At 44.4% G+C, this 40561-nt stretch carries 33 protein-coding genes and 4 tRNA genes; 22 read left to right on the top strand and 15 right to left on the bottom strand.

What is annotated here, in order from left to right:
• From A3738_RS21760 to A3738_RS21750, 3 genes are all read right to left on the bottom strand, one after another.
• A partial coding sequence (locus A3738_RS21760) for a hypothetical protein (RefSeq protein WP_068763849.1) occupies nt 1–616 on the bottom strand: 616 nt, incomplete at its 3' end.
• A gap of 288 nt (nt 617–904) precedes the next feature.
• The gene (locus A3738_RS21755; RefSeq protein WP_068477096.1) at nt 905–2473 is read right to left on the bottom strand and encodes a SulP family inorganic anion transporter; all 1569 of its coding nucleotides are present in this window, start codon (nt 2471–2473) and stop codon (nt 905–907) included.
• Nucleotides 2474–2624: 151 nt separating this feature from the next.
• Nucleotides 2625–4772 (bottom strand): YgiQ family radical SAM protein, encoded by a 2148-nt coding sequence (locus tag A3738_RS21750; RefSeq protein ID WP_068477095.1) that lies wholly within the window; start codon nt 4770–4772, stop codon nt 2625–2627.
• A gap of 95 nt (nt 4773–4867) precedes the next feature.
• On the opposite strand from A3738_RS21750, the gene A3738_RS21745 reads away from it, so the two are divergent.
• Nucleotides 4868–5506 carry an NTP transferase domain-containing protein gene (locus tag A3738_RS21745; protein ID WP_068477094.1) on the top strand — a complete coding sequence of 213 codons (639 nt, stop codon included), beginning with the start codon at nt 4868–4870 and terminating at the stop codon, nt 5504–5506.
• Nucleotides 5507–5677: 171 nt separating this feature from the next.
• Nucleotides 5678–6601, top strand: coding sequence for a hypothetical protein (locus A3738_RS21740; RefSeq protein WP_068477092.1), 924 nt, complete (start codon nt 5678–5680; stop codon nt 6599–6601).
• Nucleotides 6602–6673: 72 nt separating this feature from the next.
• Here A3738_RS21740 and A3738_RS21735 read toward each other — a convergent pair whose 3' ends face one another.
• Both A3738_RS21735 and A3738_RS21730 read right to left on the bottom strand, forming a co-directional pair.
• Complete coding sequence (locus tag A3738_RS21735) at nt 6674–7927, bottom strand: response regulator (protein WP_068477091.1); 1254 nt, start codon at nt 7925–7927, stop codon at nt 6674–6676.
• A gap of 77 nt (nt 7928–8004) precedes the next feature.
• Nucleotides 8005–9249: a PEGA domain-containing protein gene (locus A3738_RS21730; protein WP_068477089.1), complete on the bottom strand. Its 1245-nt coding sequence runs from the start codon at nt 9247–9249 to the stop codon at nt 8005–8007.
• 375 nt (nt 9250–9624) lie between these two features.
• On the opposite strand from A3738_RS21730, the gene A3738_RS21725 reads away from it, so the two are divergent.
• Nucleotides 9625–12528, top strand: a complete 2904-nt coding sequence (locus A3738_RS21725) for an insulinase family protein (RefSeq protein ID WP_068477087.1) — start codon at nt 9625–9627, stop codon at nt 12526–12528.
• A gap of 67 nt (nt 12529–12595) precedes the next feature.
• Here A3738_RS21725 and A3738_RS21720 read toward each other — a convergent pair whose 3' ends face one another.
• From A3738_RS21720 to phnW, 4 genes are read right to left on the bottom strand one after another with little or no spacing between them, the layout of a single operon-like run.
• Nucleotides 12596–13501, bottom strand: a complete 906-nt coding sequence (locus A3738_RS21720) for an EamA family transporter (RefSeq protein WP_068477085.1) — start codon at nt 13499–13501, stop codon at nt 12596–12598.
• Nucleotide 13502: 1 nt separating this feature from the next.
• A complete protein-coding gene (locus A3738_RS21715) occupies nt 13503–14057 on the bottom strand; it encodes an HD domain-containing protein (protein WP_068477083.1) in 555 nt (184 codons plus the stop codon).
• Entirely contained in the window at nt 14054–14869 is an 816-nt protein-coding gene (gene phnX, locus A3738_RS21710) for a phosphonoacetaldehyde hydrolase (RefSeq protein WP_068477081.1), read from the bottom strand. The genes A3738_RS21715 and phnX overlap by 4 nt, the downstream gene beginning before the upstream one ends.
• Before the next feature lie 15 nt (nt 14870–14884).
• Nucleotides 14885–16009, bottom strand: coding sequence for a 2-aminoethylphosphonate--pyruvate transaminase (phnW, locus tag A3738_RS21705; protein WP_231876728.1), 1125 nt, complete (start codon nt 16007–16009; stop codon nt 14885–14887).
• 145 nt (nt 16010–16154) lie between these two features.
• Here phnW and A3738_RS21700 point away from each other — a divergent pair, with 145 nt between their 5' ends.
• The 5 genes from A3738_RS21700 (at nt 16155) to A3738_RS21680 (ending at nt 22153) form a co-directional block, all read left to right on the top strand.
• Entirely contained in the window at nt 16155–16865 is a 711-nt protein-coding gene (locus A3738_RS21700; RefSeq protein ID WP_068477077.1) for a UTRA domain-containing protein, read from the top strand.
• 139 nt (nt 16866–17004) lie between these two features.
• Entirely contained in the window at nt 17005–18030 is a 1026-nt protein-coding gene (locus tag A3738_RS21695; protein WP_068477075.1) for a putative 2-aminoethylphosphonate ABC transporter substrate-binding protein, read from the top strand.
• A gap of 102 nt (nt 18031–18132) precedes the next feature.
• On the top strand, nt 18133–19209 hold the full coding sequence (locus tag A3738_RS21690) for a putative 2-aminoethylphosphonate ABC transporter ATP-binding protein (protein WP_197472641.1): 1077 nt from the start codon (nt 18133–18135) through the stop codon (nt 19207–19209).
• On the top strand, nt 19209–20915 hold the full coding sequence (locus A3738_RS21685) for a putative 2-aminoethylphosphonate ABC transporter permease subunit (RefSeq protein ID WP_068503523.1): 1707 nt from the start codon (nt 19209–19211) through the stop codon (nt 20913–20915). The genes A3738_RS21690 and A3738_RS21685 overlap by 1 nt, the downstream gene beginning before the upstream one ends.
• Nucleotides 20916–20917: 2 nt before the next feature.
• A complete protein-coding gene (locus A3738_RS21680) occupies nt 20918–22153 on the top strand; it encodes an FAD-binding oxidoreductase (protein WP_068477070.1) in 1236 nt (411 codons plus the stop codon).
• 10 nt (nt 22154–22163) lie between these two features.
• Here the strand turns inward: A3738_RS21680 and A3738_RS21675 are convergent, their stop codons facing one another.
• Nucleotides 22164–22982 carry a pyruvate, water dikinase regulatory protein gene (locus tag A3738_RS21675; RefSeq protein ID WP_068477068.1) on the bottom strand — a complete coding sequence of 273 codons (819 nt, stop codon included), beginning with the start codon at nt 22980–22982 and terminating at the stop codon, nt 22164–22166.
• Nucleotides 22983–23200: 218 nt separating this feature from the next.
• Here A3738_RS21675 and ppsA point away from each other — a divergent pair, with 218 nt between their 5' ends.
• Together ppsA and rraA are read left to right on the top strand one after the other, a co-directional pair.
• A complete protein-coding gene (gene ppsA / locus A3738_RS21670) occupies nt 23201–25564 on the top strand; it encodes a phosphoenolpyruvate synthase (RefSeq protein ID WP_068477066.1) in 2364 nt (787 codons plus the stop codon).
• A gap of 21 nt (nt 25565–25585) precedes the next feature.
• Complete coding sequence (gene rraA / locus A3738_RS21665) at nt 25586–26083, top strand: ribonuclease E activity regulator RraA (protein ID WP_068477064.1); 498 nt, start codon at nt 25586–25588, stop codon at nt 26081–26083.
• Between the two features lie 64 nt (nt 26084–26147).
• On the opposite strand, the gene A3738_RS30100 is transcribed toward rraA, so the two are convergent.
• Complete coding sequence (locus tag A3738_RS30100) at nt 26148–26306, bottom strand: DUF2986 domain-containing protein (RefSeq protein WP_156502270.1); 159 nt, start codon at nt 26304–26306, stop codon at nt 26148–26150.
• 82 nt (nt 26307–26388) lie between these two features.
• On the opposite strand from A3738_RS30100, the gene A3738_RS21660 reads away from it, so the two are divergent.
• On the top strand, nt 26389–27249 hold the full coding sequence (locus A3738_RS21660; RefSeq protein ID WP_068477062.1) for a phytanoyl-CoA dioxygenase family protein: 861 nt from the start codon (nt 26389–26391) through the stop codon (nt 27247–27249).
• 1 nt (nt 27250) lies between these two features.
• Here A3738_RS21660 and A3738_RS21655 read toward each other — a convergent pair whose 3' ends face one another.
• From A3738_RS21655 to A3738_RS21645, 3 genes are read right to left on the bottom strand one after another with little or no spacing between them, the layout of a single operon-like run.
• Nucleotides 27251–28459 (bottom strand): NAD(P)/FAD-dependent oxidoreductase, encoded by a 1209-nt coding sequence (locus A3738_RS21655; RefSeq protein ID WP_068477060.1) that lies wholly within the window; start codon nt 28457–28459, stop codon nt 27251–27253.
• 5 nt (nt 28460–28464) lie between these two features.
• Nucleotides 28465–29214, bottom strand: a complete 750-nt coding sequence (locus A3738_RS21650; RefSeq protein WP_068477057.1) for a UDP-2,3-diacylglucosamine diphosphatase — start codon at nt 29212–29214, stop codon at nt 28465–28467.
• Between the two features lie 4 nt (nt 29215–29218).
• Nucleotides 29219–29722, bottom strand: coding sequence for a peptidylprolyl isomerase (locus A3738_RS21645; RefSeq protein ID WP_068477055.1), 504 nt, complete (start codon nt 29720–29722; stop codon nt 29219–29221).
• 245 nt (nt 29723–29967) lie between these two features.
• Between A3738_RS21645 and A3738_RS21640 the strand changes: the two genes are divergently transcribed.
• From A3738_RS21640 to cysS, 3 genes are all read left to right on the top strand, one after another.
• Nucleotides 29968–31266, top strand: a complete 1299-nt coding sequence (locus A3738_RS21640) for a serine hydrolase (protein ID WP_068477053.1) — start codon at nt 29968–29970, stop codon at nt 31264–31266.
• 83 nt (nt 31267–31349) lie between these two features.
• The gene (locus A3738_RS21635; protein WP_068477052.1) at nt 31350–33032 is read left to right on the top strand and encodes a glutamine--tRNA ligase/YqeY domain fusion protein; all 1683 of its coding nucleotides are present in this window, start codon (nt 31350–31352) and stop codon (nt 33030–33032) included.
• Nucleotides 33032–34417, top strand: a complete 1386-nt coding sequence (gene cysS, locus A3738_RS21630) for a cysteine--tRNA ligase (RefSeq protein WP_068474475.1) — start codon at nt 33032–33034, stop codon at nt 34415–34417. The genes A3738_RS21635 and cysS overlap by 1 nt, the downstream gene beginning before the upstream one ends.
• A 66-nt stretch (nt 34418–34483) precedes the next feature.
• Here the strand turns inward: cysS and folD are convergent, their stop codons facing one another.
• Nucleotides 34484–35338, bottom strand: coding sequence for a bifunctional methylenetetrahydrofolate dehydrogenase/methenyltetrahydrofolate cyclohydrolase FolD (gene folD, locus A3738_RS21625; protein WP_068477050.1), 855 nt, complete (start codon nt 35336–35338; stop codon nt 34484–34486).
• Nucleotides 35339–35554: 216 nt separating this feature from the next.
• Between folD and A3738_RS21620 the strand changes: the two genes are divergently transcribed.
• The 8 genes from A3738_RS21620 to A3738_RS21585 all read left to right on the top strand — a co-directional run.
• Nucleotides 35555–35631 (top strand) — tRNA-Pro (locus tag A3738_RS21620).
• A gap of 38 nt (nt 35632–35669) precedes the next feature.
• Nucleotides 35670–35746: transfer RNA gene (locus A3738_RS21615), tRNA-Arg, on the top strand.
• Nucleotides 35747–35769: 23 nt separating this feature from the next.
• Nucleotides 35770–35845 (top strand) — tRNA-His (locus tag A3738_RS21610).
• Nucleotides 35846–35891: 46 nt separating this feature from the next.
• Nucleotides 35892–35976 (top strand) — tRNA-Leu (locus tag A3738_RS21605).
• Between the two features lie 202 nt (nt 35977–36178).
• Complete coding sequence (tig, locus tag A3738_RS21600; RefSeq protein WP_068477048.1) at nt 36179–37486, top strand: trigger factor; 1308 nt, start codon at nt 36179–36181, stop codon at nt 37484–37486.
• A 138-nt stretch (nt 37487–37624) separates the two neighbouring features.
• Nucleotides 37625–38254: an ATP-dependent Clp endopeptidase proteolytic subunit ClpP gene (gene clpP / locus A3738_RS21595; RefSeq protein ID WP_197472156.1), complete on the top strand. Its 630-nt coding sequence runs from the start codon at nt 37625–37627 to the stop codon at nt 38252–38254.
• Nucleotides 38255–38338: 84 nt separating this feature from the next.
• Nucleotides 38339–39619 carry an ATP-dependent Clp protease ATP-binding subunit ClpX gene (clpX, locus tag A3738_RS21590; protein ID WP_068477154.1) on the top strand — a complete coding sequence of 427 codons (1281 nt, stop codon included), beginning with the start codon at nt 38339–38341 and terminating at the stop codon, nt 39617–39619.
• 149 nt (nt 39620–39768) lie between these two features.
• A partial coding sequence (locus tag A3738_RS21585) for an LON peptidase substrate-binding domain-containing protein (protein ID WP_197473959.1) occupies nt 39769–40561 on the top strand: 793 nt, incomplete at its 3' end.

Below are 40561 nucleotides of genomic sequence, written 5' to 3'. Positions count from 1 at the left end.
CAGCTTTCTTAGCCGCCGCTTTTGCTGGCGCAGCTTTTTTAGTAACGGCTTTCTTGACCGTTTTAACTTCTTTCTCGACTGCTTGCTTAGCGGTTTTAATTTCTTTCTCAACGGCTTTCTTCGCAGTTTCAATTTCTTTCTCAACGGCTTTCTTCGCAGTTTTTACGTCTTTTTCTACTGCCTTCTTCACGGTCGCTGCTTTTTTAGCAACAGTCTTTTTAGCGGGAGCTTTTTTAACAGGGGCTTTTCTCGCGGCTGTTTTAACTTTCTTTTCTACTGTTTTTACTTTGCTTTCAACCGTCGATTTTGCTTTAGAAATCGTTGACTCAGCTTTTTTCTTTTCAACGCCTAGCTTTTCTTTCAGTTGGTCTTGTAGTGAGTTGAATTCCTTGATGCGTTTATCTAATTCTTTCTGAGCACGGGAAATTTCGCGATCACTGACTTTTTGGATGTCTTCCATCAGCTTTTTCATTGGTTCATGTACTTGTGCTTGTAACGAATCAATTTGCTTGAAGGCTTCGCTGACGAGTTTGTCGAATTGTTTGGTGGTAGATTCGAACTCTTTGTTAATACGGTTAACAACTTTGTCGATACCTAACTTATCTTTAGTGCTCATGTTTATTTTTGCTCCACTGATGAAGTTGCGTAAATAGTAGGAATACGTAATTACAAAATTATGACGCTGCAAGAAATTAAGCATTAACCGTACCGATAATGGCAGCGGTGTGCATTGAGGTTAAATACTAGATTTGTTCTTAAAGTTTGTCGAATTTTACTGCGTTATGAAGTATTAGCAGGGAGGGAAGGCACGGAGGATTCAGTGAGGGGGAATTCAGAGCGTGCGCAAAGCATATGCCTTGCGCGCAAATATAGTGCGTAGCGGTGTGAGTCTCTACGCGAAAACTTAGTCTAATTTGTCGGATGCAACGTGATAGTTAGGATCTTCAATAACGTTGACTTCAACAAGATTGCCAGCTTTTTCTAAGAGCAATCGACACTCTGGACTCAGGTGGCGGATGTGAAGGGTCTTTCCGGCATTTAGATAACGCTCAGCGAGCGTGTCAATTGCTTCAAGTCCACTATGATCGGCTACACGAGAACGGGCAAAGTCGACAATGATATCATCTTTATCACTTGCCACATCAAACTGCTCAAGGAAGTTTGAAGTTGAACCAAAGAATAAGGGGCCATCTACTTCGTATAGACTGCTGCCTTCTTTAGTTTCAGATTTGTTGACACTAACATGCTTAGCATGTTGCCATGCAAATACGAGTGCTGACACGATCACACCTACTACAACCGCTACGGCTAAATCGGTAACCACGGTGACGCTTGATACAAGGATTAATACAAAAGCATCGGCACGCGGAACTTTACGGATAATACGGAAGCTTGACCATTCGAAGGTGCCAATTACAACAATGAACATGACGCCAACCAATGCTGCTACTGGAATCTGTTCAATTAGGCTTGATGTAAACAAAATAAAGCATAGTAAAAATAGTGCAGCAGAGATTCCCGACAAGCGACCGCGGCCACCCGAGTTAACGTTAATCATACTTTGACCGATCATCGCGCAACCGCCCATACCGCCGAAGAAGCCCGTTACGGTATTGGCGACACCTTGGCCGACACATTCTTGATTTCCTTTGCCATGCGTTTGAGTGATTTCGTCGATCAGACTTAAGGTTAACAAAGATTCAATCAAACCGATCGTAGCTAGTACTAGGGCGTAAGGGAAGATAATCGTTAAGGTTTCCCATGTGAAAGGAACAGATGGGATCGAGAAGCTTGGGAAGCCTCCAGCAATTGAGGCCACGTCACCTACAACGCGTGTATCAATACCGCCAAAGATAACAATGAGCGATACAACGATGATCGCGGCAAGTGACGATGGAATAGCTTTAGTCAACTTTGGTAAGAAGTGAATAATGGCCATCGTTAAGACGACAAGACCAAGCATGTTGTAGAGCGCAGAGCCTTCCATCCACGCGATGTCGATAATGCTTCCTTCTAATGCTGTACCGGATAGCCAGCCCTGTTCAGCGCCTTGTTGGCCAAATTGGCCCAGCTGAGCAAGGAAAATAACAATCGCTAAACCATTTACAAAGCCCAGCATAACTGGGTGTGGCACCATGCGAATAAACTTACCGAGCTTGAAAATACCTGCCGCAATTTGGAGTATGCCCATGAGTACAACTGTGGCGAAGAGATATTCGACACCATGCGCAGCGACAAGTGAAACCATCACGACGGCTAAAGCACCTGTTGCACCAGAGATCATGCCTGGGCGTCCGCCGATCACTGATGTGATTAAGCCAACCATAAATGCAGCATAGAGACCTACAAGAGGTTCAACGCCTGCAACGAATGCGAATGCAACTGCTTCAGGTACGAGTGCTAGGGCTACGGTAAGACCTGAAAGTAGGTCGTTTTTTACGCTAAGTTGGCGATTAGCCGATAGTTCAAACATGCGGATCTCATTAATACTTGTATGGAGGGCGAGAGGGCGCGGATTATAGAGTTAGCCTGAGTCGATTACAAATCGACCTGTCTTACATCGCTGATTAACATTCGAAATACTGGGGTCAGAGTAAAAGTACTCTGACCCCAATGTTAAGTCTTTATTTATGTTTACGCGGCGGCAAACCAGTATGCTGTGTGTGGAAGCGGCCTTTGCGCATTTTAGAAGTCGCACTAGTTTTCTTTAGCTTCGCATTTCGGGTTTCGCTTTTGGGCTGCGTCGGTGGCACAAGATGCTTTTTACCGTAACCTATTAGATGGGCTTTGCCCATGTTCTTGAGCGCTTCTCGCAATAGTGGCCAGTTGTTTGGATCGTGATAGCGCAAGAATGCTTTATGTAAACGTCGCTGTATCGCACCTTTGGGTACAGGCATGGTATCGCTTTTATAATCAATACGATGCAAAGGGTCTTTCTTCGTGTGGTACATCGCCGTGGCGTTTGCCATCGGAGACGGGTAGAAGTTTTGAACTTGGTCTGCGCGGAAACCGTTTGCTTTCAGCCATAACGCAAGATTCATCATGTCCTCATCACGTGTCCCAGGATGAGCCGCAATAAAGTACGGGATTAAGAACTGTTCTTTACCCGCTTCTTTAGAAAACTTATCGAACATCTCTTTAAATCGATGATAAGTGCCCATACCAGGTTTCATCATTTTAGAGAGAGGACCATCTTCTGTATGCTCTGGCGCGATTTTTAAATAACCGCCAACATGGTGTGTTACTAATTCTTTTACATATTCAGGATCTTCAACGGCTAGATCGTAACGCAGACCTGAGGCGACAAAGATGCGTTTTACACCAGGTACCGCTCGCGCACGACGATAGAGGTTGGTGGTTGCCGACTGATCCGTTTTGAGATTTTTACAGATACCAGGATAGACACATGATAGTCGGTGGCACTTGGCATGGATTTCATCCGACTTACAGTTCAGGTGGTACATATTGGCAGTGGGTCCACCCAAATCTGAAATGATGCCTGTAAACCCAGGGGTTTTATCCCGAATGTTTTCGATCTCGCGAATTACGGAATCTTCTGAACGGCTTTGAATGACTCGGCCTTCGTGTTCTGTGATGGAACAAAACGAGCAGCCACCAAAGCAACCGCGCATAATGTTCACTGAGAAGCGAATCATTTCATAAGCTGGGATACGTGCATCGCCATAGCTCGGGTGAGGAACGCGCTGGAAGTTCTGTTCAAACACCATGTCCAATTCTTCTGTCTCTAGAGGAATTGGTGGTGGATTCACCCAAACATAGCGTTCGCCATGTTTTTGAACCAAGGTATGTGCGTTTGCTGGGTTCGTCTCAATGTGGATGACCCGCGCGGCGTGAGCATATAGAACTGGGTCTCTACTAACTTTTTCATACGACGGAAGCAAGATATATTCTTTGTCCTTTCCTGCAATCGGCCAAAAGCGTAATACATGAGTATCGTCTTCAGGCTCGATTTCTTTTGCGCCATTTTCACAATTTTCGCCTTTACCATTTGCGCTGGTATCAATATAAGGACTTTGTATTGGGTCAATTTTTCCGGGCTTATCTAAGCGAGACGAGTCTTTGCCTGTCCAGTCATTTGGCAGTTCATTCACGATAATTGCTGTGCCACGGATGTTGGTCATTTCTTTCGGTGTTTCGCCGCGAGAGATACGGTGTGCAATTTCTGCTACCGCACGTTCTGCATTACCGTACAAGAGGATATCGGCTTTTGAATCTAGCAGTACTGAACGACGTACTTTGTTTGACCAATAATCGTATTGGGCTGTGCGACGAAGGCTCGCTTCGATACCGCCAATAATTACAGGAACGCCTTTATAGGCTTCTTTACAACGCTGGCTATATACGGTTACTGCTCTGTCGGGACGCTTACCGCCAACGTTATCTGGGGTATAGGCGTCATCATGTCGGATCTTTAAATCAGCGGTGTAGCGATTGATCATCGAATCCATATTGCCCGCTGATACGGCAAAGAAGAGATTGGGTTTGCCGAGCTCTTGGAAAGCATCTTTTGATGTCCAATCTGGCTGCGCAATAATACCGACACGGAAACCTTGCGACTCTAGCAAACGACCAATAACAGCCATACCAAAACTTGGGTGATCGACATATGCGTCGCCACAGACAATAATAATATCGCAGCTATCCCAACCTAATTCGTCCATTTCGGCACGAGACATAGGTAAGAATGGCGCGATGCCGTAGCACTCGGCCCAATATTTTGGGTAAGAAAATAAGTGTTTGTCTGCTTTCATATTGGTTAGGTACTGCTGTTAGAGACGCGCATTCTATATCTACTCATGGATTTGACCAAGTGTTTGAAGTGTTAAAATAGATCAAAAAATAATCAATGGCTGCTTTCCTCACAAACTTCTTTGTCCTTGCCGCTGGTGAGGCGTCTCGTTTTGGTTCACCTAAGCAATTGGCAGAACTTCAAGGTGATACACTCTTGCAGCTCGCAGAGAGACGAGTGGAGACCTTAGCACAACGACTTCACGAGTCAGGGTACGAGTCTAAGTCTTATCTGGTTTTAGGAGCGAACAGAGAAAAAATATATTCTGCTGTCGATGCTCAGAAATGGACCGATGTGGTCGTATGTGAGAACTGGAAAGAAGGCATGGCAGCAAGTATTTATGCGGGACTTTCGCATTGTTTATCTCGGAAGAGCTTACTTAATCAAACCCAGCAGGGCACGCTCATTTTGTTGCTTGATCAGCCGGTATTGAATGATTCTGATTTAGTGCGTTTCTTGCTCAATGCTATTCAGAAAAACTGCATGTATGCCTCGGCCTATCCTGATTCGATTGGTCCACCAGTATACTTCCCAAAGCAATCAATGAATGACTTCATGCGGTGGTATGAGAGCGGAGGTAGACGGCCGAAGAAATTTCTTGGCGAACACGATGTAAAAGTTGGCAAAGTAGGGGGTGTTCAACAAGATGTTGATACGCCTGCAGACTTAGCAAATCTCGATAGGCCCGTGGTCTGAGCGCATTGCGAGTATGCTGTAAGGAAGACGCATAGTTAGTATTACGGTGTACAAGATCTATTATGATTGATCAGTAGATTATATTTGGGCGCGTCATTCATTCTTCGTTTGCAAGCTATAGTGATATGCGTGTATTAATTAGAACCTACCTTAATAAAAGAACAATATTCTATGTCTGATCATCCAGCTCCTTCAAGCTCTTCTAGAAGCATCTTTTTTTCATTGTCTCTCGTCGCCTTAGCTGGTGCATTAGCGTATTTCAGTTATGCATTAATTCGTGTTGTAGATCAGGTGCCAGAAATTCTCGAGCAACTTGATAAAAGCAGTCAGACTGTTGAACCGATTACCTCTCAGATCCCTGATGTTCTAGCAACAGTGAATAAAGTGAATGCTTCTATTCCAAATGTGTTGGAAGAAGCTAAAGCTTATCGTGAGTTAGTGCCTGAGATAATGACCGAGGTAGAAACTATACGAGCGACCTTGCCGGATGTACTGTCTCGGGTCGATGCGATTGATACTCGGATTCAAGAGGTGAGTGCTCAATTACCGCTTGTTCTCAAAACCGCATACAATGCGGTCGCTACCGTGAACCAGACTAATCAAACCGTTAAGGAAATTGCTCCTTTGGTTCCTGAAGTATTAGACCAGGTTGAAAAAACACGTGCTGAGATTCCTAGCTATCTCTCACGAGTTGAAAAAGTGGTTGCGACAGCCAAGGATATCTCAGAAGAGGCCGGAAAGGGCGCAGTGAAAGGGGTTTTAAAAGGCATTATTACTACGCCGTTTGATTTTCTAGCCAGCGCAGAAGAGAGATTGTTTGATCGTTTTAAAGGTGATGTAAATATCACTCAAGAAGATACGCATTTGGTAACAGAATCTATAAAAGTACTGTTGTCAGATCAAAGCTTGAGTCGGAAAACGTGGTCTAATGACGCCACCGGAAATTATGGTCATGTTGATGTCTTGAAGCGCTATCAAGGCTCTGAAGGGAAGTGCGTTAGTTTGAGCATGGTGATTGTGGCGGACGGAGAAGAAGAGAGCTTGGTGCGGGATGTGTGTCAGGACGATGCTGGGAATTGGGCAGTTGCTGAGTAGTCGTTTCAAATGAATGAAGTTTCAGAGTAAAAGGCCCGAGATTACTTTTTACTCTGAAAAAGTAATCCGCGATTACATTGGAATCAAGCCGCTAATCGCTGCTAGACCGACTGCAAATACCCCAATACTGACCGCTACAGCGTAACCATAGTATTTGGCACTTTCTTTTTTATGGCGTCGGATAAAGGTGTCGATCGCTTGCTCGGCAATGTCTTCAGCTGTGTGACGGGACATCTCATGTGCTTGCTGAATCGCGTCAGCTTGCATCTTTTGCCAAAACTCCGTGTCGATTTGCTGTGCGCTCTGCAATTGTTCTTTCAGTTCGTCAAAGTCAGGCGCTAGCGCTGCTTGGGTATCGATTTGTTTGACGATATCAGACTTAAGTTCTTTCAGCTGATTGCTAATGAACATGCTAACTTCCGTCGCTATCTCACCTTTGATTGCATCAGTCTTTTCTTTAATGCTTTGCTCATGCTCAGCCATTACTTTTTCGAGTAAAGCTTTTTGTTCTTGGCTTGTTTCGTTAACGAGATGCTTAAAGTGCTCGTGTTGGTCGTCAAATAAACCTGCCAACAAGTCGTGTAGGCGATTATTGATACTGCTGCGTACTGCGGTGCGAGCTGCTTCAATCACTGCATCTTCAGACAGTTCAGGTGCCGCTGCTTGTGAGACCGAGACTTTAGATACTACAGAAGGCGCTTCGCTTTCGATATTTACTTCTTGAGGCTCTAGGATTTCTGAAGAGGAATCCTCAGCAAGGGTGTTTTCAGGTTCAGGGAGTTCGTCGACCGCAAGCTCTTCACCTAGTAAATCGCTTGTTTCAACTTCATTAAGTTCAGCGCCTTCAAGATCAATCTCTTCAATATCAACATCAAGCTCGCTGTCGCTAATGCTTAGCTCATCAAGTTCAGTGCTGGTTTCTTCTATAGCACTTACCGCAGCGGCATTAGCCATGTCTTCTTCGAGTTGGCTAATAAGATCAGAAACACGGTGCGGCTCAGCAGGCTTAGTGAGCACATCGTAAATACCGTTTTTAATCACTTCTTCAGAAAACTCATCAGATTTTTTAGAGGTACACATGATGACAGGAACATGACTCGCGTTCGACATGGCTCGTATTTGCTTGGCAGCATCAACCCCGTTCATGCCGGGCATGAGCTGATCCATGAATATAACGTCGGGAACAGAACCACCTTCAACAATCTCAATTGCTTCTTCGCCTGAGCCTGCCATGCTCACTTCTAAATTTAGTTTTTCCAATAACTTGCGCAGAGCGAATCTTGCCACTTTGGAATCATCAACGATTAAAGCGCTCTTGATTGTCATGCTTAACCTCTTATATCTGCCGAGCAAAGCTCGATTTCAACAGTAAAATAAATGCGTTTTGGCGGATCGTGTGTCGATTACCAGCCGTCTAATTTAGGGCATTGCGTTGCACGGTAGCTTTTCGGACGATAACACACACCAGGTTCTGAAGAACGTGCCGTAAACACTTCACCTTCTTCAGTGGTGAGCGTTACTTTTCCAAAAGGTTCTCCATCTTTAAATGTACCGCTTATTTTGCTTCCGTTAGGGTTTAGTATTTCACCCTTGCCGTGATACAAGCCTTCAATAAATTGCCCTTCGTATTTCTTGCCACTGGCATACACTTCAACCCCTTTGCCGTGGAACAAACCGTTAGAGAAAGAACCTTCGTATGTGCCGCCATCTGGGTAAGTAAGGGTGCCATTGCCGTGGAATAGGTTGTCACTAAAACCACCAACATAAAGTAAACCGTCTCGGGTGGTTAGAGAGCCTTGGCCACTTAACTCGCCGTCGATCCAATAACCTGTATAGATGTCGCCATTGGCTTTGGTTTGTGTGCCATCCCCGTTAAATTTGTCACCAGAGAACTGTCCAACATAAGTGTCGCCATTGCTGCTGACGAATGTGCCTTGTCCCTTTCTTTCGCCTTCAAACCATTCACCTTGATAGCGTGAACCATCGCCATAGCGCGCGGAGCCATAACCATGAAACTGTCCATTGACGAATGAACCTTGGTAGTCGATGCGCGCGCCGTCTTGGTAGCGGCCCTCACCAGTTTGTACACCGTGCTCCCAAACACCGTTTCGGTAGTTAACGGTCGTGTACTGCTGGAGTTCTGCGACGATGGTCTGATCGCTATTTTTTGCGATGTATATTTCTTGACGCCAGTTTTGGAAACCGCCTTTGGTCACTTCAACTGTGTAAGTGCCTGGTGATAACTCAACTTCAAGTGCGCTAGACCCGTATGGCTTGCCGTTGATGAGTACGGTATCTCCATACACATTGGAGCGTACGGTGAGTTTTCCGCTAATCGCAACTGGTGTTGCAGGTGTTGCTACAGGCGGCGCTGTTTTAGGTGTCTGCATAGAAGCTGTTGATGGAACTTGATCAGCGAAGATTGGAGCGTCATCGGAATCACTAACTACGATGTTCTCATCAGTTTCAACCGAGCTTTCTGGTTCTGGTTTTTCTGACTCAAGTTCTGGTTCGACTAATTCTTCAGCAACTTGTGGTACTTCAGAAGTGCTCGCAGCATTAGTGTCGTGTAAATGAACGATACCTGCGCTTGCTAAGAGAAGGGCGAGTAAAAAATTGATGAACAATAAAGGTCTAATATCGACCATGAATGGGTCCTGTTTTAGCGTTTACACACTCGACTAACTCGAGACTACGTTTGTGTTTGGCTACGTCTAATGCATTGCTTTGGTTTGGCCAACAAAAATGAGTAGGTCTTTGTACTCCTCACATTAATTGGAGTCTAGACATAAAGTATTGATTTTGCTTGTTAACTGCGGGGTTTTGCTTGTTTTGTCACAAAACCATTGTTTTTGAGTGGTACGTATAAGCTTGGAGTTGAAGTTCGAAAAAATGTCACTATAAACGAGTGCTAATAAGTCTCTGTCTCTTGCAAGATAAACACTTGCTTGTCACAGTGTTAATCTTCATAGCTTAATTCAATCAACAGTTCAGTCTGGCCAACCATAAGGTGTTAATGATCAATGAGCCACCCGCAATTTGAATTTGTAAGAAAACAACGTATTGAATCTCTCGCCGTAGATGCTGAAGAGTACGTGCACAAAGGCACCGGAGCACGACATTTACACTTTGCTTCAGAGAACGATGAGAATGTTTTCTTGGTAGGACTAAAGACTGTTCCGACTGACAATACAGGTGTGGCGCATATCCTTGAGCACACTGCATTGTGTGGTAGCGAAAAATATCCGGTACGCGATCCATTTTTTATGATGATTCGCCGCTCTCTGAACACCTTCATGAATGCCTTTACTAGCAGTGATTGGACGGCTTATCCTTTCGCGAGTAAGAACAAAAAAGACTTTAATAACCTCTTAGATGTGTATCTAGATGCGGTCTTTTTCTCGCGCTTGGACGAGATGGACTTTCTTCAAGAAGGGCATCGCGTAGAATTTGAAGAGGAAGGTAACGCAGATTCGCCATTGGTCTATAAAGGTGTTGTGTATAACGAGATGAAAGGCGCAATGAGTTCGCCGGTGAGCCAACTTTGGCAGACACTCACTCGTTATGTGTTTCCAACTTCGACTTACCATTACAACAGTGGTGGTGATCCCGAACATATTACCGACCTCACTTATGATCAGCTGAAAGCTTTCTATCGCAAGCATTATCATCCGAGTAATGCGGTATTTATGACCTTCGGTGATATCACAGCCGAAGAGCATCAAGAGACATTCCACAACAATGTCTTATCGCGTTTTGAGCGTTCAAATGATCTAGCTATTGTGACTGACGAAAAACGCTATTGTGCGCCGCTCACTGTCGTTGAAAATTACCCAATTGATGAAAACGATGGTATTGAAAATAAAACACACATCGTGATGTCTTGGTTGCTCGATCACAGCTTTGATTTAGAAAGCAATCTTGAAGCGCACTTGTTGTCGAACGTGTTGTTCGAGAACTCTGCAGCGCCATTGCAGAAAGCACTCGAGCAAACTGAACTAGGGCAGGCACCATCACCGTTGTGTGGACTTGAAGACTCTAATAAAGAAATGTTGTTTGCTTGTGGCATTGAGGGAAGCGAGCCGGAGCGCGTCGCAGAGTTCGAAAAGCTTGTGATTTCTGTTCTCGAAGATGTGGCACAGAACGGTGTTCCGCAAGAGCGACTAGAGGCTGTTCTTCATCAGTTAGAACTGAGTCAGCGAGAGATCTCTGGTGATAGCTACCCATATGGTCTGCAGTTGATTTTGGCAGGGTTGTCGCCGATGTTGCATGGCGGGGATCCGGTCGCACTACTTGATTTAGATCCTGTTTTAGAGCGCCTACGCGAACAGATTAAAGATCCTGATTATATCCAGTCACGAGTGAAGAGACTGCTGCTTAATAACGCGCATCGCGTGACTTTGGTAATGAAACCAAATCAAGGCTTTGATGCTGTTCGTGCGAGTCTGGTTGAAGATGAGCTCGCTGCGAAAAAGTCAGCAATGAGCCCTGAAGAGTTAGAAAATGTTGAGAGCAAAGCGAAAGCGCTCAAAGCTCGACAAGAAGCGAAAGACGATGAATCTATCTTGCCTAAAGTTGGTATCGAAGATGTTCCGAGTGAGCTTTACAGGCCACAAGGTACGATTGTAGGGGGTGCGTCTAAGCTGACGCAATATGAGCAAGGCACGAATGGTCTTATTTACCAGCAAGTCATTTTCGACTTGCCTGCCTTGTCTGAACAAGAGCAGCAATTGCTTCCGATCTACACAGCTATCGTCACGGAATTAGGTGTTGCTGATCAGAGTTATTTGGAAATGCAGAATCAGCAGTCAGCTGCAACAGGTGGTATTCATGCATTTTCTAGTGTGAAAGGTGGAGGTGCTGATGAGCAAGACGTTAAAGGAGTGCTTGTTTTCAGTGGTAAGGCTTTACGTCGAAATGCGCAAACCTTGAATCGTCTCTTACATGATTACATAAACAATGTTCGTTTTGATGAGACCTCTCGCATGCGAGAACTAGTCTCTCAGATGCGCGCGCGTCGCGAACAATCTGTTGTAAATAACGGCCATAGCTTAGCAATGGGTGCGGCTTCTAGCGGTATGAGTCCGGCAGCTAATCTGGCTTATCGTCTAGGTGGATTGCAAGGCATTAAATCACTGAAAGCGCTGGATACTTCTTTGAATGAAGAGTCCGCATCGCAACAGTTAGCAGATCAACTATCTGAGCTTCATAATAAAGTTATTGCGATGCCAAGACAGTACTTGGTTGTTGGTGAAGCGGAAGCTCTCGAGACTTCGAAAGGCTTAATACAGGCAGAAGCTTTAAGTGAGTCGGCGAACGCAGAAAGCTTTAGTTTGCCATCAATACGTCAAGCAAATAAGCAAGCTTGGATTACCAATACACAAGTTAATTTCTGTGCGAAAGCATTTGCTACAGTACCGGTTGAGCATGAGGATGCACCGGCTTTGAGTGTGTTAGGTGGTTTCTTGAGAAATGGTTTCTTGCATCGTGCTATTCGTGAGCAAGGTGGTGCGTATGGTGGCGGTGCTAGCCAAGATAGTGCAAGTGCATCATTCCGCTTTTTCTCCTACAGAGACCCTCGCTTGAGCGAGACCTTGTCTGATTTTGATGCATCTATTCAGTGGATGTTGAATGAAGAGCATGATCCTGAGCAGCTTGAACAGGCGGTATTAGGTGTTGTTTCGCAAATAGATAAACCTCGTTCTCCTGCAGGTGAAGCAAAAGGGGATTTCCATAGTGAGCTGTTTGGAAGAACACAAGCGAAGCGAGATCAATTCCGACAAGCCGTACTTAAAGTAAGCTTGGATGATTTGAAGCATGTAGCTAGTACATATCTCCAAGATGAGAATGCGAGTGTTGCTGTTGTTTCTAACTCGGCGAATGAAGAAGCATTGCGTGATTTAGGCGTGGAGATTCAAGAGCTATAGGCAAGCGGTTAAATGGTTGAGAAAGGTCTGTATTCTAAGACTCTCTCAACCATTTTTTCTGATTAAATTACCCATCTATTGGAATCATTAAATAGATTCCGCTCATGATCAATGCGAGCCCAAGACAGCGCAGTTTCCCAAAGTTCTCTTTTAAAAAAACTACACCAAATATCACCCCAATGACGATGCTTGATTGCCTCAGAGCAACAAGATAAGACACGTTTTCAGTCGCATGCATAGCGATCAAAACCAAAGAGTATGTGAGTGTCATGATGAATGCTGTCATGGCACTGATCTTCTTTTTATTCGACACAACATCGCGCCACGCGTCTCTTCCAGATTTAGATACGAAGAGTATTGTGCACATGGCAATCATTGACGATGCCGAAAGACACCACATGTATATCAATGCTTTGACGCTCTCACTCTCATTAAATTGAGATTGGCTAGCGAGAGAATTTAATACCGTTTGGTCAATAAGCGTGTAGCCTGTTGTTCCGATAGCAGCGAGTAGGGCATGTAATAAGCTCGAGCTGAGATGCTCGTTATACTCTGTTTTACGAGGCCAGCTTATCGCGATGCAGCCCAGTAAAATTCCTAATGCGCAAAGGCTTTGTATAAAGCTGAATTTCAATTCGAACAGTAGAAAGGCAGCGAGTGGTGTGAAGATTACCGGTAACGCCCTTGCTAGAGGATAAGACACTGAAAAATTACCGTGTCGGTATGCGCCCGCTAGTCCAACGAAATAAAGCGCCTGGCATATTCCCGTGAGTGCAATTTCTATCGGGTAATGCTGAATAACAAAAACAACACTTTTGAATTTAAGCAATACGATTGGGCTTAGTATTAGGGTTGCCGCAGCGCTTACCAACGCGAAGAACGAGAGAGACGGTGTTTGCTGCTTGCTTATGACATTCCATAAGGCGTGACAAAAAGCAGAAGCAAGCACCAAAACAACAGCAATGTAGGTCATATCAGTTTTTAATCAGTCTCTCTAATAAAGGACGAAAGTAGCTGAGCGGTGCCGCACCTTGATCGATTTTTTTGCCTTCATCATCGTAACGGCGCAATGCGATGGCATTGCTGAAGCTGTTAGATTGTTCGAACGAACGCATTTGTTTTTCAGTCATCGGTCCTCCTTGCACAGCAAGACTTTGTTTTGAAGCCTCACTTAAGCTATTTAGATAACCGTCATCTTTTGCGCACAAATAACGCTTAGCGGCTACGTGCAATCGAATCGGGTCTGTGATCTGTTTCGGAAACAACGTATCAAGCATGGTTACGCCGACCCGCTCGTGGTGAAAGTCTTGTTCGTAATTTGCGTTATGTTCATAGGCGTGAAAGTGGCCAATATCGTGCAACAAGGCTGCCGCAATCAGAGCATCACCTGCATCCTCTTGTTCTGCTAGTGTTGCGCATTGGCGCATATGTAGGCTTTGCGAGACACCTTCGCCATAGTGCTCGTTGCCATATTGTTCGAATAAACTAAATAGCTCGTCGATGCTTTTTAACGCGATTGCCTCGCTCATGGGCGCTCTCCCCTCATAAGGCGTGCATTGATACGCTCGATCACATTTGGGAGCTCGGCGACGCTATCGATAATGTAGTGCGGGTTTACTTTGGCGAGTTTTTCTTCGGCACCTTGTCTTAGGTTTGACTGTTCTTCCTGATTGAGCGCTTCCCACTGCGCTTGTCGCAGTCCAAGGGCGTTGCCTGAAATGGATACACCAACTGTCCACATGCCAGCATGGCGGCCTTCCTCTAGTCCCGTTTCAGTGTCATCAACTTTTATACAAGTCGCCGCGTCAAGTATACCGAGCTCTTCCATGACTGCTTGCGCCATATATGGGTAAGGACGCCCCTTGCTAACTTGTGTAGCGCATACATTCGACTGGGTAGTGAAACCTTGTTGCTCGGCTGTTTTTGCAACTAAGGCGTACATCTCTTCGTTGTAACCAGTATTCGAGCCGATTTTGATCTTTTTGTCCTTAAGGTAGGCCATCGTATCTAAACAGCCCGGGATGACCTGACTAAACTCTTGGATTGTCTCTAATTGCAGTGGTAGAAACTCATGGTATAAGCGTTGTACATCTTTTTCAGATGGGCTTCTTTGATAAAGAGTCTCCCACTGCTGTGCAATCTTTGGCATGGCGAGCATTTGTCGAATGTGCTCGCTCTTCTCTGTGCCCATTGGAGCGCGACAGTCAGCATCGCTAACCGTAATGTCTTCATGTTCGAATAAAGCTTTGAACGCTTCTATCGGTGCGACAGAACCGAAATCAACAGTGGTGCCTGCCCAATCAAAAATGGCGGCTTGAACAGTGTTATTTGTGTTGTTCATAAATATCTCGCGTGTTTATAGCCAATAGCGTTCTTCAGAAACTGCTTGAATAAGTCTTTGAATATCTTCAGGAAATACGTGGCCAATCGTGCCGATTCGGAAGCAATCTGCTTGGCTTACTTTTCCGGGGTAAATAACGAAACCGCGTTTTTTTAATCCGTCATAAAAGGTATTGAAGCGATAACTTTCATACTGCGGGTTTAAAAACGTACTAATAAATGGTGAGCGTAAATCACCTTGTAGTAAGGTTGTGAAGCCAAGCTTTTCGATGCCGGCGATAAGGGTATCTCTATTTTTCAAGTAGCGTTGATAGCGCGCTTCAACACCGCCTTCTTGTTCTAATTCGATAAGAGCTTGCTCAAATGCGCGTACAACATGAGTTGGTGATGTAAAACGCCACTTGCCAGGGTCTTTCTCCATCGCTTGCCATTGATCAAATAAATCTAAGCTGTGTGAGCGCGCTAGGCCTTCACATTTGGCAATAGAGGAATGCTTTGCGAGCACAAACCCAAAGCCAGGGACGCCTTGAATACATTTGTTGGCGCTACTGATTAAAAAGTCGATATTTAACTCAGCCAGATCAAGAGGAATGCCGCCGAAAGAACTCATAGCGTCGACAATGAAGGTGCAGTTGTTTTCTTTGCAGACATGACTGATGGGCTCAATGGGGTTGAGCATTCCCGTCGTTGTTTCGCAATGAACCATTGCGACATAGATGTCCCCGGAAAGCTCCTTTAACACCTGTTGTAGTTTGGCGGGGTCGACAGGAGATGTTTCTCCGTAATCGATCAGACTAAAAGGAATGTTCAGGATCGAAGCCATGGTTGCCATGCGTTGTCCATAGGCACCATTAGCGAGTATGACTAAATGTCCTGATGCGGGTATGACTGAACCAAGTGTTGCTTCGACAGAGGCTGAGCCGCTACCTTGCATCAACACAGCAGTGTATTCGTCTTGGTATTCCTCACTAGTTGCAAGTTTTACCAAGCGCTGTCTGACGCCTTGAACAAGTTGTTTGTAGTCATCATCCCAAGTACACCAATCGCGTAACATGGCATTTCTCACTCCGATGCTTGTTGATAGAGGGCCAGGAGTAAGAAGTAAATAAGGGTTTATCGGTGCATCCATTTTGGTCGTCATAAGTAAATCTCAAAATTATTGGTATATACCAGTTGAGCGAGATACTATGTGCACCTTTAGGTAAGGGTCAACGCTTTACCTGCAAAATTCATAAAAGTGAAATATACGGAGATCAGACAGTTGAGGTCTGATAGATAAAAGAATCATGGGTACATTAGCGAACGCAATAAAAGAGACTCTGACGGAAAATATCATGAGATGGAGAGGGGAAGGCGAGATGAAACTACCCTCTGAGCGATACTTGAGTGAGCAACATTCAACAACGCGGGTAACAATCCGAGAGGCTTTGAAGTTGCTAGAAACAGAAGGCTTGATTTATCGGGAGAACCGACGTGGTTGGTTTATATCCCCACCTAAATTGCGTTATGACCCAAGTGTTCATGGACGAGTTAGTTTTGTCGATTATGCAAGGCAACAGGGTTTTCAACCGAGTACCCAACTCCTTTCGATTAAGTTGACCGTAGCGGACCGCTATATAGCTTCGGAAATGCAAATTGCTGTTGGTAAGCCTGTATATCAAGTGAACCGCTTACGTAGCCTAAATGGACGGCCCGTTTTATATGAGCAAATGCTATTGCGGGCAGACCTGCTACCAAACTTAGATAGGTTTGATTTAGAAGGTTCTCTGCATGCGTTATTGCGCAGCGAGTATGGAATGACTGTGCAAAAAGCAGACTTTGAAATTTCGGTATCGATACTTCCAAATGACGTTGCTCAAGCCTTATCTGCACCAATGGGTGTATCGTCATTAAAGTTTCAGCGCAAGTATCGCAATCAGCATGGCGAGATCTTCGAATTTGATCATGAGCTATGGCGTCATGACGCCATTTCAATCAATTTTGATATTAACAACTAATTCGTTGAGTTTAATTCTTTGTTCTTCTGCCACTGACGCGAGGTCATAAAATTGTCATAACAAGTTCACTGTATTGTCACATTTGGATACTTAAATGTTTCTCACCTGGTCTATACCAATAACTTAGAGGAACAAGCCAATGGCTATGATGAAGACAATGAAGAAGTGTGTTGCAGGTGCAGCATTGATGGCCCTTAGTGGTCTTGGAATGGCTGCAACAGAATTAACTGTATATACAGCGTTTGAAGCAGAAGATCTGAAGCGTTATAAGGCAGAATTCGAAAACAAGAATCCTGATATCAAAGTCAATTGGGTACGCGACTCCACAGGCATCGTTACTGCTAAGTTGCTTGCTGAAAAAGAAAATCCGCAAGCAGACGTTGTTTGGGGTTTAGCGGGCACATCACTGCTTATTCTTAAAGATGAGCAAATGCTAGAAACCTATAAGCCTGTTGGTTTTGAAAAACTATCGCCGAAGTTCCGTGATAATAGCGCAGAAACGCAATGGGTAGGCCTAGATGCATGGATGGCTGGCTTATGTGTGAATACCGTTGAAGCACAGAAAGCGGGTTTGCCTATGCCAAGCTCGTGGGAAGATTTGACCAAGCCTGTCTATAAAGGCCATGTCATTATGCCTAATCCAAACTCTTCAGGTACTGGCTTCTTAGATGTATCAAGCTGGCTACAAATGTTCGGAGAGGACAAAGGTTGGGAATACATGGATGCGCTTCACGAAAACATTTCACGTTATACCCACTCTGGTTCAAAGCCTTGTAAATTGGCCGCCGCTGGTGAAACGCCTATTGGTATTTCATTTGCATTTCGTGGCGCAAAAGAAAAAACAAAAGGCGCACCAGTTGAAGTGGTCTTTCCTTCAGAAGGTTTAGGCTGGGACGTAGAAGCGGCAGCGATTGTTAAAGGTACTGACAAGCTAGACGCTGCGAAAAAGCTTATGGACTTTGCAGTCTCTGAAGATGCAATGCGTATGTATAACGTTGGTTATGCAATTGTTGCAATACCAGGTATTGCAAAACCAGTTGAGCATTTCCCAGAAAATGCTGAAGAACTCATCATAGATAACGATTTTGGTTGGGCTGCTAAGAACCGTAAAGACATTTTGTCTACGTGGGCTAGCCGTTACGACGGAAAATCTGATCCGAAGTAAGGCTTTCCCAACCAGCCACGACTCCGACGTAGCTGTTGTTGCGCGGTGCCTTTGGGCACCGCTTTTTTGAGTTCTACCCATCCATTGTCTGCGAGTCTCATTATGAGTTTTTTAAGCGTAAATCAACTTTCTAAGTCATTCGGAAATTTCAATGCTGTCGATCATGTGTCATTTGAAATTGAAAGAGGAGAATTTATTTGTTTTCTCGGGCCATCAGGCTGCGGAAAAACGACGCTGCTTAGAATGATTGCGGGCCTCGAATTGCAGGATGAGGGGACAATTATTCAAAATGGAATCGATATTTCTCGGTTGCCAGTAAGTCAGCGTGACTTTGGGATTGTGTTCCAAAGTTATGCTTTATTCCCGAACCTGAACGTGTCGGAAAACATTGAATATGGTTTGAAGAATGCAAAGGTCAAGAAAGCCGAGCGACGGGCGCGCGTTACTGAACTTGTTGCCTTGATGGATCTTCATGAGCACGTCGATAAATATCCTCAACAGCTGTCTGGTGGTCAGCAACAGCGTGTTGCTTTAGCGCGTGCTTTAGCGCTGAAACCGAGTTTACTGTTACTGGATGAGCCATTGTCAGCACTTGATGCAAAAGTGCGCACAAGGTTGCGATCTGAGTTAAAACAGTTACAAAAACGCTTAGGCATTACCACTATTATGGTGACGCACGACCAAGAAGAGGCCCTGAGTATGGCCGATAAAGTGGTTGTGATGAATCAAGGCAGAATTGAACAATGTGCTTCGCCTAATTTGGTGTATCGCAAACCGGCATCAGAATTCGTTGCAGACTTCGTTGGGTCGATGAATATTTTCTCGCTTGAAGCTGAGCGTGAAAGTCAGGCGACGAAAGACTTGCAGACCCATTTAGATCTTCATTCGACAAGTGCTTCTCTCGCAATTCGTCCAGAGCATTTGGTGTTAGAGGGTGATGTAGAGTTCGGTCTTGCGAGTGAGAAAGGCGTCGTTGTCTCAGCTCGCGTCGAGGCAATTGAGTATTTCGGCCGATTCGTTTCTATTCAATTGGTATGTGATGCTTGGGGTAAGAGTCTCGAAATAGATTTGCCATCTACCAAGCTGCAATTTTTTGACTTGAGTTTAGGCGCACAGCATAAAGTTGCCTTGCCGAAAGAAGCGCTGCATGTGTTTTCTCAAGATGCGGAGACGGCTTAGTGACTACCTTAACTTTAAATCTTCGTTCTTGGTTTAACGGTTTATCTGAAACGGATCGAACTATCCGCTTGTTTGTTCAGTTGGGTGTTATTGGGGCATTGAGTGTCGCAATTTTGCTCCCTTTGTTTTCTTTACTGAGTAAAAGTGTTGAGGATAGTGATGGACACTTTGTTGGTCTGGATAACTTTTTAACGTATTTTGGTTCGCAGGGTTTACAGCAGTCTTTATCTAACTCCTTGTTTATATCTTTGGTCGTGACTTTAATTGTCGTGGTCTGCGCATTTCTTTACGCCTATGTACTAACGCACTCTCGCATTCCTGCAAAAGGGCTGTTTAGATTTTTAGCGATGTTGCCGCTGTTAGCGCCTTCTTTACTGCCAGCTATCGCGTTGATTTATATCTTTGGTAAGCAAGGTTTTTTGCGAGAATGGTTGTTCGGTGCCGAGATATACGGCCCTATTGGAATAGTGATGGGGAGTGTATTTTGGATTTTTCCGCACGCGTTCATGATTCTTTATACCGCTCTACGCCAGAACGATGCGCGCTTATATGAATCAGCAAATGCTTTGAAAACGAGTGCTTTTCGAACCTTTATGACGGTTACGCTGCCGAATGCTCGTTACGGACTGATTAGCGCTGCACTTGTTTCATTTACTCTTATGATTACTGACTTTGGTGTTCCCAAAGTGATTGGTGGTCAATATAACGTGCTCGCCACTGACATTTACAAGCAAGTTATCGGGCAACAGAATTTTCAAATGGGAGCGGTGGTGAGTCTCGTGTTATTGGCGCCTGTATTAATCACCTTTGTTGCTCAGCGTTATGTCGAATCGAAGCAAAAAGTCACCGTAACATCTAGCAGCAAGCCTTATTTGCCCTCTAAAAAGCTATCGCGTGATTTACTCGGTCTTTTGGTGTGTCTGCCTATTCTGGCATCGATGCTGCTCGTAGTTGGTACCGCGATTTATGCGTCTTTCGTGACTTATTGGCCTTATAATTTGTCATTTTCTCTGAACAATTATCAGTTTGATTTGATGGATGGCGGAGGCTGGGCCTCGTTTGGTAACTCTTTGCAGATGGCAGCTTGGACAGCTTTATTCGGCACTCTATTGATTTGGTTTGTCGCATACTTTAATGAGCGAGCTGCGCAGAATGTCTTCTTGAAGCGAATTGTTCATGCGCTCGCAATTTTGCCAATGGCTGTTCCTGGCATGGTGCTGGGTTTAGCATACATCTTCTTTTTTAATCAGCCTAACAATCCTTTGAACAGTGTGTATGGAACAATGACGATATTAGTTCTTTGTACTGTTGCGCACTTTTATACCGTGAGTCATCTAACGTTTTTAACTGCGTTGAAGCAGCTAGATAAGTCTTTTGACGAAGCAGCTGAGTCGATGAAGGCAGGTTGGTTTAAGCGCTTTATAAACGTCAGTACGCCACTGTGTTTGTTGACCATTGTAGATGTGTTTTCCTACATGTTTATTAATGCGATGACTACTGTATCAGCCGTTGTTTTCTTGTATTCGCCAAACACGATTCTCGCTTCGATTTCTGTACTAAATATGGATGATGCGGGTGATCTTGCACCGGCCGCTGCAATGGCGGTTTTGATTATGGCCGCATGCGCTAGCGCACGTTTACTGCATTGGCTCGTCACTGAGCTGATCTCGCGTTACCTGCAACCATGGCGCAATAGAGCAGTATAGAAATGGCGCTTGGTAAAGTTAACTCAAATGTTGTCGATGTGCTCGTTATTGGTGCCGGCATACTGGGCGCGTCGACAGCCTCTTATCTTTCAAGAATGAATAAAAAAGTGGCGATTGTTGATGCGCAATTGCCTATGCGCGGAACCACCGCGCAAGCTGCATCGGTGTTGATTCGTCATCGGGCGGATAGCACACGGCAAGCCATGATGGACGAGACGTACCATAAGATTTTATCTTTCGAACAAGATAAGCCAGATAGTACTGGCTTTATGCAAACGGGCTGCGTGCATGTTGGTGGAACACCAGCTGCTGATGCAAGCGCCATGAGGGCTCATGATAGCGCTCACGACGCAGGTAGAGAGAGTGCGTTTCTTCGCCCCCAGCAACTTAAAAAGATTTGTCCTTGGTTAAACGTCTCTAAGGAGGCGGCTGTTTGTTTAGATGAACAAGACGGTTATGTTGATGCGTATTCGCTTGGCAATGCTTATTTAACTGATGCGGTGAGTCATGGCGCCCGACTAGTAGTTGAACGTTTTGCACATTCTTTGATGATAGATGGACAAGGCTGTTTAACAGGGGTGAAGTTTAGTGATGGTGGATGTATTTATGCTGACTCTGTCGTTTTATGTGCAGGCCCATGGAGCACTAAATTTTTATCACATGTTGATGTGATGTTACCGATGGCGCCAGTTCGTAGCCAATATTGGATGGTTGATGGTATTTCATCTCTTGATCGTTTTAGTCCTATTACAGTGATTCCAGACGCCTCTTGTTACACCAGGCCCGATGGTAATGATCTTTTATTTGGTTATCGTGATAGCTCGATGATTTATGGTAGCCCTGAGGAGCTTCCGATTGATCTGTTTGGGTATCAGTTCGATAAGAGCGAAGGTGAACGCGATTTAGAGGAGGCTTTTTTAGCGCTTGAGCCCTTTGTTCCGAGTCTGTTGAATGCCGGGATTAAACACTACACAGCGGGAGTATCTAGTTACACGCTCGACGGGCAGTTTGTTCTTGGTTCGGTTGAGTCCATTCCTAACCTTTATGTTGGAACAGGATGTTGCGGTTCAGGTATCGCGATGAGTGCAGGCTTTGGGAGAGTATTGAGTGAACTTGCGTGCGGATTAACGCCCTATTTGGATATCAGTGCATACGCGCCAGACAGAATGCCTGACGCCATGCCTTTTGATCCTACTTTTCAATATCAATGCGCCGCGGCACGGTCACGAAAAGCGTAAGTAGAGCGGGTTAGCAGCGTCTTTGTAAATTGCACTGCACCATAATACGCGTCGCGATTTCTTCAACGGAATAATCGGTAGTATTCATGCTTGGCAGGCGCTCTCGTCGATACATGAGTTCTACTTCTTCTACTTCGTAATTGCATTGTTTCATCGTTGCGTAACGTGAGTTTGGTTTTCGTTCGTGGCGGATGAGAGACAGACGCTCTGGGTCGATCGTGAGCCCAAACAGTTTCTCGCGATAGTTTTTGAGTGTTGCAGGGAGTTTTTGATCTTCGATGTCTTCCTCAGTAATCGGGTAGTTTGCTGCACGAATCCCGTACTGCATCGCAAGATACAAGCATGTTGGTGTTTTGCCGCTGCGTGATACACCAATTAAGATAACGTCTGCTTCATCATAGTGCTTGGTTCTTGCTCCGTCGTCGTTATGAAGTGCATAGTTGATTGCCTCCATACGATCTTCGTATCCAGAACTTTCGCCAATTCTCGCGCGTCCCACTTCTTCACTAGGTTTGGCATTAAGCTCGTCGGTTAATGGGCCCAAGAATGCTCCAAATACATCGATTTTTAATGCGTTACTGCTAGCGATTATTTTACGAATATCGTCATCGACAAGTGTGTCGAAAACGATTGGTCTCGCGCCATCTATTTCTGCTCTCGCATTAATGCGTTCTACAACTTCTTCTGCTTTTTCGATGGTGTCTACGTAAGGTAGTGTGTCCTTTTCAAACTCAATTTGATCGAAGCGTTTTAGTAGGCTCACTCCAAGTGCTTCACTGGTAATTCCAGTGCCATCAGAGATGAAAAATGCAGTTCGTTTGTTACTCATATTCTTCGGTACCGCGTAAAGAGAAATAGATATTTAGATTGCCCGTTATTTAGGCCTTTCTGATGCTGAATTAAGCTAGCATAAAGTGGTATGATGCGCACCTTTGAAAATCTAGCATTCTAAGAATAGAGAGTTTGAAGTCGCGTCTAATCGTACGCGAACTCCCTGTCTCTGGCGTTTATTGTTTTTGGCGACTTACGGTTAATAGGAGCTTCGTCTTGCAAGAATATATTGTTTGGTTCGATCACTTAGGGATGAATGATGTCGAACGTGTTGGTGGAAAGAACGCCTCTTTAGGGGAAATGATCGCAAACCTTAGCGGCGCAGGTGTTCGAGTGCCGGGCGGTTTTGCCACAACCGCGTATGCGTTTAACGAATTTTTAGCAAATGATGGCCTTGCTGATCGCATTCATAAGACTCTAGATGCACTAGATGTTGATGATGTAAATAAGCTTGCTGAAGTTGGTGCTGAAATCCGATCTTGGGTGATGGATACGCCGTTTCCAAAGCAATTAGAAGATGAGCTCGACAAAGCATTTGCTGAGCTTCAATCTGGCAATGATGAAATGGCTGTAGCCGTTCGTTCATCAGCAACAGCAGAAGATTTGCCAGAAGCCTCGTTCGCAGGCCAGCAAGAAACTTTTTTGAACGTGCAGGGTATTGATGCAGTCAAACATGCGGTAAAAGAAGTATTTGCATCTTTGTTCAACGACCGTGCGATTTCGTATCGTGTACACCAAGGGTTTGCGCATATTGATGTGGCGCTATCTGCAGGCATTCAAAAAATGGTGCGTAGTGAGACGGCCTCAAGCGGTGTTATGTTTACGCTTGATACGGAATCTGGTTTCCGTGATGCCGTATTTATCACGTCCTCTTACGGTCTTGGGGAAATGGTTGTTCAAGGCGCGGTAAACCCTGATGAATTTTATGTGCATAAGCCAACTTTCGAAGCAGGGCGGCCAGCAATTTTGCGTCGTAACCTCGGCAGCAAAGCTCAGAAAATGATTTATGCGACAAGCGGTGATGAGCTTGTTGAAACTGTCAAAGTAGATAAAGCAGACCGTTTTAAATTCTCTATTACTGATCAAGACATTAACGAGTTAACGCAACAAGCGCTAATTATTGAAAAGCACTATGGCCGACCAATGGATATTGAGTGGGCGAAAGATGGTGACGACGGCTTGATTTATATTGTTCAAGCGCGACCTGAAACCGTTAAAAGCCGATCTAGCAGTGCAGTACTAGAACGTTATCTGATGAAAGAGACGGGTAATGTGCTCGTCGAAGGTCGAAGTATTGGTCAGAAAATCGGTAGCGGGCCAGTTCGTGTTGTGGATGTTTTAGCAGACATGGATCAGGTCCAAGAAGGTGATGTATTGGTTACTGACATGACGGACCCTGATTGGGAACCAGTTATGAAGCGTGCTTCTGCGATTGTCACAAATCGCGGTGGTCGTACTTGCCACGCTGCAATTATTGCCCGTGAACTTGGTATACCTGCTGTAGTGGGCTGTGGCGATGCGACAGAAAAACTGAAGTCGGGCGATAAAGTAACTGTTTCATGTGCCGAAGGTGATACAGGCTTTATTTATGAAGGCTTGCTTGATTTTGAATTGCGTGAAAACTCAATTGAATCAATGCCTGACCTACCATTCAAAATTATGATGAATGTTGGTAACCCTGATCGAGCGTTCGATTTTAGCGCCTTGCCAAACGAAGGTGTTGGCTTGGCTCGCTTGGAATTTATCATCAACCGTATGATCGGTGTGCATCCTAAAGCATTGTTGAATTACGATGCCTTGCCTTTAGAAATCCAAGAAACGGTTGACAAGCGCATCTCGGCTTACAACTCTCCTGTTGATTTCTATGTCGATAAGCTTGTTGAGGGTATTTCATCCTTGGCTGCTGCGTTCTATCCGAAGAAAGTGATCGTTCGTTTGTCTGACTTTAAGTCAAACGAATACGCGAATTTGATCGGTGGGAATTTATACGAGCCAGATGAAGAAAATCCGATGCTCGGTTTCCGTGGCGCATCACGTTATATCTCTGAAACTTTCCGTGACTGTTTTTATTTGGAGTGTCAGGCGCTTAAACGAGTGCGTGAAGAAATGGGTCTGGATAACGTCGAAGTGATGGTGCCATTCGTTCGAACCGTTGGTGAAGCGAAGCAGGTTGTTGAACTTCTTGAGTCTCAAGGTCTTAAGCGTGGCGAGAACGGTCTTCGTGTAATCATGATGTGTGAATTGCCAGCGAATGCCATTTTGGCAGAGCAATTCTTAGAGTACTTTGATGGTTTCTCTATCGGCTCGAATGACTTAACCCAATTGACGCTCGGTCTAGACCGAGACTCTGGCATCATCGCGCATCTTTTTGATGAGCGAAATGAAGCGATCAAAGCTTTGTTGAGTAATGCTATTCAAGCATGTAAGAAAGCAGGTAAATATGTCGGTATTTGCGGACAGGGCCCTTCGGATCACCCAGATTTCGCGCGCTGGTTAATGAATGAAGGTATCGATACTGTGTCATTAAACCCTGACTCTGTGCTTGATACGTGGTTCTATCTTGCAGAAGAAGAGCAGTAAGTAGTTAAAAGGAATAAGAATATGAGTGAAGAAAAAATTATCACCCCAGATTTATGTGACGAGTACCCAGACTTAGTTGAAGTCGTAGAACCAATGTTTCACAACTTTGGCGCGGTCGATGCGTTTGGTGGCGAGATCGTGACTGTAAAGTGTTTTGAAGATAACTCGGTAGTGAAAGAGCAAGTTGGCCTACCAGGCGAAGGCCGAGTTATGGTCGTTGATGGCGGTGGTTCAAAGCGTAATGCATTGCTAGGCGATATGCTTGCAGAGAAAGCTGCTGCAAATGGTTGGTCTGGGTTGATCATTTACGGCTGCATTCGCGATGTCGACGTGATTCGCCAAACGCAATTAGGCGTACAAGCGCTTGGTACAAATCCTCGTAAGACAGAGAAGCGTGGATTAGGTGATCTAAATGTTGAGGTGAAATTCGGCGGCGTTGTATTCAAACCAGGACATTACGTTTATGCGGATAACAACGGCGTGATTGTCTCGCCAGAGCCTTTGAGCATGCCTGCTTAAAACTTCGGTTGCGCTAAAAAAGCCCAGTCAAATGACTGGGCTTTTTGTTATTGGATCTAAATTGTCACTCTTGTTCCGACTCTGTGCCAGACTGTTCAAGTTCTTCTAATTCCGCGCGTTTAGCTTTTGAAATATAGGTCGACTTCTTTTTAGGCGCACGTTTAGCCGCCTCTTTTTTCATTCGCTTTTTATTGATTTGTTTGATTTTTTTTTGTCTGTTCATAGAGCTCTGTTTAAGTTTTTAATAAATAGGGGTGGTATCTTTAGAAAGTAGATCAATTATCTGAAGCTAGCAGAAAATAAAGATGAGTAATAAATACGACAAGTATAAGAAAAAGAAGTTTTGGAAAGAAATGTTACCTGCTTTAAGCATTTCTGGAACTGAAAACAAAGTAATCCCTGAATCCAAGTATTTTGATTTAGAGCTAAATCGAAGCACTTTGGTCGCGGAAGGCTATCAAGAATTTCCTGAGGTCTTATCCAATAAAGAGGTTACAAAACTTCGGGATGGAATTATTGCGCTTCATAAAAATCAGATGTTGCCCGTTTTCTGCATGTTGTTCGATGAATATTGGCAATGTGTTGCTAAATTTCAAAAGTTATTAGTCAATGTGTTGGGCGCAGAGGCTTTGATGCTGCCTGATTTTTGGGCATGGCATGTTGACCCGAAGAAAAGTGAGTCTGGATGGGGGCCGCATAGAGATAAACTCTCCAATACATTGACTCATGATGGTATGCCAAAAAGCTTAACAATGTGGATTGCTTTGAGTGATGCGACTCCGAAAAATGGGTGTATGTATATGGTCCCCGCAGATCAAGATCCATATTATCTTTCGTTTGATACGAAAGACGTTCCCACGGACATGCAGTCAGTTAGAGCGCTTCCAGCAAAAGCTGGGACTGCATTTATATGGAATCAAAGAGTGTTCCATTGGGGGGGTAAGAGTCAGAAGACGAGTGTTTCGCCTCGAATTAGTATTGCATTTGAATTTCAGAGGGGTGACATCGCTCCTTACAATGAGCCTCTCTTGCCTCTACAGCTATTCCCAGATTTTGAAACCCGCTTGAGGTTAGTTGGTAAGCAAATCCTCCAGTACAGGCATATGTATGGTTTTTCTGACGATTTGACGTCATTAGCTCAAAGCTTTTTTAAAACATCAGGCTAGCTTAGTGGTGACTCAAAGATTCACTCGCCGCGAAGGCGGAAGCCCATGCCCATTGAAAGTTAAAGCCGCCTAGATGTCCGGTAACGTCAAGAACTTCGCCGATCAGAAATAAGCCTTTTTGCTTTTTACTTTCCATTGTTTTGGAAGATACTTCATCTGTATTGACTCCGCCTAGCGTTACTTCAGCGGTGCGATAGCCTTCTGTGCCAGAGGGTTTGAGTGTCCAAGATTTTAGTTGCTGGGCAATCTTGCGCAGTGCTTTATCTTGCATTTCGCCCATTGGTGTTGTGGCTAGGTCCTTCCAAAACAGATCTTCAAGTTCTTGCACGAAAGATTTAGCTAGGCTCTTTGCGAGTATATTTTTGAGTATGGCCTTTGGTGCATTTTGTTTTGCCTCAAAAAGAACTGCTTCGATATCTGTTTCTGGAAATAGATTGATCTGTATTTCTTCTGAAGTGTGCCAGTAATTTGAAAGTTGCAATGCCGCGGGGCCAGATATCCCTCGGTGTGTGAACAGTATGTTCTCTCGAAACGTGCGTCGCTCGTTATACATCGCGCTGTCATGCGCCAAACCAGACAAACGTTCGGTAAGCCCTTTGGTGGCATCACTGAAGGTGAATGGAACAAGACCTGCCCGAGTGGGAAGAACCGAATGCCCAAATTGTTCTGCAACTTGATAACCGAACCCGCTAGCGCCCATTGTAGGAATAGATAATCCGCCGCTCGCGATGACTAATTGCTTAGCCTTGAAAGTACCGATATTTGTTTTGAGAACGAAATAATCGTTCTCGTATTGAATGTTATCGATATCGCACTTAGTGCGAATGTCGACCTTATCCGGCGGACACTCTTCTATGAGCATCTTAAGAATGTCTTTGGCGCTATTGTCGCAAAACAATTCGCCATGTTTGCGCTCGTGATAGGGGATTTGATGCTTTTCGACCAGTGAAATAAAGTCCCACTGTGAATATCGACTTAGCGCAGATTTAACAAAATGAGGATTTGCACAGAGATAGTTGTCGGGCTCGACAAAGTAATTAGTGAAGTTACAGCGTCCCCCGCCAGACATGAGTATTTTTTTGCCGACTTTATTTGCGCGATCTAGTACAACCGTATGTAGGCCTTTTTGTCCAGCAAATCCTGCGCACATTAATCCTGATGCGCCGCCACCAATAATGATCACGTCGCTGGTGGTAATGTAGTCATTCATAAGTATTAGCTAGATAAAGAGGTGGGGAAGTCTTCTTTGTATAGTTTTATATCTTTGATACTTCCAGATTCGGGGACTTTTGCATACCAAATGTGTTGATCCCAATCACCTAATACAATGCGTTTAGCAGGTTGGTTGTTGGCCGTGATCTCGTGAATGTCTGGTCGATGAGTATGTCCGTGAAGCAAAGCTTGTGTTTGTTTTTCTTCTAAAAGCTTGGTTATTTCTTCAGGGGTAACATCCATAATTTCAGTGTCTTTGCCCTTGTTCGACGCCATGCTCATTTCACGTAATTGCCTAGCGGTGGTGAGTCGGTCTGCGAGAGGTCGTGCTAGAAATGTTTCGCAAAATCCAGGGTCTCTAAGCATTTGGCGCAACTTCATATACGCCAGATCTTTGGTGCAAAAACTGTCGCCATGCGCTAGAAGTAATGGTTCGGCATTCAAGTTAATAGTGCTTGGATCTTGAAGCACTTCAACGCCTGTGTCTTTCGAAAATTGTTGGCCAATCAAAAAGTCACGATTGCCTGCCATAAAGAAGGTTTTGACGCCGCTTTCGGTTAGTTGAGCAAGACGCTTTTTGACCGATTGTTGAAGGAGCGTGTTTTCATCATCCCCGACCCAAGCTTCGAAGAAGTCTCCAAGGATATAAAGCTGACTTGCGTCGGATTCTATTTTGTCGAGAAAATAGAAAAAGGCTTCGGTTATATCTGGTCGAGACTCTTCTAAGTGTAAATCGGAGATGAAATAGATCATTGAATTAAGCGCTTGCTTCTACAACGCTTGCTGATTCAATAATCACTTCGTTCACTGGTACGTCTTGGTGGCCAGCTTTCATTGTGGTTTTGACGCTTTTGATTTTTTCAACAACATCCATGCCTTCCGCAACTTTACCGAAGACCGCGTAACCCCAGCCTTCAGTTGTCTCAGAGGTGTGGTTAAGGAACGCGTTATCAGAAACGTTAATAAAGAATTGAGCAGAAGCTGAATGCGGATCCATCGTGCGCGCCATGGCGATTGTGCCGATGTCATTGCTAAGACCATTGTTTGCTTCATTTTCAATGGTTTCGCGCGTTGGCTTTTGGTTCATATCGACATCAAAACCGCCGCCTTGGATCATGAAATTGTCGATAACGCGGTGAAAAATTACGCCGTCATAAAAACCGTCTTTCACGTATGCTTCGAAGTTTTTAGCGGTTACTGGAGCTTTTTCATAATCAAGTTCCAAGGTGATGTCGCCGTAATTAGTTTTCAATAAAATCATAGTTATTCCGTTGGATCTACAGATACATGATGCCAGTGCCAGTTAGTCGCACTCAGCCATTCGGCGCCGATTGTACAGTTTTGGGCTGTCAGACTAAACACTTGGGGGGATTAGTTTTGCTGAGGACGATTAATTTTTGTTGTGATTTGCGGCTAAGGGTTTGTTTTAAAAGCAGTTAGCTTCTATCGTAAAGACTTATCTGAACTCGTTAAAGATTGAAAAGTTTAATAATAAATAGGCAAATTATGTTGTTAGATGCTCCATTGACGGCGCTCAATGTCCCGCGCGTTAAAGCTCGATTAAGTAAAACAAGTGTTATCCCTGATTCTCTGGCTCAGGTCACATCGATCGATAAAACGCAAGAAAGAAACCCCGAATCAGTTGGAATGACGGCTAAAAATGTAGAGTCAATTTGGCGATCTGTTGAGGGTGTCTATCAGACGGGTACGCATCCCGCTATTTCTTTTTGCTTGCGACGTAAGGGTGAAGTGGTCTTGCAGCGGTCCATTGGACATGCTTCAGGTAATGGACCAGCAGACCACAAGTTGGCACCTAAGGTCTTGATGCGACCTGAAACTCCCATGTGTTTTTTCTCAGCTTCTAAAGCGGTCACAGCACTATTGATGCATATGTTAAACGAGAAGAAACTGATCAATCTGCATGATCCGATTAGTTTTTATCTTCCTGAGTTTGCCCGCAATGGCAAGAAAAACATCACGATTCATCAGGTGCTATCGCATCGCAGTGGTATTCCCGGTTTGCCTGAGGGGCTGCCGGTAGAAACTTTATGGGATAACGATACGATTTGGCGTTTATTATGCGATGCGGAGCCTGACTCGCCACGCGGTGACAAGTTGGCGTATCATGCGCTGACGGGCGGTTATATTCTCGAGCGTGTGGTCAGCAAGGTCACTGATAAGACGATTCAGCAAGTCTTAGATGAGCGTATTCGTAAGCCGATGGGCATGAAATACTTTAAGTATGGTATTGATGATGAATATGCAGACCGCGTCGCGATGAACTATGCGATAGGCTTGAAACCGCGTTTCCCAATTTCATATTTGATTAAACGCGCATTAGGTGGGCCTTTAGATTTGGTCGAAGATGTGACAAACGATCCTCGATTTCTGTCCGCGGTGATTCCAGCAGGCAATATTATGGGAACAGCAGAAGAAATGAATCGCTTTTTCCAGATGATGCTTAACGGCGGTGAATGGAAGGGAAAGCAAGTAGCGAAGGAGATTACGATTCGTCGAGCGATTCAAGAGGTTGCGAGTGTTCAGTTTGATCGTACCTTGATGATGCCAATGCGTTATAGCGCGGGTTTAATGCTTGGTGGCAAGCCAGTCGGTATTTGGGGTGCGAATAGTTCGGCTTGTTATGGGCATATTGGTTTAATCAATAAAATGGCTTGGGCCGACCCTCGAAGGGAGATTAGCGTTTCTCTTATGACTAGCGGCATTCCTATTGTTGCAAACAATATTCCTTCTCTTGTGCGTTTTGTTAACGCAATTTCTAAGAACTGTTCTATTACCAAGATATAAAACGTCTATTATAGAGGGCGCGTATTCCGGTATAATGCGCGCCCTTTCTATTGTTAGTTCTGTTCACTAGGTGAAACTCATATATGTCGGACACTGCACCAACTAAATCTAAGCACTTTCTTGAAACGATTATTGAAGAAGATTTGGCTTCAAATAAACACGAAGGTCGAGTTGTTACTCGCTTTCCTCCTGAGCCGAACGGTTATCTGCATGTAGGCCATGCGCGCTCAATTTGGGTTAACTTTGGTTTGGCGCAGCAATATGGCGGAGTTTGTAATCTTCGTTTTGATGACACAAATCCTGAGAAAGAAAGCCAAGAATTTATTGATGCAATTCAAGAGGATGTGCGCTGGTTAGGCTATGAATGGAATGGCGACGCACGTTATGCCTCAAGTTACTTTGATAAATTATATGAGTGGGCCTTACATCTTATTCGAGAAGGTAAGGCCTATGTGTGTGAACTCAGTGCGGAGCAAGCTTCTGAATATCGCGGTTGGGCGACTAAGCCCGGTAAAGACAGCCCTTATCGAGAGCGTTCTGTTGAAGAGAATCTAGACCTCTTTGAAACAATGAGAGCTGGTGGTTTCGATGAAGGGGCGGCTTCTCTTCGTGCGAAAATCGATATGGCTTCGCCAAATATGAATTTGAGAGACCCGATTCTTTATCGAATTCGCAAGGTTGAACATCACCAGACAGGTGATAAATGGTGTATTTATCCGAGCTATGATTTTGCGCATGGCCAAGAAGACGCGATCGAAGGCGTTACGCACTCCATCTGTACTCTGGAGTTTCAGTCTCATCGCGCTTTGTATGATTGGTTTGTTGAGAATCTTCCCGTTCCTACTAGGCCAACTCAGTATGAAATGGGGCGTTTGAACTTGAATTATACGGTCACCAGTAAGCGTAAGCTTAAGCAGCTTGTTGATGAGAATCATGTGGCGGGATGGGATGATCCAAGAATGCCAACCATATCAGGAATGCGTCGTCGTGGGTTTACTCCGAATTCGCTTAAAAGCTTCTGTGAAATGATTCCTGTAAGCGCTAAGAACAACAGTGATGTGGATGTAGCTCAGCTAGAAAAAGCGATTCGTGATGATTTGAATGAACAAGCTCCTCGCGCGATGTGCGTGATGAATCCTCTTAAAGTCACGGTCATTAATATTGATGAGGCTGACTCAGGTCTTGAGATGAAAGCTGCGAACCATCCAAACAAACCTGAGTTAGGCGAGAGAGTGATCCCATTCTCGGAAACGTTGTATATCGATAAAGCTGACTTCAATGAAGACAATACCTTGTCACGCAAAAAGTTTAAGCGCTTAGTGAGCGGAGAGTATGTTCGTCTTCGCAGTGCTTATATTATTAAGTCTGAAGAAGTGATTAAAGATGATGCGGGTGAAATCATTGAGCTTAAGGTCTCGCTTGTTCCGGGTACTGTCGGTGAGAACGTTGAGGGTGTAAAACCTCGCGGTGTGATTCACTGGGTCTCTGCAGAGCATGGAGTAAAAGCAACCATTCGCGATTACGATCGTTTGTTCTCCGACCCGAATCCTGATGCAGGTGAGGGTGATTTTTTAGCCCATATCAACCCGAATAGTTTGAAAGAATATGAAGGCGTTGTTGAACCAGCGTTAGCTGCAGCGAAGCCAGAAGATAGCTTTCAGTTTGAGCGAGAAGGGTATTTTGTTGCAGATCGTTTTGATCACGCGGCAGACAAATTGGTATTTAATAAAACGATCGGTCTTCGTGATGTTTGGAGTGGTAAATAATGTCTGAGCTTAAATTATTTAATACGCTGACTGGCAAGAAAGAAGTATTTAAACCTATCGAAGAGGGCAAAATTCGTATGTACGTCTGTGGTATGACGGTGTACGACTATTGTCATATTGGCCATGCTCGCGTGATGGTTGGCTTTGATGTGATTACGCGTTTCCTTCGTCATATCGGTTACGACGTCACTTACATTCGAAATATCACAGACGTTGATGACAAAATTTTTGCACGTGCGAATGAAAATGGCGAAGCGTTTGATGCCTTAACTGAGCGCTTTATTAATGCTATGCATGAAGATGAACGAGCATTGGGCACTTTACCTCCGACCCAAGAACCGCGCGCTACTGAGCATATGGGTAATATTATCTCGATGACTGAAACACTGATCGAGAAAGGCTTCGCCTACGCTGCTGATAATGGTGATGTTTATTATCGTGTTAAGAAGTTTGATGGTTACGGCAAACTCAGTAAGAAAAATATCGATGATCTGCAGTCCGGTGCGCGCGTTGGTATTGAAGAGTTGAAAGAAGACCCATTAGATTTTGCATTATGGAAAGCTGCAAAAGAGGGTGAGGCATACTGGGACTCTCCTTGGGGTAAAGGCCGTCCGGGCTGGCATATAGAATGTTCGGCAATGTCGACTTGTTGTCTTGGTAATACCTTCGACATTCATGGTGGTGGTCCTGATTTGAAGTTCCCGCATCATGAAAATGAGATTGCGCAGAGCGAAGCGGCTACTGGCGAAACCTATGTGAATTACTGGATGCATGCCGGCGCTGTCCGGGTTAATAAAGAGAAGATGTCTAAGTCTTTGGGTAACTTCTTTACTATTCGCGAAGTGCTTGAAAAGTACTCTCCTGAAGTGGTGCGTTACTTCCTCACATCAAGCCAATATCGCAGTCAAATTGATTATTCGGAAGCGAGCTTAGCGGAAGCGCAAAGCGCGCTAGATCGTATGTATCAATCTTTGCGTGGATTAGAGATTTCAGAAGTTGATCTTGAGGTCTCTTATGTTGACCGTTTCAAATCGGCAATGTGTGATGATTTCAATACGCCAGTTGCGCTAGCGGTGTTGTTTGATTTGGTTAAGGCACTTAATTCAGCGAAAGATGCAGCTGAGAAAAATCAGCTTGCATTTACGTTGAAGCAATTGGCTGGCGTTCTTGGTTTGCTTGAGTCGGATCCAGATGCTTATTTTAAACAAGCGCCGACACAAGATGGTGGACTGGCTGAAGATGAAATTGAAGCGTTGATTGCTCAGCGACTTCAAGCGCGTGCGGACAAAAACTGGGCTGAGTCAGATCGCATACGTGATGAGTTAGCCGAACAAGGCATTGTTCTTGACGATGGTAAAGATGGGACAACCTGGCGTCGCGCTTAGTTTACAAGTGTTTATGTGTAAAAAAGGCGACCTAAGGGTCGCCTTTTTTATTGATACGATATTGCTTTAGTCGTGAAGCTGCTCTGCAGCGTATAAGGTGTTTTCCATAAGTGTCGCTACTGTCATTGGTCCGACTCCACCGGGCACGGGAGTAATCCAACCAGCGCGTTCTTTTGTGATATCAAATTCCACATCACCAACAAGCGTCCCGTCTTCTAGGCGATTGATACCTACGTCAATAACAATAGCGCCGGGTTTAATCCATTCGCCTTTAACAAGGCCAGGTTTGCCAACCGCTACAACTACGATATCAGCTTGAGATACTTTTTCGGGAAGGTTTTGGGTGAAGCGATGGGTAGTAGTTACGGTGCAGCCAGCTAATAACAGTTCTAGGCCCATTGGGCGGCCGACGATGTTTGAGGCACCAACTATTACAGCGTCTTTGCCTCGTATTGTTTGTCCAGTTTTTTCGAGTAGAGTGATCACGCCTTTAGGTGTGCAAGGTCGTAAAAGTGGCATTCGCTGAGCTAAGCGACCTATATTAAAAGGATGGAAGCCGTCTACATCTTTGTCTGGTTTGATTTGCTCTAAAAGGTTGTCGCTATCAAGGTGGTCTGGAAGGGGAAGTTGGACAAGGATTCCATCTATTTCGGGGTCATTGTTATATTTGTCTATTAATGCTTCTAATTCGTGTTGTTGAGTGCTTTCCGGTAGAACGATCGCTTCGCTTTTAAATCCGACCTGCTCGCATGCATTGTTTTTGTTTCGAACATAAACTTCAGAGGCAGGATCATCGCCGACGAGAATGACGGCGAGTCCAGGACGTCGTTTACCCTGTTCGATCCTTTCAGCGACTTGTTTTGCGATCTCTTCCTTCAGTTGTGTGGCGACAGCTTTGCCATCAATTATTTGTGCACTCATGACTGTGTAACTGCTTTATATGGTTGCTATGTAGAATTGCGGGCATTTTGTCATGCTCATATCAGAATAAAAAGACTTTTACATAAGGGATTTGGTTGCTATTTATGCGCCGAAAAATAAATTAATAAATTAGTTGTTTTTGTTGTTGACGACCTGCAAAACCGTATGTATTATTCGCGCCATCTTGTTGAGGGGGTAACCCAAAGCAAGGCAAGTCGGGGTATAGCGCAGTCTGGTAGCGCGCCTGCTTTGGGAGCAGGATGTCGGGAGTTCGAATCTCTCTACCCCGACCACTTCTACAGCTAGTATATAGATAGTAGATAGGGTTCGAGCGCCCGTAGCTCAGTTGGATAGAGCAACGGCCTTCTAAGCCGTCGGTCGTAGGTTCGAATCCTACCGGGTGCGCCATTAAATGGTTGATCCGAGTAATGGTGGGCGTAGCTCAGTCGGTAGAGCTCAGGATTGTGATTCCTGCGGTCGAGGGTTCGATCCCCTTCGCCCACCCCAATATACTATATAAGTAAGGGCAACCCTTGCTGTAAGTAAAATATGTGCGAAAGTGGCGGAATTGGTAGACGCGCTGGATTTAGGTTCCAGTATCGCAAGATGTGAGAGTTCGAGTCTCTCCTTTCGCACCAAGTTTTACTTAGTTTGCAAAGTTTTTAATCCTAACTTTATATCCCTTCATTTATTGTGAATAAAGTGCTTGCCAAGTGCGGTATTGACTCTTACTATTCGTTCCCCATTATTTGCGTGCGGTTTGCCTGAGCGGTCTGGCTAGAAGGCGTTACGTTGCAGGCAAGCAAAGTTAATTAAGTTTTTGAGAATTGAGGAATTTCCATGCAAGTTTCTGTTGAAACAACATCTTCCATCGAGCGTCGCATCACTATTGGCGTTCCAGCAGAACAAATAGAAACGGAAGTAGAGCAGCGACTGCAGCAAACAGCGCGCACTGTGCGCTTAAACGGTTTCCGTCCAGGTAAAGTTCCAGCGAAAGTTGTTAAGAAGCGTTTTGGTGGTCAAGTTCGCCAAGAAGTTATCGGTGAATTGATGCGCAATTCATATATCGAAGCTCTAGGTAAAGAAGGCATTAACCCTGTTGGCTACCCTAAGTTTGAGCCGAAGCAGGTTGACGAAGGTAAAGACTTCGAGTTCGTAGCTGTTGTTGAGGTTTATCCAGAGCTTGAAAATATCGAGGTTGATGGAATTACTCTTGAAGAGCCAAATGCTGAGATTAAAGAAAAAGACATTAAAGAAATGATTGATGTGTTGCGTCGTCAGCATGGTACGCCTAAGTCTGTTAAGCGTAAGTCCAAAAAGAAAGACACTTTGGTTGTGGATTATAAAGGTTTCATTGGTGATGATCAGTTCCAGGGCGGAACAGCTGAAGATCAGCGAATCACACTTGGTTCAGGTCAAATGATTCCAGGCTTCGAAGAAGGTTTGGTCGGAGCCAAAGCTGGTGAAGAAGTTGAACTAAATGTTACTTTCCCAGAAGACTACGGTAACGAAGAATTGGCGGGTAAAGATGCTCGTTTTGAAGTTTCTGTAAAAGAGAATATCGAAATTAAACTTCCTGAAATGGACCAAGAGTTCTTCAGTAAGTACGGCGTAGACTCTGACGACGAAGATCAGTTTAAAGCTGAAGTCGTTAAGAATATGGAGCGTGAGCTTAAGAACGCGGTAGCAAATAACCTTAAACAGCAAATGGTGACACAACTGGGTGATCGTAACGATGTTGAAGTTCCACAAGGTTTGATTGATCAAGAGATTGATGCGATGAAACGTGAAGCTGTTCAGCAATTTGGCGGTGGTCAAGATATGGACTTGTCTCAGCTTCCAAATGAGTTATTCGCTGAGCAGGCGGCTAAGCGTGTTAAGACAGGTTTGTTGTTCGCTGGTATCGTTAAAGATAACGATATTAAAGCGGATGCAGCTAAGGTTGATGAGAAGATTCAAGAGATTGCAGGTACTTACGAATCACCTGAAGAGGTTATTGAGCACTACAATAAGCCAGAGAATCGTACACAGGTAGAAGCTGTTGTAGTTGAAGATGCGGTAATTGAGCTTCTTAAGGAAAAAGCAAAAACTAAGAAAAAGAAAATGTCTTACCAAGAAGCTGTGCAGTCTGCACAAGCGCAAGCGTAAACTTATTTTCTTTACAGGCCTGAAGAACGTTTGTTTTTCGGCTACACTTGAAAACAGCTGGTATTTTACCAGCTGTTTTTGATTTAGGGCTTGAAAAATGTCCGCACTGCCACGATGTAGGGAAAGGAAGATAAAATAATGAGCTACAGGGGTCCCATGAGCGAAGCACCATCAATTATTACCAATAGCGGCTTAGTGCCAATGGTTATCGAGCAAACCGCACGCGGCGAGCGTTCATTTGATATTTACTCGCGTTTGTTGAAAGAGCGAGTGATTTTCTTGGTAGGTCAAGTTGAAGACCACATGGCAAATTTGGTTGTAGCTCAGTTATTATTTTTGGAATCAGAGAATCCAGATAAGGATATTCACCTGTATATTAATTCACCGGGTGGGTCAGTTACTGCGGGGATGTCAATTTACGATACGATGCAGTTTATTAAGCCTGATGTTTCGACTTTATGTATTGGTCAAGCTTGTAGTATGGGGGCATTTTTATTAACGGGTGGTGCAAAAGGAAAGCGCCATTGTTTACCGAATTCAAGAATGATGATTCATCAGCCGCTTGGTGGATACCAAGGGCAGGCAACTGATATCGAAATACACACAAAAGAAATTTTGACGATTCGCGATAAGTTGAATCGTATTATGTCGCATCACACGGGGCAGGATCTTGAGACGATCGCGCGCGATACCGATCGTGATAATTTCATGGATGGCTCTGCGGCGGTCGATTATGGTTTAATTGATTCCGTGATCGAGAAGCGATAAGTATTAATATACCTGGCAGCGCTTGGTAGGCAGGGATGCCCGTTAACCAGTGTTGCGTGTAACAAATCAGGAATGGGAAAAAAAATGTCAGACGAAAAAAACGGTAAAGGCGAAGATAACGGTAAATTGCTTTACTGTTCGTTTTGCGGAAAAAGTCAGCACGAAGTAAGAAAGCTTATTGCGGGCCCGTCCGTCTTTATATGTGATGAGTGCGTAGACTTATGCAACGACATCATTCGTGAAGAAATTCAAGAGAGTACTGGGGAAGAGAGCAGCGATAGGCTTCCGGTTCCACAAGAAATCAAAACTACACTCGATGATTATGTTATTGGCCAAGACAGAGCCAAGGTTGTTCTGTCGGTTGCTGTATATAATCATTACAAACGATTGAAGTATGGTAGTGGCAAGTCTGATATAGAACTTGGCAAGAGTAATATTCTGCTTATTGGTCCTACAGGTAGTGGTAAAACTTTACTAGCTGAAACGCTTGCCCGTTTACTTAATGTGCCTTTTACAATCGCTGATGCTACGACTTTGACGGAAGCGGGTTATGTTGGTGAGGACGTTGAAAACATTATTCAAAAGCTTCTTCAGAAGTGTGATTACGATGTTGATAAGGCGCAGCGAGGCATCGTTTATATCGATGAGATCGATAAGATTTCGAGAAAGTCAGACAATCCATCCATTACTCGAGATGTGTCCGGCGAAGGTGTTCAGCAAGCTCTTTTGAAGTTGATCGAAGGTACTGTCGCTTCTGTGCCTCCGCAAGGTGGACGTAAGCACCCGCAGCAAGAGTTTTTACAGGTTGATACCTCTAATATTCTATTCATTTGTGGTGGTGCGTTTGCTGGTTTGGATAAGGTTATTCAGGATCGATCTGAGAAAAGTAGTATTGGTTTCAGTGCGACAGTCAAAAGCAAAGAAACGACAAAATCGGTTGGCGAGACTTTGTCTGATGTCCAGACAGAAGATCTAGTTCGATATGGTTTGATTCCCGAGTTTATTGGTCGCTTGCCAGTTGTGGCGACGCTCAACGAATTGGATGAAGATGCATTGATGCAAATTCTAACTGAACCAAAGAATTCGCTCACTAAGCAGTATCAGCAATTGTTTGAAATGGAAGGTGTCGAAGTTGATTTTCGTGAAGATGCGCTTAGAGCGGTCGCACGGCAATCAATGGAGCGAAAAACGGGAGCTCGAGGATTGCGTTCAATATTAGAAAATGTATTGCTCGATACCATGTATCACGTACCATCTGAAGATGGTATAAGCAAGATTGTGGTAGATGAGAGTGTTATAGAAGGCGAGACTGATCCTATTCGCATTTACGACAATAAAGATCAGGCGAAAGCAATGCCTGAATAATTCTGTCTTAGTATTTGATTAAAAAACCAGCCAATCGGCTGGTTTTTTCGTATTTAAAAATGATTTCTTTTTTTGTTGGACTAGCCTCCTTGTAAATATGCTGTTTGCCCATATCTACAAAATATTCACGCGAGTAGGAGATGCAATTAATGAGTGAGATAGAAAATAAGGTTGAAAATGAAGTGGTAGGTTTACCTATGTTGCCGCTTCGAGATGTAGTTGTATTTCCGTCTATGGTTGCGCCTTTGTTTGTGGGTAGAGAAAAATCTATTCAAGCATTGGAGGCCGCTATGGAGGCGGGTAAAAAACTCCTTCTTGTAACTCAAAAAGAAGCTAATCATGAGGATCCGGGCATCGATGAGTTGTATCGCGTTGGAACGCTCGCCACCATTTTGCAAATGCTCAAATTGCCGGATGGTACAGTAAAAGTTTTGGTTGAGGGTGAAAAGCGAGTTGTCGTTGATGCGATTAATGAAGAAGAGTTCGTCTCAGCGCAAATACATGACCTTGTTGAAAATATTCCTGAGGGTGTTGAGCTTCAAGCGCTGGCAAGTGCGTTGGTTAGTGAGTTTGAAAAATTCGCTAAGGTTAGTAAGAAGGTTCCGAATGAAGTCGTGAGCACATTGTCCTCGATTGAAGAGCCTTTGCGTTTGATTGATACGATTGCGACACATTTAGAGATGAAGATCTCAGATAAGCAGGAAGTATTGGAAGAGTCAGATGTTGTTCAGCGTGTTGAGTTTCTACTTGCTGTTATCGAAGGTGAGGTTGATCTTATTCAGGTAGAAAAACGCATTCGTGGACGCGTTAAAAAGCAAATGGAAAAGAGTCAGCGAGAGTACTACTTGAATGAGCAGATGAAAGCTATTCAAAAGGAAATGGGTACTCTTGGAGAAGGTGGCAACGAGTTTGAAGACCACTTCATTTTCAACCTTATTTTCT

Source organism: Oleiphilus sp. HI0066 (genome assembly GCF_001635725.1).
The sequence above is the reverse complement of the archived record's forward strand: the minus strand, read 5'-3'. Positions and strand labels throughout refer to the sequence as shown.

Bases quoted from the DNA above. Each gene is read 5' to 3' on its own strand.
- A3738_RS21745 (WP_068477094.1), top strand. From the start codon at position 4,868: ATGGCTGCTTTCCTCACAAACTTCTTTGTCCTTGCCGCTGGTGAGGCG.
- A3738_RS21725 (WP_068477087.1), top strand. From the start codon at position 9,625: ATGAGCCACCCGCAATTTGAATTTGTAAGAAAACAACGTATTGAATCT.
- A3738_RS21635 (WP_068477052.1), top strand. From the start codon at position 31,350: ATGTCGGACACTGCACCAACTAAATCTAAGCACTTTCTTGAAACGATT.
- A3738_RS21675 (WP_068477068.1), bottom strand. From the start codon at position 22,982: ATGAGTAACAAACGAACTGCATTTTTCATCTCTGATGGCACTGGAATT.
- A3738_RS21735 (WP_068477091.1), bottom strand. From the start codon at position 7,927: ATGACAATCAAGAGCGCTTTAATCGTTGATGATTCCAAAGTGGCAAGA.
- clpP (WP_197472156.1), top strand. From the start codon at position 37,625: ATGAGCTACAGGGGTCCCATGAGCGAAGCACCATCAATTATTACCAAT.
- A3738_RS21755 (WP_068477096.1), bottom strand. From the start codon at position 2,473: ATGTTTGAACTATCGGCTAATCGCCAACTTAGCGTAAAAAACGACCTA.
- A3738_RS21740 (WP_068477092.1), top strand. From the start codon at position 5,678: ATGTCTGATCATCCAGCTCCTTCAAGCTCTTCTAGAAGCATCTTTTTT.
- A3738_RS21690 (WP_197472641.1), top strand. From the start codon at position 18,133: ATGAGTTTTTTAAGCGTAAATCAACTTTCTAAGTCATTCGGAAATTTC.
- A3738_RS21640 (WP_068477053.1), top strand. From the start codon at position 29,968: ATGTTGTTAGATGCTCCATTGACGGCGCTCAATGTCCCGCGCGTTAAA.
- A3738_RS21715 (WP_068477083.1), bottom strand. From the start codon at position 14,057: ATGAGCGAGGCAATCGCGTTAAAAAGCATCGACGAGCTATTTAGTTTA.
- rraA (WP_068477064.1), top strand. From the start codon at position 25,586: ATGAGTGAAGAAAAAATTATCACCCCAGATTTATGTGACGAGTACCCA.
- A3738_RS21700 (WP_068477077.1), top strand. From the start codon at position 16,155: ATGGGTACATTAGCGAACGCAATAAAAGAGACTCTGACGGAAAATATC.
- cysS (WP_068474475.1), top strand. From the start codon at position 33,032: ATGTCTGAGCTTAAATTATTTAATACGCTGACTGGCAAGAAAGAAGTA.
- tig (WP_068477048.1), top strand. From the start codon at position 36,179: ATGCAAGTTTCTGTTGAAACAACATCTTCCATCGAGCGTCGCATCACT.
- A3738_RS21655 (WP_068477060.1), bottom strand. From the start codon at position 28,459: ATGAATGACTACATTACCACCAGCGACGTGATCATTATTGGTGGCGGC.
- A3738_RS21645 (WP_068477055.1), bottom strand. From the start codon at position 29,722: ATGATTTTATTGAAAACTAATTACGGCGACATCACCTTGGAACTTGAT.
- folD (WP_068477050.1), bottom strand. From the start codon at position 35,338: ATGAGTGCACAAATAATTGATGGCAAAGCTGTCGCCACACAACTGAAG.
- phnX (WP_068477081.1), bottom strand. From the start codon at position 14,869: ATGAACAACACAAATAACACTGTTCAAGCCGCCATTTTTGATTGGGCA.
- A3738_RS21750 (WP_068477095.1), bottom strand. From the start codon at position 4,772: ATGAAAGCAGACAAACACTTATTTTCTTACCCAAAATATTGGGCCGAG.
- A3738_RS21695 (WP_068477075.1), top strand. From the start codon at position 17,005: ATGGCTATGATGAAGACAATGAAGAAGTGTGTTGCAGGTGCAGCATTG.
- A3738_RS30100 (WP_156502270.1), bottom strand. From the start codon at position 26,306: ATGAACAGACAAAAAAAAATCAAACAAATCAATAAAAAGCGAATGAAA.
- phnW (WP_231876728.1), bottom strand. From the start codon at position 16,009: ATGACGACCAAAATGGATGCACCGATAAACCCTTATTTACTTCTTACT.
- A3738_RS21660 (WP_068477062.1), top strand. From the start codon at position 26,389: ATGAGTAATAAATACGACAAGTATAAGAAAAAGAAGTTTTGGAAAGAA.
- A3738_RS21680 (WP_068477070.1), top strand. From the start codon at position 20,918: ATGGCGCTTGGTAAAGTTAACTCAAATGTTGTCGATGTGCTCGTTATT.
- A3738_RS21720 (WP_068477085.1), bottom strand. From the start codon at position 13,501: ATGACCTACATTGCTGTTGTTTTGGTGCTTGCTTCTGCTTTTTGTCAC.
- clpX (WP_068477154.1), top strand. From the start codon at position 38,339: ATGTCAGACGAAAAAAACGGTAAAGGCGAAGATAACGGTAAATTGCTT.
- A3738_RS21650 (WP_068477057.1), bottom strand. From the start codon at position 29,214: ATGATCTATTTCATCTCCGATTTACACTTAGAAGAGTCTCGACCAGAT.
- A3738_RS21730 (WP_068477089.1), bottom strand. From the start codon at position 9,249: ATGGTCGATATTAGACCTTTATTGTTCATCAATTTTTTACTCGCCCTT.